40 protein-coding genes, 3 tRNA genes, 1 pseudogene and 1 riboswitch (1 of these 45 cut by a window edge) are annotated in these 57671 nt (G+C 63.9%); of the genes and pseudogenes, 29 read left to right on the top strand and 15 right to left on the bottom strand.

Annotated elements, in window-relative coordinates:
• The 3 genes from ACFVSJ_RS17750 to ACFVSJ_RS17740 all read right to left on the bottom strand — a co-directional run.
• On the bottom strand, positions 1 to 1794 hold the 5' portion of the coding sequence (locus tag ACFVSJ_RS17750; RefSeq protein WP_387438258.1) for a carbon starvation CstA family protein. The gene continues 474 nt to the left of window position 1, outside the view; the window shows 1794 of its 2268 coding nt (coding positions 1–1794); it begins with the start codon at positions 1792 to 1794; its stop codon lies off the left edge, out of view.
• A 204-nt stretch (positions 1795 to 1998) separates the two neighbouring features.
• Positions 1999 to 2538, bottom strand: coding sequence for a PadR family transcriptional regulator (locus tag ACFVSJ_RS17745; RefSeq protein WP_387438257.1), 540 nt, complete (start codon positions 2536 to 2538; stop codon positions 1999 to 2001).
• Between the two features lie 28 nt (positions 2539 to 2566).
• Entirely contained in the window at positions 2567 to 3550 is a 984-nt protein-coding gene (locus tag ACFVSJ_RS17740) for an NAD(P)H-quinone oxidoreductase (protein WP_387438256.1), read from the bottom strand.
• Between the two features lie 103 nt (positions 3551 to 3653).
• On the opposite strand from ACFVSJ_RS17740, the gene ACFVSJ_RS17735 reads away from it, so the two are divergent.
• The 7 genes from ACFVSJ_RS17735 (at position 3654) to ACFVSJ_RS17705 (ending at position 19239) form a co-directional block, all read left to right on the top strand.
• Positions 3654 to 3744: transfer RNA gene (locus ACFVSJ_RS17735), tRNA-Ser, on the top strand.
• A 236-nt stretch (positions 3745 to 3980) separates the two neighbouring features.
• Positions 3981 to 4820: an LPXTG cell wall anchor domain-containing protein gene (locus tag ACFVSJ_RS17730; protein WP_387438255.1), complete on the top strand. Its 840-nt coding sequence runs from the start codon at positions 3981 to 3983 to the stop codon at positions 4818 to 4820.
• On the top strand, positions 4817 to 11347 hold the full coding sequence (locus ACFVSJ_RS17725; protein WP_387438254.1) for an RHS repeat-associated core domain-containing protein: 6531 nt from the start codon (positions 4817 to 4819) through the stop codon (positions 11345 to 11347). Before ACFVSJ_RS17730 ends, ACFVSJ_RS17725 begins: the two co-directional genes overlap by 4 nt.
• A gap of 54 nt (positions 11348 to 11401) precedes the next feature.
• Positions 11402 to 11680, top strand: a complete 279-nt coding sequence (locus ACFVSJ_RS17720; RefSeq protein WP_387438253.1) for a hypothetical protein — start codon at positions 11402 to 11404, stop codon at positions 11678 to 11680.
• Between the two features lie 1390 nt (positions 11681 to 13070).
• Positions 13071 to 13856: a VOC family protein gene (locus ACFVSJ_RS17715; protein WP_387438252.1), complete on the top strand. Its 786-nt coding sequence runs from the start codon at positions 13071 to 13073 to the stop codon at positions 13854 to 13856.
• A 186-nt stretch (positions 13857 to 14042) separates the two neighbouring features.
• On the top strand, positions 14043 to 14534 hold the full coding sequence (locus ACFVSJ_RS17710; protein WP_387438251.1) for a septum formation family protein: 492 nt from the start codon (positions 14043 to 14045) through the stop codon (positions 14532 to 14534).
• Positions 14535 to 14715: 181 nt separating this feature from the next.
• Positions 14716 to 19239 (top strand): ExeM/NucH family extracellular endonuclease, encoded by a 4524-nt coding sequence (locus ACFVSJ_RS17705; protein WP_387438250.1) that lies wholly within the window; start codon positions 14716 to 14718, stop codon positions 19237 to 19239.
• Between the two features lie 63 nt (positions 19240 to 19302).
• Here ACFVSJ_RS17705 and cycA read toward each other — a convergent pair whose 3' ends face one another.
• On the bottom strand, positions 19303 to 20775 hold the full coding sequence (cycA, locus tag ACFVSJ_RS17700) for a D-serine/D-alanine/glycine transporter (RefSeq protein ID WP_387438249.1): 1473 nt from the start codon (positions 20773 to 20775) through the stop codon (positions 19303 to 19305).
• A 156-nt stretch (positions 20776 to 20931) separates the two neighbouring features.
• Positions 20932 to 21031: riboswitch (glycine riboswitch) on the bottom strand.
• 97 nt (positions 21032 to 21128) lie between these two features.
• Positions 21129 to 23084 carry an FAD/NAD(P)-binding protein gene (locus ACFVSJ_RS17695; RefSeq protein WP_387438248.1) on the bottom strand — a complete coding sequence of 652 codons (1956 nt, stop codon included), beginning with the start codon at positions 23082 to 23084 and terminating at the stop codon, positions 21129 to 21131.
• Between the two features lie 60 nt (positions 23085 to 23144).
• Between ACFVSJ_RS17695 and ACFVSJ_RS17690 the strand changes: the two genes are divergently transcribed.
• A complete protein-coding gene (locus ACFVSJ_RS17690; protein WP_387438247.1) occupies positions 23145 to 25379 on the top strand; it encodes a prolyl oligopeptidase family protein in 2235 nt (744 codons plus the stop codon).
• Between the two features lie 93 nt (positions 25380 to 25472).
• Positions 25473 to 25561, top strand: a tRNA-Ser gene (locus ACFVSJ_RS17685).
• 81 nt (positions 25562 to 25642) lie between these two features.
• Here ACFVSJ_RS17685 and ACFVSJ_RS17680 read toward each other — a convergent pair.
• Complete coding sequence (locus ACFVSJ_RS17680; RefSeq protein WP_387438246.1) at positions 25643 to 27073, bottom strand: MFS transporter; 1431 nt, start codon at positions 27071 to 27073, stop codon at positions 25643 to 25645.
• A gap of 124 nt (positions 27074 to 27197) precedes the next feature.
• Positions 27198 to 29363 (bottom strand): RecQ family ATP-dependent DNA helicase, encoded by a 2166-nt coding sequence (locus ACFVSJ_RS17675; RefSeq protein ID WP_387438245.1) that lies wholly within the window; start codon positions 29361 to 29363, stop codon positions 27198 to 27200.
• Positions 29364 to 29487: 124 nt separating this feature from the next.
• Between ACFVSJ_RS17675 and ACFVSJ_RS17670 the strand changes: the two genes are divergently transcribed.
• The 4 genes and pseudogenes from ACFVSJ_RS17670 to ACFVSJ_RS17655 form a co-directional block, all read left to right on the top strand.
• On the top strand, positions 29488 to 30906 hold the full coding sequence (locus ACFVSJ_RS17670; protein WP_387438244.1) for a phosphomannomutase/phosphoglucomutase: 1419 nt from the start codon (positions 29488 to 29490) through the stop codon (positions 30904 to 30906).
• 13 nt (positions 30907 to 30919) lie between these two features.
• On the top strand, positions 30920 to 31399 hold the full coding sequence (locus tag ACFVSJ_RS17665) for a hypothetical protein (protein WP_387438243.1): 480 nt from the start codon (positions 30920 to 30922) through the stop codon (positions 31397 to 31399).
• An 8-nt stretch (positions 31400 to 31407) separates the two neighbouring features.
• On the top strand, positions 31408 to 31902 hold the full coding sequence (locus ACFVSJ_RS17660) for an RrF2 family transcriptional regulator (RefSeq protein WP_387438242.1): 495 nt from the start codon (positions 31408 to 31410) through the stop codon (positions 31900 to 31902).
• A gap of 81 nt (positions 31903 to 31983) precedes the next feature.
• A pseudogene (locus ACFVSJ_RS17655) lies at positions 31984 to 32829 on the top strand (FAD-binding oxidoreductase); the annotation flags it as partial.
• A gap of 91 nt (positions 32830 to 32920) precedes the next feature.
• Here ACFVSJ_RS17655 and ACFVSJ_RS17650 read toward each other — a convergent pair.
• The gene (locus ACFVSJ_RS17650) at positions 32921 to 34747 is read right to left on the bottom strand and encodes a phosphoenolpyruvate carboxykinase (GTP) (protein WP_387438241.1); all 1827 of its coding nucleotides are present in this window, start codon (positions 34745 to 34747) and stop codon (positions 32921 to 32923) included.
• Positions 34748 to 35033: 286 nt separating this feature from the next.
• Here ACFVSJ_RS17650 and ACFVSJ_RS17645 point away from each other — a divergent pair.
• Positions 35034 to 35107: transfer RNA gene (locus tag ACFVSJ_RS17645), tRNA-Arg, on the top strand.
• A gap of 58 nt (positions 35108 to 35165) precedes the next feature.
• On the opposite strand, the gene ACFVSJ_RS17640 is transcribed toward ACFVSJ_RS17645, so the two are convergent.
• From ACFVSJ_RS17640 to ACFVSJ_RS17630, 3 genes are read right to left on the bottom strand one after another with little or no spacing between them, the layout of a single operon-like run.
• Positions 35166 to 36122, bottom strand: a complete 957-nt coding sequence (locus ACFVSJ_RS17640) for a fumarylacetoacetate hydrolase family protein (protein ID WP_387438240.1) — start codon at positions 36120 to 36122, stop codon at positions 35166 to 35168.
• The gene (locus ACFVSJ_RS17635) at positions 36119 to 36904 is read right to left on the bottom strand and encodes a cyclase family protein (RefSeq protein ID WP_387438239.1); all 786 of its coding nucleotides are present in this window, start codon (positions 36902 to 36904) and stop codon (positions 36119 to 36121) included. Before ACFVSJ_RS17635 ends, ACFVSJ_RS17640 begins: the two co-directional genes overlap by 4 nt.
• Positions 36897 to 38117 (bottom strand): MFS transporter, encoded by a 1221-nt coding sequence (locus ACFVSJ_RS17630; RefSeq protein ID WP_387438238.1) that lies wholly within the window; start codon positions 38115 to 38117, stop codon positions 36897 to 36899. Before ACFVSJ_RS17630 ends, ACFVSJ_RS17635 begins: the two co-directional genes overlap by 8 nt.
• Positions 38118 to 38261: 144 nt before the next feature.
• Between ACFVSJ_RS17630 and ACFVSJ_RS17625 the strand changes: the two genes are divergently transcribed.
• The 5 genes from ACFVSJ_RS17625 (at position 38262) to ACFVSJ_RS17605 (ending at position 42484) form a co-directional block, all read left to right on the top strand.
• Positions 38262 to 38894 carry a TetR/AcrR family transcriptional regulator gene (locus ACFVSJ_RS17625; protein WP_387438237.1) on the top strand — a complete coding sequence of 211 codons (633 nt, stop codon included), beginning with the start codon at positions 38262 to 38264 and terminating at the stop codon, positions 38892 to 38894.
• Between the two features lie 69 nt (positions 38895 to 38963).
• Entirely contained in the window at positions 38964 to 39779 is an 816-nt protein-coding gene (locus ACFVSJ_RS17620; protein WP_387438236.1) for a methyltransferase domain-containing protein, read from the top strand.
• 93 nt (positions 39780 to 39872) lie between these two features.
• Positions 39873 to 40232 (top strand): YciI family protein, encoded by a 360-nt coding sequence (locus ACFVSJ_RS17615; RefSeq protein WP_387438235.1) that lies wholly within the window; start codon positions 39873 to 39875, stop codon positions 40230 to 40232.
• A gap of 3 nt (positions 40233 to 40235) precedes the next feature.
• Positions 40236 to 41492 (top strand): RNA polymerase sigma factor, encoded by a 1257-nt coding sequence (locus tag ACFVSJ_RS17610; protein WP_387438234.1) that lies wholly within the window; start codon positions 40236 to 40238, stop codon positions 41490 to 41492.
• Positions 41493 to 41500: 8 nt separating this feature from the next.
• Positions 41501 to 42484, top strand: a complete 984-nt coding sequence (locus ACFVSJ_RS17605; protein ID WP_387438233.1) for an aldo/keto reductase — start codon at positions 41501 to 41503, stop codon at positions 42482 to 42484.
• Between the two features lie 26 nt (positions 42485 to 42510).
• On the opposite strand, the gene ACFVSJ_RS17600 is transcribed toward ACFVSJ_RS17605, so the two are convergent.
• On the bottom strand, positions 42511 to 43584 hold the full coding sequence (locus tag ACFVSJ_RS17600) for a DNA polymerase IV (RefSeq protein ID WP_387438232.1): 1074 nt from the start codon (positions 43582 to 43584) through the stop codon (positions 42511 to 42513).
• Positions 43585 to 43781: 197 nt separating this feature from the next.
• On the opposite strand from ACFVSJ_RS17600, the gene ACFVSJ_RS17595 reads away from it, so the two are divergent.
• Complete coding sequence (locus ACFVSJ_RS17595; protein WP_387438231.1) at positions 43782 to 44408, top strand: LysE family transporter; 627 nt, start codon at positions 43782 to 43784, stop codon at positions 44406 to 44408.
• Positions 44409 to 44442: 34 nt separating this feature from the next.
• Positions 44443 to 44796, top strand: a complete 354-nt coding sequence (locus ACFVSJ_RS17590; protein ID WP_387438230.1) for a hypothetical protein — start codon at positions 44443 to 44445, stop codon at positions 44794 to 44796.
• A 6-nt stretch (positions 44797 to 44802) separates the two neighbouring features.
• Here the strand turns inward: ACFVSJ_RS17590 and ACFVSJ_RS17585 are convergent, their stop codons facing one another.
• Positions 44803 to 45786 carry a LacI family DNA-binding transcriptional regulator gene (locus ACFVSJ_RS17585; protein WP_387438278.1) on the bottom strand — a complete coding sequence of 328 codons (984 nt, stop codon included), beginning with the start codon at positions 45784 to 45786 and terminating at the stop codon, positions 44803 to 44805.
• A gap of 246 nt (positions 45787 to 46032) precedes the next feature.
• On the opposite strand from ACFVSJ_RS17585, the gene ACFVSJ_RS17580 reads away from it, so the two are divergent.
• Genes ACFVSJ_RS17580 through ACFVSJ_RS17570 form a run of 3 tightly spaced genes read left to right on the top strand, consistent with a single transcriptional unit; the run spans position 46033 to position 49427 of the window.
• Complete coding sequence (locus tag ACFVSJ_RS17580; RefSeq protein WP_387438229.1) at positions 46033 to 47049, top strand: nucleoside hydrolase; 1017 nt, start codon at positions 46033 to 46035, stop codon at positions 47047 to 47049.
• The gene (locus ACFVSJ_RS17575; protein WP_387438228.1) at positions 47050 to 48483 is read left to right on the top strand and encodes an MFS transporter; all 1434 of its coding nucleotides are present in this window, start codon (positions 47050 to 47052) and stop codon (positions 48481 to 48483) included. It abuts the gene before it with no gap.
• Positions 48480 to 49427, top strand: a complete 948-nt coding sequence (locus tag ACFVSJ_RS17570) for a ribokinase (RefSeq protein WP_387438227.1) — start codon at positions 48480 to 48482, stop codon at positions 49425 to 49427. The genes ACFVSJ_RS17575 and ACFVSJ_RS17570 overlap by 4 nt, the downstream gene beginning before the upstream one ends.
• A 10-nt stretch (positions 49428 to 49437) precedes the next feature.
• On the opposite strand, the gene ACFVSJ_RS17565 is transcribed toward ACFVSJ_RS17570, so the two are convergent.
• Entirely contained in the window at positions 49438 to 49773 is a 336-nt protein-coding gene (locus tag ACFVSJ_RS17565; protein WP_387438226.1) for a hypothetical protein, read from the bottom strand.
• 100 nt (positions 49774 to 49873) lie between these two features.
• Between ACFVSJ_RS17565 and ACFVSJ_RS17560 the strand changes: the two genes are divergently transcribed.
• The 3 genes from ACFVSJ_RS17560 to pabB all read left to right on the top strand — a co-directional run bounded on the left by ACFVSJ_RS17560 (position 49874) and on the right by pabB (position 53263).
• Positions 49874 to 50491 (top strand): TetR/AcrR family transcriptional regulator, encoded by a 618-nt coding sequence (locus tag ACFVSJ_RS17560; RefSeq protein ID WP_387438225.1) that lies wholly within the window; start codon positions 49874 to 49876, stop codon positions 50489 to 50491.
• A 121-nt stretch (positions 50492 to 50612) separates the two neighbouring features.
• A complete protein-coding gene (locus tag ACFVSJ_RS17555) occupies positions 50613 to 51161 on the top strand; it encodes a low molecular weight protein-tyrosine-phosphatase (RefSeq protein ID WP_387438224.1) in 549 nt (182 codons plus the stop codon).
• Positions 51158 to 53263: an aminodeoxychorismate synthase component I gene (gene pabB / locus ACFVSJ_RS17550; RefSeq protein ID WP_387438223.1), complete on the top strand. Its 2106-nt coding sequence runs from the start codon at positions 51158 to 51160 to the stop codon at positions 53261 to 53263. Before ACFVSJ_RS17555 ends, pabB begins: the two co-directional genes overlap by 4 nt.
• 3 nt (positions 53264 to 53266) lie before the next feature.
• Here the strand turns inward: pabB and cls are convergent, their stop codons facing one another.
• Positions 53267 to 54739, bottom strand: a complete 1473-nt coding sequence (cls, locus tag ACFVSJ_RS17545; RefSeq protein WP_387438222.1) for a cardiolipin synthase — start codon at positions 54737 to 54739, stop codon at positions 53267 to 53269.
• A gap of 85 nt (positions 54740 to 54824) precedes the next feature.
• On the opposite strand from cls, the gene ACFVSJ_RS17540 reads away from it, so the two are divergent.
• Positions 54825 to 55766: an aminodeoxychorismate lyase gene (locus ACFVSJ_RS17540; protein WP_387438221.1), complete on the top strand. Its 942-nt coding sequence runs from the start codon at positions 54825 to 54827 to the stop codon at positions 55764 to 55766.
• A 238-nt stretch (positions 55767 to 56004) separates the two neighbouring features.
• The gene (locus ACFVSJ_RS17535) at positions 56005 to 57477 is read left to right on the top strand and encodes an amino acid permease (RefSeq protein WP_387438220.1); all 1473 of its coding nucleotides are present in this window, start codon (positions 56005 to 56007) and stop codon (positions 57475 to 57477) included.
• Positions 57478 to 57671 lie beyond the last annotated feature (194 nt).

The following is a 57671-nucleotide window of genomic DNA, read 5'->3' as shown; positions in this document are numbered from 1 at the left end:
CATGCACACGGCGAGGGCAATCGCGGCCAGGAGCTGGTTGGCGATGCCGAAAAGCGGGAACAACGTGTTGATGCCGCCCAGCGGATCCGTGACGCCCATCAGGAGCACGGCGCCCCAAGCCGCCACCATGATCGCGGTGCACAGCCACGCGCCCGGACGCCACGAGGCTTCCTTGAACTTGGGGACGAAGTTGCCGATCGAATCCTGCAGCATGAAGCGGGCAACACGGGTTCCGGCGTCAACGGCTGTCAGGATGAAAAGGGCCTCGAACATGATGGCGAAGTGGTACCAGAAGGCCATCATCCCCGGCCCGCCAATGAACTGCTGCATGATGTGGGCCAGGCCGACAGCCAGCGTGGGAGCGCCGCCCGAGCGGGAGATGATGCTCTCCTCCCCCACGTCCTTGGCCGTCTGCGCCAGCACGTCCGGGGTGATGTTCACGTTGGCCAGGCCCAGGCTGTTGACCCACTGGGCGGCCGACTCAACCGTGCCACCAGTAAGCGCGAGGGGTGCGTTCATGGCGAAGTAGATGCCCCGGTCGATCGAGATCGCAGCGACGAGCGCCATGATCGCGACGAACGATTCCATGAGCATCCCGCCGTAGCCGATGAAGCGGGTCTGGCGTTCCTTCTCGATCAGTTTCGGCGTGGTGCCGGATGAGATGAGCGCGTGGAACCCGGACAGGGCACCACAGGCGATGGTCACGAACAGGAACGGGAACAGCGCACCGGAGAACACGGGGCCGTTCTCGCGGCCGGCGAACTCGCTGAAGGCAGGGACGTTGATTTCCGGGCGCACGACGATGATTGCCACGGCGAGCATCACGATCACGCCGATCTTCATGAACGTGGAAAGGTAGTCGCGCGGAGCGAGCAGCAGCCACACGGGCAGGATCGCGGCGATGAAGCCGTAGATGATGATGCCCCAGGCGATCGTCACCTTGTCCAGGTGGAAGAAGGCTGCACCCCACTCCGTGCCTGCCACGGCGCCACCGCCAATGATGGCCGCCATGAGCAGCACGAAACCGATGATTGAGACCTCCATGACCTTCCCAGGACGGAGGTATCGCAGGTATACGCCCATGAACAAGGCAATGGGAATGGTCATGCCGACGGAGAACACACCCCACGGGCTCTCGCCCAGGGCATTGACCACTACGAGGGCGAGGATGGCCACGATGATGATCATGATCAGCAGCGTCGCGACGAGGGCGGCGGTGCCGCAGATAACACCCAGTTCCTCGCGGGCCATCTGCCCGAGCGAACGCCCGCCACGGCGCATGGAGAAGAACATCACCAGATAGTCCTGCACGGCACCGGCAAGTACGACGCCGATAATGATCCAGATAGTGCCCGGGAGGTAGCCCATCTGCGCTGCGATAACCGGCCCCACCAGCGGCCCGGCCCCGGCAATGGCCGCGAAATGGTGGCCAAACAGGACGTTGCGGTCGGTGCGAACGTAGTCCTTGCCATCGGCCTTGTACTCGGCAGGAGTGGCCCGCCTGTCATCCGGCTTGAGGAGGTACCGCTCAATCACCTTGGAATAGAAGCGGTACCCGATCAGGTAGGTACACACAGCGGCAAAGACAAACCAGATGGCGTTGACCGTCTCGCCACGGACCAAAGCCAACATCACCCAGGCAACGCCGCCCAACAGGGCTATCGCCACCCAGAGGGCGATCTTGGCAGGGGTCCATTTCCGCTCCTCGGCGTCGCTGCGTGCCGTGTCCACGGCGGGCGAAGGGAGGGTGGGGTCCAGCCGTTGATCGAGTTCTTGTTCCGGGATGGCGTTCATGTCTCCTCCTTGAGAACGTGTTGCTGCCCTGGCTCTGTTGGGGCACAGGCGGGCGTCACGGGCACGCTAGCAAGGAGGCTTACGGGAACGTGGCACAACCCACCGCCAACCTTGGATGGCTGCGACGAGCGGTGGCGGTGTTGCGACGAGCGGGCGGATCCGTTGCGCCGCGTTTTCCCCTAAGCGGCCCGCCGGGGGCCGTGCTCAGTCCCCCGCACGCTCCTGGGCCTGCACCATCCGCGCCTCGCAAAGGTCCAGCCATCGAACTTCCGCCTCGGCCTGGAAGATCAGGGAATCAAGGACCAACAGCCAGGCCGTGTCGGCAGAGCGTTGGTTCGGCGGAACGGCCTTTCGAGCCTGGGTGTGTTCCTGCAAGGCCCGGACGGAGACGTCCCGCTGCGCCTGGATCACCGCCGATGCGTCCACACCCGGCAGCGTCACGGCGAGTGCCAGTTTGATGGCGATCTCGTTGCGCGGCGGGTTGCCGCGGTCAACCGCCCCGTCGAACCAGGCCTCGACTTCGGCGACCCCCGCGTCAGTGATGCTGTACACCACGTGGCCGCCGCCGTCGTCGCCGTCGTTACTGACCAAGCCGTCCCGCTCAAGGCGGTCCAGCGTGGTGTAAACCTGGCCGATGTTCAGCGGCCAGGCAGCGCCTGTACGGTCCTCGAATTCGACGCGCAACTCATAGCCATACCGGGGCTGGTCCTGGAGCAGGGCCAGGAGGCTGTGCCGGATGGACATAAAGCTCCTTGATGTTGAGGGAAACCGATCAGAGCAGGAGCAGGACCTTGCCTACGTGTTCGCCCGAGTCGAAGTATTCGTGGGCTTCGCTGACGCGGTCCAGTGGGAAGGACTTGGCCACGAGGGGTTTGATCCGGCCGTCGGCGAGCATGGGCCAAAGCACCTCGCGCACGGCGGACATGATGACGCCTTTCTCGGCCACGGGGCGCGGGCGGAGTGCCGTGCCGATCACGGCGGCCCGCTTGCTGACCAACTGGCCCAGATTGATCTCGGCTTTGGTTCCGCCTTGGAGGCCGATGATGATCAGGCGACCGTATTCAGCGAGCGCGTCTACGTTCTGCTGCAGGTATTTGGCCCCAACGACGTCGAGGATCACGTCGGCGCCTTTGCCGCCGTTTTGTGCCTTGAGGCTTTCGACGAAGTCTTCTTCGGCATAGTTGATGGCGATGTCGGCGCCAAGGAACGCCTTGGCGGTACCGACCTTCTCGTCGGTGCCGGCGGTGGTTGCCACCTTGGCGCCGTAGGCCTTGGCGAGCTGGATGGCCATGGTTCCGATACCACCCGTGGCGCCGTGGATGAGAACCGTCTCGCCCGGTTGGAGTTGGGCCGTCATGATGAGGTTCGAGTAGACGGTCGCTGCTACTTCCGGCAGCGCCGCAGCGGTAACCAGGTCCACGCCGTCGGGAAGCCGCAGGACCTGCTCCGCCGGTACCGCAACCTGTTGCGCGTAACCGCCGCCGGACAGGAGGGCAACCACCTTGTCGCCGAGGGAGAAGGCCTTGGTCACACCAGGGCCAAATCCGGCGATACGGCCCGATACTTCGAGGCCGGGGACCTCCGAGGCACCGGGGGGCGGTGGGTAGAAGCCGCGGCGCTGCTGGACGTCGGCGCGGTTCAGCCCGGCGGCCACGACGTCGATCAGCACCTCGCCCTCGCCAGGCACGGGAGATGGTACTTCCCTGACGTCGAGGACTTCGGGCCCGCCCGGCTGGGAAATATAGACGGCTTTCATGACGGACTCCCGGATTCTTGCTGGCACTTCCTGGCCCGGGGCCGGGACTGGAAGCACGTGATGTTTTGGTACAGCCAACTCCCTATGAAACACTACTAGGCAGGGAAGGTTGTCCGAGCGGCCTAAGGAGCTGGTCTTGAAAACCAGTGTGCGGTAACCCCGTACCAAGGGTTCAAATCCCTTACCTTCCGCCAGGTTGAAACCCCCGGTAAGCGAAAGCTTGCCGGGGGTTTCGGTTTTCTCCCGGTCTTTGCCCCGCCGTCGCCAATTTTTCGGACCCTTTGCGCCGTTTCCTAGCCCGGCGCTCCACATCATTCGCCTTTTTGGCACACACAAGCCGCCAGGCGCTAACCCACGTTCCCTTGATAGCCCGCAACGCGATTTTGTTTCGCGACGGCGTCATGAACTGCCCCAGCCCGACTCTCATTAAGTGAAACTGCACTCCCAATTGGTGGAGTGCAGTGCCCCATCGCGGATGGCACCTGCGCTACACCCCGGCGCGCGCTCAGGCCTGTCCAGGACGGCGGTTCTGGGCATGGTGGGCATCGTCTGTTGGCTGTTGGCGCTGCTTGCCACGGCTCCCGAGGCAACCGCGGCAGCACACCCCAGCACGAGCCTGGGTGCGGCTGCCAAGGGATCAATGACGACCACCGTGACAGTTCCCGCGGCACAGCATGTTGCCTGCGCGGCCCAAAAGGACGCGGCTTCATGCGACGCCGATGGGGATGCCATACCAGACGCTGTCGAGGTGGTGGTCTGCGGGTCCGGTACGTGCGCGACAGGTCGGGAAGACACCGATGCTGACGGGATTCCTGACTGGACCGAGGTCAGGGCGTGCGGTGATACGAAATGCGCGGACCCGGCGGCCGACGTTGATTCTGACGGCGTCCCTGACTTCGCCGAGGATTTGGCGTGTGGGTCGGCGACGTGCTCCAACGGCCGCGATGATGCGGATGGGAACAAGGTCGCAGACTGGATCGACGTCGTCATCTGCGGGACACCCGGGTGCGCGACCGGCGAGGAAGACTTCGACGGGAATGGAGTTTCCGACGCCGCCGAACTGGCTGCCTGCGTAAAGGAGCAGCCGAGCATCTTTGGGATCCCCGTGCCGGGCTCGGCAGGGTTCCTGGCTTCTACGGGTTTCCAGGCCTGGGCTTTGGCGCTGTTGGGAGCCGTGTTGCTCGGTGGCGGTGCCCTGTTGATCTACCGCAGGAAAGTCGCCACCACCGCAACCGGCGACGACGGTTCTTCCACGGGCGGCGACGCATGAGCCCCCGCCGCAAGGCAACGGGATCAATGCGCCGACGGCTGACTTTGGGAGTGGCCGGCGTCGGGCTTTCCTGTGCACTGGCCACCTCGACGCTGACGCCGAGCTACGCCTCCCTGGTAAATAGCAGCACATCGGCGCGGGCCGAAACCCTGGCCACGGCACAAAACGCGTCCCAGGGCCTGACCCGGTCCGTGCCGTTTGTTGCGCCCAAAGTCGAGGACGGACAGGGCCCTGTTAAGGACGCTCCTTATGTTGCTACGGGTGCGGTCCGGCCCGGTCAGGAGTCGGCGATCAGGGCGGATCAAGTAGGCGCGAAAGTCAGGTTCTCCGGCCACGAAATCAAGGATCCGTTGGAAGTGTCGGTCAAGGAACTCGCCGATGGAGCCGCCCGGACCGCAGCTGCCGAAACCGCCGGCGTGGTGTTGAACAGCGCAGTTCAGATCACCGCAACCGCCCCTGACGGCCAGGACATCACCTCGTTCCCAGCTGACCCGACAATCATCGAAACCCCGGACGGTCCCGACGTGGTCGCAGCTGTGGACCCGGGTGTTGGACTGGAACTGGCCATCGACGAGACCCGCCTGGGCACAACGGCGGGGAAGGTTGATCCCGCGTCGGTGCGGATCATGACCCGTGAGAATCCTGGGGATCCTTGGGTTGAGCTGCCTTCCTACTATGACAAGGCCACCGGCAAAGTACGGGGCGAGTCGGACCACCTGTCCCAGTTCGTGGTGATCGGCACCCCGTTCGCCCCGCCCGCCGGACCGCGCGTGGTGCTGGATCCTGACGATGACGTGGCCACAACCACCGGCCCCGGCGGAGCCATGACCGAACTGCCACAGAACGTGCGATTGGCGAACGAGGTTGCGGCGATGATGACTGCCACCTGCAAAGCCGACGTTTTGGTCACCCGTCCCACAGCGTCCCCGCGGTTCATTTCCCCGCAGACCCGGGCGGCGATGGCGGCCGCACATAACCCGGACCTGACCGTGACCTTGGCCTTCGACGCCCTGTTCGGACACCCGTGGGGTACGGCCGCGGATGGTGGCACCAAAGCGTACAGCCGTGGCGGGCCAGACGACAACGCGGTGACGAACTCCTTGATCGCCCAGATGCCCGCCTACACTGGCCGGCCCGCGAAGCAGGATTCTGCTGGTGCAACAACGCCTCTTCCCTATCCGGATCTGGGTTCGTTGCCGGGCGCTGTAGCGCATCTGGAAACGCTGAATATCGACCACAATTACGATCGGCCCGTGATCGATCATGGCTTCGCTTCGATCACCAACGGCGTCTTCACCGGGCTTGGGAAGTATCTCGAGACCAAAGGCTTCAACTGCACCAACCCCACAACCGGCGGTTGGCCGTCGAAACCCTCAGCGGCTGAGCTGGCAAAATGGCGCAACCTGGGGTTCCACAACTATCAGGCCTACGGCGCCGAGCCGGTCTCCTTCACCACCGGGAACCTCATTGAAAAGTTCCCACTGTTCACCCTCACCGGACCCGGAAAACAGAACCTTGACCTGTCCCTGGTCTATAACTCCCAGGATGGCAGGCTCTCCCGTACCGGCGCCGGCGTCTCGTTCGGGCTGGGCGCCCGGGTACAAAGGTTCGACGACGGGTCGGTCCTGGCAGTGCGTGGGGACGGGGCCTCGTATGTTTTCACGGGCAACGGCGCCGGTGGCTTCACCGCAGAAGCGGGCACACTGAACTTCCTCAGTGACGCCGGGAACGGGCGGCTCTTACTGGCATCCCTGGACGGCGAATCCTGGTTGTTCGACGCCTCCGATGGTGACGGCATCGGTGAACTGGTCAGACACACGGACCGGCAAGGGAACACCACCACCCTGGTTTACGGTCTTGGAACACCAGAGACACAGTTCCTTCCGCTGGCCTCCATCACCGACGCCGCGGGACAGACCGTTGCCGTCGGGTCCGACGATCTGGGCCGGGTCACTTCCTTCACGCACCCGGATAGCAGGATCTGGAGACTGGCCTACGACGCCGCCGGGAACCTGGCCGTCATCACCGAACCGGACGGCCGCACCCGTTCCTTCACCTACGACGGCGCACACCAACTCATCGCCGCCATCGATCCCCTCGGGGTCCTCTACCTGCGCAACGAATACGACGACGCCGGCCGGGTAGTGAAGCAGTGGGACGCCCAAAGCAACGAACGGTCCTTCACCTACGACGACGCCGCGAAGACCACCACCTACGTGGACAACGAAGGCAACAAGACCGTTTACACCCGAGACGATAACTACCGCGTCACCTCCATTGTTGACGCGGCCGGTGGGGACCAGAAGTTCTCCTACGACGGCAACAACCAGGTCACCGGTTACACGGACCAAAACGGGCACACCACCAGCTACGCCTACGACACCACCGGGCACGTCACCTCCACCACCGCCCCGGACGGGAGCGTCACGTCCTACACCTACACCCGGGCAGGGGACCTCGCATCCTCTACGGACACCGGCGGACCCGGCGGGGCCACTCGCACCACCAGCTTCGATAACGATGCCAGCGGGTTGCCGGTCACCGCGCACCTGCCCGACGGCACCAGCATCACCAACGCGTTCGACGGCCGCGGAAACCTCACGGCGTCCACCGACCAACTGGGCCATACAACCACGTACGGCTACGACGGACGCGGAAACCTGGACAAGACCACGGACCCGCTCGGCCGGACAAGCACCTTCGCCTACGACGCTGCCAACCGGGTCACCGCGGCTACCGACCCGCGCGGAAACACCACCACTTTCGCCTGGGACACCGCTGACCGTTTGGTAACGCAGACGGACGCCGACGGCGGCGTAACCGCCCTGTCCTACGACGGGAACAACCACCTAACCTCGACTACCGACCCTACGGGGGCCGTCACCACGTACGAATGGGACACCCTGTTCAGGGTTGCCTCCGTGACAAATCCCGACGGCGGCAAAACCACCTACGCGTACAACCGCGAGGACGAGCTCACCAGGATCACCGACCCACTCGGCGCCGAAACATCGTTCGAGCTCGACCCGCTCTACAGAATCACCAAAACGATCGATCCCCTCGGCGGGGCGTGGACCCAGACCTGGGACAAGGCAGGGAACCTCCTCACCGCCACGGACCCCGAAGACGGCACCACAAGCACCAGTTACGACGTCCTGAACCGCGTCACGTCCACCACGGACCCGACCGGCGCAAATACCCAGTTCACCCTCGACAGCGTCGGGCGGACCACCGCGGTCACCGACCCAGCCGGGGGTGTGCGGAAGTTCGAGTACGACGCAATGGATCGGCTCGTCAGAGCCGTTGACCAGTCCGGGAACGCAACCACCACCACGTACGACAAGGCAGGGAACACCGTCACCGTCACTGACCGGCGCGGGCAGGCTTGGAAACGCTCGTACGACGCCGCCGGGCAGCTCACGTCCTCGACTGACCCCACCGGCGCGGGCAGCTCGTTCGGGTACGACGCGAACGGGAACAGGACTACGGTCACCGACCCGCTTAAGCGGGTCACGACTGCTGCCTACGACGCGATGAACCGGGCCGTGGCTGTGAAGAACCCAGCGGGAGAAACGACTACTACCACCTACGACCGCGCAGGGCGCGTCATTTCCGCTACGGATGGGGACGGGGACGCTTGGACCCGGTCCTACGACATCGCCGGCAACCTCGTAAGGACCCTCGACCCCGACGGAGTTGCTGCCTCGTACGGCTGGGACCTCGCTGGGAACCAGACATCCATGACCGATGGGAACGGCGCAGTCACCGCCTATTCCTGGGACAAAGCCTCCCAGCTGACTGGCGTCACCGAAAACCGCGTCGTCGGAAAGGAACAGGACGCGGACACAAACGTCATCACCAGCTACGTGTACTCCCCCGCTGGGTACCTGTCCGAGGTCACCAACCCGAATGGCAACACCACAAAGTTCAGCCACGACAAGGCCGGGCGGACCACCGCGGAAACCAATCCCGCCGGGCGCAAGTGGACGTACGAATACGACGGCCGCGGGCTGCTGACAAAGCAGAAAGACGCGAACGGGACCACAACCACCCACGACTACACCCCCACCGGGGACCTGTCCACTGTCGCCCACTCCACCGGGCAGAAGACCTCCTATGGGTATGACGCGGAGCAGGCGCTGATCACCATGGACGATTCCATCGGTGCCTCCGCCTGGACCTACGACGCCCGCGGGGCGCTGAAGTCACAGACGGATGCGCTGGGAAAGAAGCTCTTCTACGATTACGACCCCGCCGGGCAACTCACCACTCTCACCCTGCCCGCAGGAAAGACCAGCCCTGCCACCACAGGCAGTTCTGGAGGGCAGCCCACCTCCGACAAGTCGGTGGGGATCTCGTACAGCTACGATCCCGCCGGACGGGTCAAGTCCCAGACCTCGCCCTGGGGATCAATGGACTACAACTACACGCCTGCCGGGAACACTGCCGTCGTGACGCGCTCCAACGGCGTCACGACCACCACCGACTACACCCCCGCGAACCGCACCAAGACGATTAGCCACAGCACCAAGTCCACCTCGGCTCCCTCTGAAGCGCGGGCCGCCGCGGGGACTGCTCCTGATGTGCTGCCGGAAACCAAGCCTGTTTCGCATGAGGCGAAAGCCTGCACCACCGCGGCCACATATCTGGCCAGCCGGGCTCTGCCGGATCACGGCGCGACCGGTACCAACTGTGTCAAAACGGCGGAATACTTGGCCCGCCGCACCCTGCCCAGCACGGACGCAGGCATCGCACCGGGCGAATCCCTGACCGTGGGCTACACCTATGACAAGAACGGCAATACAGCCTCCCGGACCCGAACCAACGGAACCACCCCGACGTCGGATACCCCAGTCAGGGACACTCGCGACTACACGTATGACCCCCTCAGCCGGCTCATCGGCTCCACCTCCAGCACCGGGCTGAAGAACACCTACAACTTCGACCGGAATGGGAACCGGATCGGCTGGACCACGAACGACAACCCCTCAACCACCACGGTTGGCGATCCCTTGGACGTGACCGCGGTTTTCGACAACACCGACCAACTCACCAATGAAACCCGCACCGGACCTGGCGCAGGGACGGCTGGTTCGGCGACGACGTCGTACGCGTATGACCCCAACGGAAACCGCACCAAAGCCACCGTTGCCGGCGGAGCCACCACCACCTTCAGCTACACCCCCGACAACCAGACCCAATCCGTCACCGGGTCAGGCATCGAGAGCACGTACAAGTACGACGGACTCGGGAGGAACCTCACCAGTTCTGACAAGACCGACTACGGGATCCATGAAACGTCCACGGCGTTCAACGGGCTCACCCCCATCCAGAACACCGACAACCACGGCACAGCGAACCTGATCCCGGACAACGTAGGGCACGTCGCACTGCAAACTGGGGCCACCACCGTCGAAGACCGGTGGGAACTGCTGGATCGGCTCGGCTCTACTATCGCCCAAACTACCGACGCCGCCGGTACAGGGGCCATCACCGAACTGTCCGAGTACTCCGACTACGGTGTCCAGGAATACGGCACCACCGGCTGGGACTCCGACCCCAACTACACCGGAAATCCGACCGACAGCACCTTCGGCACACACCAATTCCACGCCCGCACCCTCGACCCGTCCACCGCGACCTGGACCGGGCAGGACAAATGGCGCGGTCTCCTCAACGCACCCCAAACCCTCAACCGCTACGCCTACACCCTCAACAACCCCACAACCCTGGTCGACAACCTCGGCTACGACCCTGTCAGGGTCATCGACGGGACCTCGTACGACTACCTGCCCGCATCCCAAAGCTGGGAACCAATACCCGACAGCACACCGGCATTCCTGCCCGTCCCGCCCGTGCCGCCACTCTCCATCCGGCGACCCGATTACACACCATCTACCGGTAACTCATACTTCAATCGCATCCTCCAGCAGGCCGCCGTCTACACACCTGCCCGTGCCAGCGCACCCCAGATCAGCGCCACACACACCGCTCTGAATTGCGTTGGGAACGTGAAGGTCGGAATGAGCCCGGAGCAGCTGGCCATCAACGAAGCCTGCGGCAACGCACTCGCTGAGGCCAACCTCCAAACCAAGCCTCAATGGGCGCAGGACCTCGTTCACGGCAACCAGGCATTCGCTGACAAAGCCCGCCCACTCGTTGCCCTGGGCATCGCCGGATCTGTGGGCGCTGGAGCAGGTGGAAAGGCCGGGATTGATGCCCCGGGCGATTCCGGTTGGGCGAAGGCCAGCGGGATTTTGCGTTCGGCTTCAACGGGCAAGGGCAACTTCGGATTAGGCGAAGCCACAAGTGCAGTGGATGCTCAGGCCGGAAAAGCTTGGGTAGGTGAGGGAGCGCGGCTCGCCCGCGATGGCAAGACCTGGGTTAGCTCAGATGGCCTACGACAGTGGCGGCCTCCCACGGAGAAGCCTAGGCTCGGTAAAGTCCAGTCAAACTATGAAGAGAGGTACCAGCCGTCCGGCCAGTGGCAAAGTAACGGTCATCTAGACATAGTGGATCTTCCATAACAAGGAGTCAGTCGTGCGGCACTACAAGATATTTCGTTTACTATGTCCAATGCTGTGACGAGTCCCTTGGACGCGGACATCATCAATCTCCTGGCCGCCCGAGGAGGAGTGGCCACGCGTGTCTACCTCGAAAACGGAACCGTGTACACCGTTTTCAACATCGCCTGGGGATATGACATGGGTGAGCCTTTTGCCCACGTGACCACAAACATAAGCCCAGAAGTTAAGGGAGCTCCCATCGACGTTTTTTGCACTGAAGACATAGTTCAGATTCGCGACGAGTCGTCGGATGCGATAATTCTTGAGACCCGCAAAGGAGATCAGCGGGCGTAGATGACACGAATCGTTGAGGGCCGCAACATGTAATGAGTATCCGAAGATGAATTGTGGGCGGTACGGGCAAGTAGCTGATTCGACTGGCGTGTACGGACGTCGCAACTGATGCAAAGTCTAATGAAAACTGACAACCGCGGCTGGCGCGCATCTTAGTGAATGACCGGAATCGATAGATCTATGGAATTCAATCCTGACTGCGGGCAAAATTTGGATGACAGAATGACGAGCTTCGCAATATTTCCGGAACTTGGCCAAGAATGGGGAGAGGGCAATCAACGTATCACACCGAATTTTCACCGTCGATCCCAACATGAGCATCGGCGTCGGAACCAAGCGCCCGCGTGAGCAATGCGCTCTGAACAGACAGCGCTTATGCGTTGAGCCCCATGGGTCTGCGAATCCGTGCGACGCAGCGCTTGAATCGAGAATGCTGGCCTCCGCATGACGATCCGGTGGAGAAGGACCTATTTTTGTCCTGTATGCGGATATCCACGTATGAAGGAGCCTCCATATGGGTTAAACGAGATAGCGAGCTGTGAGATCTGCCCATGCTGCTGGATTGAATACGGTTATGACGATGGGGGCCGAGACGGCGAAGAACTCCAAGAAGTTCTATCGCTGCTACGAAATCAGTGGATAAAGGCCGGAATGCCGTGGACCAGAGGCGACCCACCCGCTGGTTGGGATCCGACGACCCAGTTAAGAAACGTTGATATGGATCGTGGACCGGGAGCTGGAGCTGACCGCTACCGCTACGATCCGTGATGCCGCTCAGAAGTGACCTCTACCGAGGTAACCTGCGAGGAAATTTGCCTATTAGGTAAATTCTTCAATAGCTGCGATGAATTCCGTTGCCCAGAGGTCGCAGGAGCTCCCATCGACTTCTTGAGCACGGACGCCATCGTTCAGATTCACGATCAATTAACGGGCGCGGTACTTTTCACATCCTGAAATGGCACGCAGAGGAAATGAACGGAAACTGCGAATCCACTAGCTTCTTCAAGGAGTTGTTAACGCTGATCTGCTGCTGTCTGATGAGCCCGAGGAAATTGCCACGTGCCTGCGCCAACTGGACCATTTCGGCCGCTACTGGGCTGGATCAATAGGTCTGGGCCAAGAATGGGGCAGCGGGGAAGTGCCGTTTAACACCGTGTTCTCACCGTGGATCCCTTCATGAGGGCAGACGTTCCAAGTACAGAACAGGCTGCCCTTTCTTCCGGAACCGACGATGCTTGTCCTGATTCCAGCCTTCCGCGGCCCGATCCGAGAACCGTCATCCAGAAAATCGTTGAAAACTGTCAGAGCCCCCGCATAGTGTTCTTCCTGTCTCCACCACTAGACCATCAGCCGCGGAGTTTGCCGCGGCCTGACAACAGGAGCTGTACACATGCCTACGCCTGATATCACTGCCGGTTCGCCGTGTTGGATCGACCTGATGACCTCCGATACAGAGAAGGCGAAGTCCTTCTACAACGCGCTGTTCGGTTGGACCTATGAGACCGGAGACGAAGAGAAGTACGGCGGCTACATCACCGCTTCCAAGGACGGGAAGCTCGTGGCCGGCATCATGCAGAAGCAGGAAGACATGGGCGCCATGCCGGACCTCTGGTCCACCTATCTGCGCACCGATGACATCAAGGCCACCACCGAAGCAGCAGCCGCGAACGGCGGCCAGGTCTTTATGGAGCCGATGGAGGTTCCCGAGCAAGGCGCCATGGCCATGTACGGAGACTCCTCCGGCGCCTCCATCGGCGCGTGGCAGTTCGGTGAAATGAAGGGCTACCAGGTGGCTGCGGAGCCCGGGACCCCGGCATGGCACGAACTCCTGTCCAAGGACTACGATTCCGCCGTCTCGTTCTACCAGAACGTGTTCGGCTGGGAAACGGAAGTCATGAGCGACACTCCCGAGTTCCGCTACACCACGCTCGGCGCCGGAGACGACGCCAAGGCCGGGATCATGGACGCCGCAGGTTTCCTGCCCGAGCAAGTGCCGTCCATGTGGAGCGTCTACTTCGCCGTCGAGGACACCGACGCGACGGTGGAGAAAGCAGTCGGGCTGGGAGCCACAGTGACACAGCCCGCTGAGGACACTCCCTTCGGACGACTCGCCACCTTGTCCGATCCAACAGGTGCCACGTTCAAGGTCATCCAAGACTTGGGCCAGACCGCTTAGACTTTTGATTTTCGGATCGTGCCGGCCGCCCCCTACCCAAGGGTGGCCGGTACGGTCTGCCCATTGCCGGGCCTGGGGGATCGTTCGGCGTGGGGTCCCTGAGTTCGGTCCTCCAACCACTGACCGTGGGGTCCGGGCATCCACTCGGAGCCACCTGCGGTCCTTCTGGGGAATGAGGACCGGAAATTGCTTCACCTTTCACAAACCTTCAAGGCTGCCGCCGTGCTCGGCGTCGCCTCGCTGGCACTCGCAGGATGTTCACTCATCAGCAGTGGCGACGCCAAGAGGGACGAGTCCGGCCGGCCGACGGAAACGTCCGTGGCGGACGCCTTCAAGATCAAGGTCGGCGACTGCATGGCTGAGCCATCCAGCAACGAATTCCAGGACGTGTCCATCATTCCGTGCGACCAGAGCCACGATCTTGAGGCGTTCGCGGCAAAGAAGATCGTGGCAGACTCCTACCCGGGCGAGTCCGAGGTGCAAACGCAATCGGAGGACTATTGCGGTACTGAATTCGCAAAATTCGTGGGTGTTCCCTACGACGAGTCGACGCTGGACATGACCTACTTCTACCCCAGCAGCGAGACCTGGAAGCAAAGAGACCGCGAGATCATGTGCCTGATTGGCGGCCCTTCCGGGACATCCACCAAGGGCACGCTGAAAGGCGCAGCCAAGTAATCCTGCCGGTGGCCGGGGCAACCCTCCGGCCACCGGCAAGCCACTCCCCATTCATCCGTTCGTGTTCAGCTAGGCCCGAGGCAGCTTTACCCGGGAGTAACTTCCGGCACATCGCCCACTTCACAAGACAGCGGGCGTCGTCCATAGAGCCCCACAGGGTTCCTGATGAAAGTTAGAGCGGATGAACCATAAGCACTGGAAATTGTTAGCGGGCACAGTCCTGTCGGCGGGGCTCATAGCGGCCCCGTTGACCGCTGTGCCGGCCTTCGCGGCTGATGACCCCGCTGCCGGCACGTCGCCGGTGGTCATCAACGAGGCCTACTTGAGTGGAGGCAGCACCGGCGCCGCCTTCAAGAACAAATTCGTGGAGCTTTACAACTCCTCCGATGCACCGGTCAGCCTCGCGGGCTGGTCGCTGCAGTACCGTTCGGCAACCGCAACCGGAGCCCCCACGGGCATTACTGCCCTGACCGGAAGCATTCCGGCCAAGGGCTATTTCCTGGTCCAGGGAGCCACGAACAGCGGCACGTCCACTGCCCCCGCCCTGCCCACGGCGGATGTGCAGGCCACCGGAACGCTGAACCCGAGCGGCACGGCGGGCACTCTGGTCCTCGCCAAGCAGACCACGGCAGTATCGCCACTGGCCCCTGGTTCCGTGACGGGCGACGCGCTAATCGCAGACCTCCTCGGCTACGGCACGTCCAACACGTTCGAAACGGCCGCGGCAACGGCCCCAACGGGAAACACGGATGTCCGCAGCCTGAACCGCACCAACGGCGTAGATACCGACTCCAACGCCACCGATTTCAGCCTCAGCGCGTCCATCACCCCCACAGCATCGGGCGGCAGCGGGACGCCCACAGACCCGGAACCCGAACCCGGCGCCAAGACCATCGCCGAGATCCAAGGCACCGGCGCGGCCAGCCCGTTCGTCGGCAGCACCGTTACCACGCGCGGCAAGGTGACGGCGGTCTACGCCACCGGCGGCTTCAACGGCTACTACGTCCAGACCCCCGGAACCGGCGGCGACAGCAGCGGGGCGGCCAGGACGGCGTCGGACGCTTTGTTCGTCTACTCCCCCACGACGGCGGGTTCCGTACGGCAAGGCGACTACCTGGAACTGACCGGCGTCGTCAGCGAGTTCGCGAACCAAACGCAGATCACCGTGGACGCCGCGGGGCTGAAGAAGCTCACCGAGGCCGCCCCCGAGGTGAAGGCGACCCCGTTCGCCCTCCCGGCCAATGACGCGGCGCGTGAAGCTTTCGAAGGCATGCTGGTCGCGCCCGAAGGCAATTTCACCGTCACGGACAACTACTCCCTGAACCAGTACGGCGAAATCGGCCTCGCCGCCGGAACCTCGCCACTGGTACAGCCGACGGCGGTAGCCGCCTACGGTTCCGCGGAGTACGCGGCGGTGGTGGCCGACAACGCGATGCGCGCCATCAAGCTCGACGACGGTGCGTCCACCAACTTCCTCAAGGACGCAAGCACCAAAGCCCAGCAGCTCCCGTACCTCAGCACCACGGATCCTGTCAGGGTGGGCTCCCCCGCCAAGTTCAAGACCGACGTGATCCTGGGCTACGGCAACAACTCCTGGAAATTCCAGCCGCTCACGGCACTGACCCCGGCCAACGCCGATACAGTGCAGCCGACGTCGTTCACCACTTCGCGGCCCGAAGGCCCGTCAGACGTTGGGGGCACGCTCAAGCTCGCGTCGTTCAACGTGTTGAACTACTTCCCCACTACGGGTGACCAGCTCAGCGGTTGCGTTTTCTACACCGACCGGGACGGCAACCCGATCACCGTCAAGGAAGGCTGCAACGCCCGTGGCGCTGCCAACGCGGAGAACTTCGAACGCCAGCAGGCCAAGATCGTCGCCGCCATCACCAAGGCTGGCGCCGACGTAGTCTCCCTCGAGGAAATCGAAAACTCTGCGCAGTTCGGCAAGAACCGTGATGACGCACTCTCCAAGCTGGTGGATGCCCTCAACACCAAGACGCCTGGCGTGTGGGACTACGTCCGCACTCCCGCCAATGCTCCCCCGCTGAGCGATGAGGACATGATCCGCACCGCATTCATCTACAAGAAGGCCACCGCCGAACCCGTTGGCGAATCCATCATCCACAACGACACCGTTGCCTTCGCAAGCGCCCGTAAACCCCTGGCACAGGTGTTCAAGCCGGTCGGGGCAGCCGATGACAAGAAGTTCATCGCGATCGTGAACCACTTCAAGTCGAAGGGCTCCGCAGCCACGCCGGACGACACCGACAAGGGCCAGGGCGCTTCCAACATCGCGCGCACCAAGCAAGCCGAATCGCTGCTGGCCTTCTCCAAGGACCTGCAAACATCCAAGGGCACGGACAAGGTGTTCCTGATCGGCGACTTCAACGCCTACGCCAAGGAAGACCCCATCAACGTCCTCACCGGCGCCGGCTACACGGACCTCGAAGCCGGGACCAACAAGCACTCCTACCTCTTCGGCGGAATGGTGGGTTCCTTGGACCACATCCTCGCTTCCCCCGCCGCCCACAAGGCCGTGACGGGAACGGACATCTGGAACATCAACTCCGTGGAGTCCGTAGCGCTGGAGTACAGCCGGTATAACAACAATGTGACCAACTACTATGCTCCGGACGAGTTCCGCGCCAGCGACCACGATCCCGTGGTGGTTGGCCTCAACCTCGCTCCGGATGCACCGGCGAGCGTCGACCTGCAGTTCCTGGGCATCAACGACTTCCACGGCCGCATCGATTCCAACACCGTGCTCTTCGCCGGAACGGTGGAAAAGCTTCGCGCAGCAGCCGCACCCGGAGCCACGGCCTTCATCTCTGCCGGCGACAACATCGGCGCCTCGCTGTTCGCTTCCTCGGTGGCGAAGGACCAGCCCACCATCGATGTCCTGAACGCCCTGGAGCTCCAGGCTTCTGCGGTGGGCAACCACGAGTTCGACGGCGGTTGGGCAGACTTGCGCGACCGGGTCATCGCCGGTGGAAACAACGCCAAGTTCGCTTACCTCGGCGCCAACGTCTACCAGAAGGGCACCACCACCCCGGTCCTGCCGGAGTACAAGGTCCTGGAGATGAACGGCCTGCGGGTGGCCGTGATCGGCACGGTTACGCAGGAAGTTCCGTCGTTGGTAACGCCTGCGGGGATCACGGACCTGGAATTCGGTGATCCGGTGGAAGCGATCAACCGCGTCGCAGCGAAGATCAAAGCTGACAACGCCGCGGACCTGATCATCGTGGAAAACCACGACGGCGCCGCTTCCGGAACGCCGGAAGGCGCCACATTGGAGCAGGAAGTGGCGGCCGGCGGCCCGTTCGCCAAGCTCGTCAACGAGACCACTCCCGACGTCGCCGCGATCTTCACCGGTCACACGCACAAGGAGTACGCCTGGGACGCACCCATCCTGGACAACGGCCAGCCCACCGGCAAGACGCGTCCGATCGTCCAGACCGGCAACTACGGCGAGAACGTGGGCAGTGTGACCCTGACGGTGGATACGGCTTCCAAGGCGGTGACTGCATACAAGGCCTCGATCGTTGACCGCACCACGGACACAGCCGAAAGCCTGGTAGCAAGCTACCAGCGCGTCGCCGCAGTCAAGACCATCGTGGACGAAGCCCTGGCCAACGCCGCGGAGATCGGGAACCAGCCAGTGGGCTCGGTGACAGCTGATATCACCACAGCCTTCACCCCGGATCCGGCGGGCGGCGCCCCGAAGCGTGACGACCGCGCGAGCGAATCGACGCTGGGCAACCTCGTGGCCGACTCCCTGGTGGACACGCTCAAGGCGCCCGAACTCGGCTCGGCCGAGATCGGCGTCGTGAACCCCGGCGGGCTGCGGAACGAGCTGTACTACGCCCCGGATGGAACCATCACGTACGCCGAGGCCAACGCCGTGCTGCCGTTCGTGAACAACCTCTGGACCACCTCCCTCACCGGCGCGCAGTTCAAGACGCTCCTGGAACAGCAGTGGCAGACCAACCCGGACGGCACCGTGCCAAGCCGCCCGTACCAACAGCTGGGTCTGTCCAAGAACGTCAACTACACCTACGACGCCGCCCGGCCAGCGGGTGACCGCATCACGGGCATTTGGGTCAACAACGCCGTGATCGATCCTGCCAAGCAGTACCGGATCGGGACGTTCAGCTTCCTCGCTACCGGTGGTGACAACTTCCGGGTCTTCAAGGAAGGCAGCAACACCAAGGACACCGGCCTGGTGGACCGGGACGCGTGGATCACGTACCTGCAGGCGCACAAGCCGGTCTCGCCGGACTTCGCCCGGCGTTCGGTGGCCGTGGCAAACACCACTGCGGCCGAGGTCAAAGCTGGAGACGCCATCACGCTGACCGTGTCCAAGCTGGACCTGACGTCGATTGGCAGCCCGGCCAACAAGACGCTCAAGGCCGTCTTCATCGATGCCAAGGGTGCCAGCACGGATCTCGGGGATGTGCCAGTGGCCTCCGGCGCAGCGAACGTCAGCCTCAAGGTTCCCGCAGCAGCGGCGGCCGGCACTGGCACGGTGGTGCTGACCGCCGTCGAAAGCGGCACCACGGTGAAGGCGCTGGTCAAGGTGGCAGCAAGCGGCCCGAATCCGCCGCAGTGCACCGCCCCCACCAAACCGTCCAAGTGGTATGACGTTGTGGGCTGGCTCCGCTACGCATTCGCGTGGCTGGAGTACCAGAAGTGCTTGAGGGGCTAAGTACCCGTTGATGGCAGCAAGGGAGCCCCTCACGCCGGTGAGGGGCTCCTTTGCGTGCAGTGGTTAGTTGCGGACGGATTCGGGTTCCTGCGCCTTGTCAGCGTCCTTTTGCAGCTCGGCACGGAAGTGCCCGTAGCGGGCCAGGTGGGTAGGCCGCTTGCGGAGGATGGCCCACGCCACGCCCAAGGCAAGGAACCACACCGGCGTCACAAGGAGCGCCATGAGCGTGTCCGGCTGGGTGGTCAAAGCCCACAGGATGAAGGCAAAGAAGGCGAAGACAACCCACACCATCACCACGCCACCGGGCATCTTGAACGCCGAGGCCTCGTGAAGCTGCGGCCGGCGCTTCCGGAACGCGAGGTAGCTGGCCAGGATGATCGACCAAACAAAGACGAAGCAGACGGCGGACACGGTGGTCACCATGTCGAACGCCTTGCCGACGTCCTGCCCGGCGTACATGAGGACGACGCCGGACAGCAACAGGACGCAGGAGAGGAACAGGGCGTTGCGGGGTACTTTGCGTCCGGACAGTGCGCTGAAGACCGCGGGCGCGTCGCCTTCCTGGGCCAGGCCATAGACCATCCGGGACGTGGAGTAGATGCCGGAGTTGGCCGAGGACATCGCTGAGCTCAGCACCACCAGGTTGACGATGGTGGCGGCGGCGCCGAGGCCTGCCAGGGAGAACATGGCGATAAACGGGCTGTGTCCGGCAGCGAACTGGGTCCACGGCGTGACGGACATGAGGATGATGAGGGCGCCCACGTAGAAGAGGAGCACGCGGATGGGGATGGAATTGATGGCCTTGGGCAGGTTCTTTTCCGGATCCTTGGCTTCGGCTGCCGTGGTTCCAACCAATTCGATGCCCACAAATGCGAAGACCGCGATCTGGAAACCGGCCACGAAGCCCATGAATTCGTTGGGGAAGAAGCCTCCGTGGGACCAAAGGTTGGTGAAGCCGGCCGGTCCGGCGTCCGACTGGAAGCCGCCGAGGATCATGAACAGGCCAACGATGATGAGTGCTGCGATGGCGACGATCTTGATGAGGGCGAACCAGAACTCGGTCTCGCCGAAGGCCTTCACCGTGGCCAGGTTGAGGAGCAGGAGGATGCCGATGGTGATGAGTCCGGGGATCCACAGTGGCAGGCCGGGCCAGAGTTCCTTGGAGTAGCCCGCGATCGCGATCACGTCCGCGATGCCGGTGATGACCCAGCAGAACCAATAGGTCCAGCCGGTGAAGAAGCCCGCCCAGGGACCCAGGAGGTCGGCGGCGAAGTCGCTGAAGGATTTGTAGTTCAGGTTGCTCAGGAGCAGTTCGCCCATGGCGCGCATGACGAAGAACAGCATGAAGCCGATGATCATGTAAACGAAGATCACCGAGGGGCCGGCAGCGGAGATGGTCTTGCCCGAGCCCATGAAGAGACCGGTTCCAATGGCGCCGCCGATGGCGATCAACTGGATGTGGCGGTTGCTGAGTTGCCGTTCCAGGTGGGGCTCTTGCTTGTTGCCGGCATCTGTTGGTGGGCGCTGAATCGTCATGAGGAACTCCATTGTTCAGGCGGCACACGTGGTGTGCCACGATGATTCGGGTTCCTCCCCGCTCTGTCATTGACCTGAGAGTTTCCGCGTTCCTGCGCACAGGACCGCTTGCACCTTCGGTGAGCCCGGGAATCCCGGACTGCTTTCCAGAGTTGCCTCGCCGTGGCGGTACAGGGTGCCTGAGAGATTCCTGGGGAGGGTTTGCTCCTACGGCGCCTGACGGGATGTACCGGCAGGACTCTCCCGCCACGGATCACAAGCGCGCATCACCTGGCCGGTGATGCAGCTCACACAGTAGCGAAGCCCGGAGCGGTACGCAAGCGTCCCAGCTCACGCCGGGTTCGAGCGGCTGTTCAGAGTCCCAGGATGCTGCGGGCGATTTCGTCCGCATCGCGCAGGGTCCGTTGCCCGCTCCTGTACGCCCGGCCTTTGGTGGGCCGGGCCTCGGCTGCGATGGCGGTTCCCCACTGCGTTGCGGACAATTGCAGGCCCAAAACATACAGCCCGTTGGTTACGGAACCGTTGGCCGCCACCGGCCGGTATGGATGCGGCTCAACGTCCAGGCCAGTGGTCTGTACCGGAGTTCCTTCAACGCTCATCATGATCTTGGTGCGAACCAGGCCGTCCGCCAGCAGCTGTTCAAGAAGCGGCGAGATGTTCATGCCAACGCGGTTCGCGGGCGACATCGCCTCGATCAACGTGCGGGCCTGAGCCGGTGCGTCCCGCACCCACGGCGAGAAAGCGCGGAAGACTTTGGCGTTACGGTCCACGCTGAACTTCGGGTCGGGTCCCACGAAACTCACGACGCCGGCACGCGCCAAGGCGGCCAGCTGTTCCGACCGCAGGGCCGGGGGTCCGCTGGCAAGCCCCTCAACGAAGGACTCGAACCAACCGCGGAGCTCAGCCACCCAGGATTCGTCCGTGATGCCGCCGTCGGCCACCACGGTCTTGAGAATCGCTCGGCCCGTGTGCAGCGCACCAATGGCCATCTTCACGGGGTCAGATTCACCCAGGGCGGAACGCCGGGCGTCATCGTCTAGATAGTCGGTGATGGCTTTGTCCAAGTCCCGGCGCGAGGCAAAGGTCCGCCCGGCCAAAGGCGCGGCAAGTCCCCGCAGGTTGAGCCGCCGAGAGGCCACGACGTGCTTTTCCACGAGCGCACCCACTGCGCTTTCCCAATTGCCCGTGGCGTGGGCGTGGGGTTGCAATGCGTCTTCAAGGTCGGCAAGGAACTGCGCGGCGTCCCTGATGGCTGCCGGCTGTGACTTTGCCAGCGTCGCGTAGTACGCCCACAACGCGTCCCGGTGCAGGAGGGGCCAAAGGTCGTGGTCGAAACCGGGCTGGATTCCGGCTGCCTTGAAACGGTCCATGGCTGCCTCGGTCAGGTACCGGAGCGTGATGCTGGTGGCGTAGTAGCCGGACAGCCCGGCCTTGGCGCGGTACGGGGTGCCCCTCCGTGAAGCGGCGATGATCTTAGGTTCGCGTCCGGATGGGCGGTACTCGAGCATGCCCGCCCCGGGCGCAACTGCGTCAACAAATTTGCCGCCACGGCCCTCAGTCAGCTGGCCCATGACATCGAAGAAGTTCAAACCCATGCCACGGACCAGTACTGGCTCGTTGTCCGGTACCCGGGTCCAGTCCACATCGGCCGGAGGAGCGGGCGGGAAATAGAGCAGCCCCTGTTCCCCTGCGGCAGTCTGGAACGAGCGCTGCTCCGGATTCAGGCGGGATTCGATGTGCCCCAGCGCGAGGACCACGGAACCGACGGTGAGTGAACCGCCGTCGGCCAGTTCGACGTCGAACGTTCCTCCCCCAACCGGCCGCGCCGCCACGGCGGACGTCTCATGGAAGGTGACCTCGACGCCGTCGGGCAGTCGCTGGAGCAACTCAGCGAGGGTCTGCCGCAAATAGCGCCCATAGATGGCGCGGCTGGGGAAGTTGTCCGACTCGAGACTGGCTAACTCCGCCTTTTCGGCCCGGTTCAATCCCTGGCCATCACGACGCCGTGTGACGCGCCATTGGTCGAACGACGTCCCGGCCAGAGGGGGCGCGAGCTCGGGGTCCTCTGGGATGAGCGTCGGGTAGAACGACTGGGTATTCATCAGGTAAAGCCGCGACTGTTCGGGCTGCCACACATGGCCCGAACCTGCAGGATACGGATCAATGACGTGGATGTGGAGCTTCGCGGTTGTGGTCACAATCGCCTCATCCGTGGCTCCGGCCCAGTTCGCGAGCAGCCGCTCAAGCACACTGGTGCCCCGGGGACCCGCCCCGACCAGGGCAACACGGAAGATTTGCGATTTAGCCACGCTCAAGCCTAACGTCCGCGTGACTTGCTTCCCTTTGAAAAGTGTTGCTTGGATGGGGCGATGACCACCACAGAAGCTGATCAGACGCCCCTCCCCGAAGACCGCCCCCTTTCCGGACCCCGCCACGCCGCCGACGCAGCAGCCGAGCCGACGGATGAGAACGTCTGGCTGGAGGATATCCATGGCGAAGAGCAGCTGGCCTGGGTCCGCGAGCAAAACGCCCGTACCGAGGACCTGCTGGAAGACGCCGACTACGCCGCGGTCGAGGCCGGGATCCTCGAAGTGCTGGACTCCACCGACCGGATCGCCATGGTGAACAAGCGGGGCGATTTCTACTACAACTTCTGGAAGGACCGGGAACACCCCAAGGGTCTGTGGCGCCGCACCACGTGGGAAAGCTACCTGACCGACTCACCGGAGTGGGATGTCCTGTTGGACATCGATGCCCTTGCTGCCGCGGAGGGCACGGAATGGGTCTTCCACGGCGCCGGTTTCCTCCGGCCTTCGGACGGGGCCGACTACCGGCTGGCCATGGTCTCCCTCTCTCCCGACGGCGGCGACGCCAACCGGTACCGCGAGTTCGACGTCGAGACGCGCACCTTCGTGGATCCGGCGGCCGGCGGCTTCGACGTGCCAACCGCCAAGGGCAACGTCAGCTGGCTCGATGCCGATACCTTGCTTGTTTCCTCCACCGCCGATGGCCTGCCGGCAACGTCGTCGTCCTACGCCAGGACCGCCGTGAAACTCCGCCGCGGGCAGTCCCTTGCCTCGGCGGAACAGATCTTCGAGATCCCGGAAGACCATATGCTGGCCATGGTGGCCCACGACTCCACTCCGGGCTACGAGCGGACCTTCGCCGTGGACTACATCGATTTCTACAACAGGAGCACCTGGCTGCTCCGTGGCGGTGCCTGGGTGTCCATCGATGTGCCCACCGACGTGAACATCAGCGCACACAGGGAATGGCTGATGTTCCGCCCGCAGAAAGACTGGCCCTTGGCAGATACCGTCTATCCCGCAGGGTCGCTCCTGGCCGCCGATTTGGAGGCGTGGCTTGGCGGATCACGCGACGTGGTGGTCCTGTTCACCCCGGACCAGCACACGTCCCTGCAGTCCTGGAGCTGGACCCGCGACTACCTTCTGCTGAACCTGCTGCACGACGTCTCATCCGAGATCCGGGTGCTCGACCCATCCCGGCTGGACGCGGCCGGGTCCTGGGCCTCCAGCAACCTGGACGCCTGCCCTCCCCTCCACGACGTCAATGCCTACGCCGTGGACGACGAGGACGAATCCGGTGCCGGCAACGACTATTGGCTCGTGGCCACCGGCTTCACCACGCCCACCACGCTCACGCGGGGCGCATTGACCTCCGGCGAGGCCGTGTACTCCCTGGATGCCGGACGGACCGGGGGCGTCAACAGCCACCACGAAGAGGTGAAGAGGTCGCCGTCGTTCTTCAACGAAGCCGACTACGAGGTGCAGCAGCACTTCGCCGTCTCCGCTGACGGGACCCGCGTGCCCTACTTCCAGGTGGCTTCGAAGGACCTGGTCCTGGACGGCCAGAACCCCACGCAGCTCTCCGGCTACGGCGGATTCGAAGTTTCCCGCACGCCTGCCTATAGCGGCACAGTGGGCCGCGCCTGGCTGGAACGCCGCACCACCGGCCCCGATGAGCACGCTCGCGGAGGGGTATACGTTGTGGCCAACATCCGCGGCGGTGGCGAGTACGGCCCGTCGTGGCACCGTGCAGCCCTGCAGGAGAACCGCCACCGCGCGTATGAGGACTTCGCGGCCGTTGCCCGGGACCTGATCAGCCGCGGCGTCACCAGCCGGAGCCGCCTGGGCTGCGTAGGCGGTTCGAACGGTGGCCTTCTTGTGGGCAACATGCTCACCCAGTACCCGGAGCTGTTCGGCGCCGTTTCGTGCGGGGTCCCGCTGCTGGATATGCGGCGCTACTCCAAGCTCTCAGCCGGATACTCCTGGATTGCGGAGTACGGCGACCCGGACGTTCCCGAGCAGTGGGAGTACATTCGCACCTTCTCGCCCTACCACCTCCTGCACGATGGCGTGGAGTACCCGGAGACCTTCATCTGGACAGCCACGTCGGACGACCGCGTGGGCCCCGTCCAGGCCCGCAAGATGGCCGCACGCATGCAGGCCATGGGCATCCGCAACGTCTGGTTCCACGAAGCCTTGGAAGGTGGCCACGCGGGAGCCTCCGACAACAGGCAGGCCGCGGCCCTCCAAGCCCGGAGCAACCATTTCCTGTGGCGGTCGCTGGCCGGGAGCAACTGACGACTTTCGCTGGAGACTCGCACCGGATTGCGCGGCTGTTTTGCACTGGACCGCACGTTCTGCGTATCCTTGGTGGGCTAGCAATAGCGGATTGGAGACGTGCCAGAGCGGCCGAATGGACTTCACTGCTAATGAAGGGTCGGGGTTAAACTCGACCGGGGGTTCAAATCCCCCCGTCTCCGCGAATTGGTCCCGGTTTTCGAACCGGGACCTTTTGCGTTTAACCCCGCTGCTCCTGGGCTAGCCGCCTCTTCTGCGGGAAACTACCGCCGGGAACCGGCGCTTACCTCTGCGCCGGCATGCCTGTGGAGTGTCAGGCTGTCAATGGTGCTCACCAGCATCAGGACGGCCATGGCAAGGAATGCACCCTTGTAGGCAGTCACGTGGTCTGCGCCGAAGAGGTGGGTGGTGTCGAACAATCGGAGGAACAAGGCACCGACGGCGATTCCCGCTCCCGCAGCCAGCTGGACCAAGGTGGCCGAGATGGCGTTCGCGGAGGGCAGTTGTTCGGGAACGATGTCCGCGTACTGAACCGAGGCGTAGGCGGAGAAGCCTATGGACCGGAACGCGCCGCTCAGGAGCAGGAGTCCAAAGATGACCGGTTCAGGGGTCTGTGCGGTGAGGAACGCGCACAGGGCAAACGTTGCGGCCGACGCCAGGGAGGCGAAAACCAGCACGGGCTTGAAACCGAAACGCCGGATGATCGGCGTCGTGGCCGGTTTGATGCCGATGTTGCCCACGAAAACCGCTGCCACCATGACGCCGGCCTTCAGCGGGTCCCAACCAAAGCCATCCTGGAACATCAGGGGCAGCAGGAACGGCACCGAACTGATCGTCAATCGGTAGATAAACCCGCCCGTCGACGTCGCCCGGAACGTCCGGGTCCCAAACACGTCCAGGTTGAACAGCGGGACCTTCGCCTTCGCCATCCACCAGACGGCACCTGCCAGGGACAAGACACCCGCGCCAACCACGACGGCGGCCACCGCCCCGGGCGCGTGGCCACCCAGGGTTTCCAACCCGACCACCAGTGCACCAACCCCAAGGGTGGTCAACAGCAGGCCAAACCAGTCCAGCCTGCGCTTGCCGTCCCCGGCCGTCTTCGGCACAAGCCTCAGTGCCGCGATAAACGCAGCGAGACCAAGCGGAACGTTGATGATGAAGATCCAATGCCAGGACAGGAACGTGGTCAGGGCACCGCCCACCATGGGCGCCAGGACGGGTGCAAGCAGCCCGGGCCACACGAGGAACGCCGTTGCCCGGAGGAGCTCGGACTTGGGTGTTCCCCTGAGCACCACCAAGGTGCCCACGGGAACCATCATGGCTCCTCCCGCTCCCTGGGCCACCCGGCTGAGCGTCAGCATTGTCAGGTCCTGGCTCACGGCGCAGAGTAGCGACGCCGCAGTGAAGACGGCGATCGCCAGGCAAAACACCCTTCGCGCACCGAGCCTCTCGGCCAGCCAACTGCTCAGCGGAATGCCCATTGCCACCGTCACGAGGTAGGCGGTCATGGTGATGTTGACGTCGGCGGCCGCAACGCGGAAATCCGAAGCGATGCTGGGGATCGCTGTTGTGAGGACGGTACCGTCCAGGAACTCCATGAAGAACGTCGCTGCGACAAGCAGCGCCAACCTCGGCTGCCAAGTGCTCTCCGTGGCGGCGGCGACGTCTGTCTGGTTGGAATCTGTGCTCATGGCTCCGGTCCAAGGTCAGGATGGACGGCCCACTTGGGGCTATCTGGCGTGTTTCATCGATCCTATAGAGACAATGTGGGAGCGATCACAACATGACACAGCCTTACTCGCATGGTGGCTCCAGCTAGCCTGCTTGTGCCAGGGCCAGCGGGAGGACTGCACCCGCTCCCGCCTGCCGGAGTGCCCGGGCTGCCACAGTCATGGTCCAGCGGCTGTCCACCAGGTCATCGACCAAAAGCACAGGCTGCCCGTTGATCCCGGCCAGCGCTTCCGCGACGTCCGGGCCCACGACGAGCCTGTCCCACACACCCGCCAGCCGGTAGGCGCTGTTGCCTCCGCGCGATCCCGCGGGACCCCCGTGCTGTGGCTGCAGCGACCCCAGGTACGGCATCCGGCCGATGCCTGCGATCCCCCTGGCCAAGGAGTCCACCAGGTGCGGTTTGCTCCTGGACGGAATGCTCACGACGGCGGCTGGCCGGCCCACTCCGCTCCAGGCAGTTCCGCCATCAGCGCCCGACCATTCGCGAAGCACCTGCACGCAAGCCTGGAGCATGGCAGGTTCCACCTCGCGGTCTGCCGCGCCTGCCGCGAAGAGTTCGCGCAGCGCACCTCCCCAGCCCAGGTCCGTGAGACGGGCCAGGACACGCCCCTCGGCCACACTCTCATCGGGCTTGATCTTGCCCTTGACGCCCACCCCAAGCCGGTCCATCCCGGAAGGCCACTGCAAGCGAGGTTCCACCGCGGTCCCCACCCTGCGCAGGGTTTGTCCGGCGGCGTCCACCGCGGCGGCGGCTATGTCCACCGGGAACCAGCGACCGGCACAGTTGTCGCACCGTCCGCAAGGCGCCGCGGTTTCGTCGTCCAGGACAGAAGTGATGTATTCCATGCGGCACCCGGACGTGTCCTGGTAAATGATCATGGAGTCCTGCTCATCCACGCGGGCTTCGGCAATGCGCGAGTAGCGTTCGGCGTCATAGACCCACGGCTGGCCCGTGGACCGCCATCCCCCACCCACGCGTTCCACAGCGCCGTCTACGGCCAGGACTTTGAGGAGCAACTCGAGTGGTGTCCGGCGGAGGTCCACACGGGCTTCCAAAGCCACCGTGGACAGCGCCGACCCTCCGTCCGACAGGACATCCAGGACCGCCGCTGCCTTCTCCGCGGAGGGCATGGACGCAGTGGCAAAGTACTGCCAGATTTCGCGGTCCTCGGACCCCGGGAGCAGAAGGACATCGGCGTTGGCTGCCCCTCGGCCGGCACGGCCCACTTGCTGGTAGTAGGCCACCGGCGAGGACGGGGCACCCAAGTGGATCACGAAACCCAGGTCAGGCTTATCGAAGCCCATGCCCAAAGCGGAGGTGGCCACGAGCGCCTTGACCTGGTTGTCCTTCAGCAGCTGTTCGGCACGCTCCCTGTCGGTGGGATCCGTCCTTCCCGTGTAGGACAGGACATTGTGTCCAGCTTCGGCGAGCAACCTGGCGGTGTCTTCGGCTGCCGAGACCGTGAGTGTGTAGATGATTCCACTTCCGGGCAGGTCCGTGAGGTGGGTCAGCAACCAGCCCAGCCTGTCGCGGGAGTTCTCAAGGTTCAGAACGCCCAGCCGCAGGGATTCCCTGCCGAGGGCGCCCCTGATGGTAAGGACGCCTTCACCGAGTTGTTCCTCGATGTCATGGACCACCCGGGAGTTGGCCGTGGCGGTGGTGGCCAGCACCGGAACCGTCGGGGGAAGTTGGGCAATGAGATCTGCGATGCGCCGGTAATCGGGCCTGAAATCATGGCCCCAGTCGGAGATGCAGTGGGCTTCGTCAATCACCAACAGCCCTGTGCGCCTGATCAGCTCGGGCAGCTGGTTCTCGCGGAAGGACGGATTCGTTAGCCGTTCCGGGGACACCAGGAGGACATCCACTTCGTCCGCGGCGAGCTGCGCGAGCACACTGTCCCATTCCAGGGCGTTCGCCGAGTTGATGGCGACGGCACGCACCCCTGCCCGTGCGGCAGCAGCAACCTGGTCCCGCATCAGGGCCAGCAGCGGTGACACGATCAACGTGGGACCAGCACCCCGCCCTCTCAGCAACAAGGACGAGACGAAGTACACCGCCGATTTCCCCCAACCCGTGCGTTGGACCACCAGTGCGCGCCGCCCGCCGTCAACCAAGGCCTCGATGGCCTCGAACTGGCCGTCGTGGAACTCAGCTTCAGGGTGCCCCACGAGCTCACGAAGGCACGCGAGGGCTTGCTGGCGGGTGGGAGTTTGCACGGAAACAGAGGGATTTTGGGGGGTGGAGGCCATAACCCCAGTATTGCAGCCGGGTCTGACAGCCAGGACCCTGAGGACGAGCTATGTGGACAACGGCTATCCACATGTCTCCGAGCCGGTTCCTGCCCATTTGCACTGCCACAGTAGGATTGAGCGCGTGACTAGCGAGCAGAACAAGACTTTCGACCTCTCGGCTTCTTTCAAGGCGTACGACGTCCGGGGCATCGTGGGGGAATCCATCACGGCTGAAATTGTCCAGGCCGTGGGTGCTGCGTTCATCGATGTCCTTGGCCTTGAGGGGCAGACGGTCCTGGTGGGTGGCGATATGCGTCCGTCCTCGCCGGAGTTCAGCCAGGCGTTCGCCAAGGGCGCTGCTGCCCGCGGGGCGAACGTGCAGTTGTTGGACCTGATTTCCACGGATGAGCTCTACTACGCTTGCGGTGCGTTGAACGCCGCCGGCGCCACGTTCACCGCGAGCCACAACCCGGCCGAATACAACGGCATCAAGATGGCCAAGGCCGGCGCCCAGCCCATTTCTTCCGAGAGCGGCTTGAAGGAGATCCAGGCCCTCGCCGAGGAATACCTGAACCAGGGAAGCATCCCCGCGGCAGCCAAACGCGGGCAGATCGGTGTCCGGGATGTCCTGAAGGACTACGCCGAGTACCTCCGCAAGCTCGTGGACCTTTCCGGCTCGCGTCCCTTGAAGGTGGTTGTCGATGCCGGCAATGGCATGGCCGGGCTGACCACCCCGGCGGTCCTGGGCGACAAACTGCTCCCGGGCCTTCCTTTCGAGATCATCCCGCTCTACTTCGAGCTGGACGGTTCCTTCCCGAACCACCCGGCCAACCCCTTGGAACCGGAAAACCTGCGCGACCTTCAGGCAGCGGTCCTCAAGTACGGCGCGGACATCGGCTTGGCCTTCGACGGCGACGCCGACCGCTGCTTCGTCATCGACGAGAAGGGCGAGCCGGTTTCGCCGTCGGCCATCACGGGCATGGTGGCCCGCCGCGAGATCGCCCGCGCCAAGGCAGCCGGCGAAGAAGCCCCGGTGATCATCCACAACCTCCTGACGTCCAAGGCCGTGCCGGAACTCGTGGCCCAGGACGGCGGCCGTGCCGTCCGGACCCGCGTGGGCCACTCCTTCATTAAGGCCGTCATGGCTAAAGAGGGCGCAGTCTTTGGCGGAGAGCACTCTGCACACTTCTACTTCCGTGATTTCTGGAACGCCGATACCGGCATGCTGGCAGCCATGCATGTCCTCGCGGCGCTGGGCGAGCAGGACGGTCCGTTGTCCGAGCTGGGCCGCCAGTACGAGCCCTACGTTTCCTCGGGTGAGATCAACTCGGAGATCGAGGACAAGGCCGCTGCGGTGGAGCGGGTCCGCGTTGACTTCGAATTCGAAGACATCGAGATCGACCACATGGATGGCAGTACCTTCAGCGCCAAGGACGGCAGCTGGTGGTTCAACCTCCGACCTTCCAACACAGAACCTTTCCTCCGCCTGAACGCCGAAGCCAAGGACCACGCCACCATGGAAAAGATCCGCGACCGCGTCCTGGCCATAGTCCGGGCATAAAGGAACAGACACCATGAGCCAATCACCTCAAGCAACGGGGAACACGGCCGGGGAAGATTCAAGCGAACAGGACCGCGAACTCCGCGACACCCTGGGTACGGCCATTGGCACGGCCCAGGAACACCTGCTCCAGAACGGTGGTTTCCTTCCCTTCGGCATCACGCTGTCCAACGACGGCGAACTCCGGATCGTCCTGGTCACCCCCAGCGAGCCGGATGAGAACGGCGAGTTGGACGCGGAACAAATGTTGGCCGATGTCCAGGAACTGCTGCGCCAAGGCCGCGATGACTACCGGGCCGTTGCCGTGGCCTATGACGTCTATCTGCCGGACCACGGATCGGACGGCATCACCGGCGCAGCCGAGCACCGCGATGGCGGAGTCCTTGCCGCGATCGTTCCGTATGCACACACAAACGACGGATTCACCTTCGGCGCCATGGAAGCGGACACCCACGAGCCCACCGTCTGGGTGGACCAGGCCTCAGGACGTTAGGCAAAGCCATGAAGATCAACGCGTTTGCAGATGTGAGCCTCCGCGCGGTCATGGTGCTGGCCGCGGTTCCTGACGGAACGCTGTTGACCACGCAGGCCGTGGCAGATGCTGTTGGCACGCCCTACAACCACGTCAGCAAGGCCATGGTCCGGCTGCGTGAACTGGGATTGATCGACGTCGAAAGGGGCCGGCTTGGCGGTTCGCGTCTGAACGCGTCCGGACGCAAAGCGACCGTTGGCCAACTCCTGCGCCAATTGGACAGCCGCCAGGATCCGGCAGAATGCCAGTCCCCCAACGGAGACTGCCCACTCCTTACAGAATGCGGGCTCCGCCACGCCATGAAGCGTGCCCGGGAGGCCTTCTACAGGGAGCTGGATACAGTGGTGATCGCATCGCTGCCGCACGCCCGCCAGATGGCCCCCGTCTTCCAAACCATCGGCCTGCGCCCGCAGTTCCAGGCCGGCATTCCCCCCACAGCCGAAGCGACGGCCTTCGCGCCGTAGGACGGCTTCGCAACACATCGGTTCGCGATTTGCACATCTTTTCTACGAGGAGTAGAAATTGAGGCATAAATATAAGCATTCCTCTTTGCAGCCATCGCCGCCGACCTGGCCGACGTCATCACTCCGGAGATTGCCGAAGCCTGGACTGAGGTTTACTGGCTCATGGCCGACGCGCTGATCAAGCTCGAGAAGGACCTGTATGCCGCCCAGGCCAACAGCAGGATGTGGACGCCATGGCGCGTAGCGTCCAAAACGGCAGCGGGCACGGATTCCGCGACCTTCACCCTGGAACCGGCTGATGACACGCCGATCACCGAAGCGAAGCCTGGCCAATACGTCAGCGTCAGGGTGACCCTGCCCGACGGCCTGCGCCAGGTACGTCAGTACTCCCTCTCCGGCGACGCCGGAACCAGCCGGATCTTTACCACCAAGCTCAACGACGGCGGCGAGGTGTCCACCGCCCTGCACACCGCCGTCGAACCTGGAGATGTCCTCGAGATCTCCAATCCATACGGGGAAATCACACTCAAGGAGGGTGAGGGTCCCGTGATCCTGGCCTCGGCGGGGATCGGTTGCACTCCGACGGCATCAATCCTGCGGTCCCTCGCGGATGCCGGCACTGAGCGCGATGTCCTGGTGCTGCACGCAGAGCGGTCCATGGACAACTGGGCACTCAGCGGCCAGATGACCGCCGACGCAGCAAAAATCAGCGCCGGGCTGCAACTCTGGCTCGAAACACCGCAGCCGGGCGCCAACCAGGGCTTCATGTCGCTTCGCGAAATCGATGTGCCGGCAGACGCATCGCTGTACCTGTGCGGCCCGCTGCCCTTCATGAAGAAAATCCGGGACGAAGCCATCGAAGCGGGCATCCCTGCGACCCGCATCCACTACGAGGTCTTTGGCCCGGACGTCTGGCTCGCCAGCTAAAGCGGAAAGAACGACGGCGGCCCGCCACCTTTCAAGGGAAAGGTGACGGGCCGTCGTCGTTCACTTAAGAACGCCGTTGTCCTTAAGAGGTCTAGGCCAGCCGGCTCTTGAGGCCATCCAGCTCGGACTGCAGCGCAGCCGGGAGTGATCCACCGAAGTTGGCGAACCATTCCTCGATCGAGGCCAGTTCAGTGGCCCACTCGTCGGCGTCGACGCGCACCGCGGACTCAACCTCGGCCGGGGTCATGTCCAGGCCTTCGAGATCGATCGACTCACCGGTCGGAACGAAGCCGATCGGAGTCTCCACGGCGTCGGCCTTGCCTTCGAGGCGCTCGATGGCCCACTTGAGCACACGGGCGTTGTCACCGAATCCGGGCCAGGCGAAGCCACCCTCGGCGGTGCGGCGGAACCAGTTGACCAGGAAGATCTTCGGCAGTCGCTCCGGGTTCCCCTTGGCTGACAGGTTGACCCAGTGGTTCAGGTAGTCGCCTGCGTCGTAACCGATGAACGGCAGCATGGCCATGGGGTCGCGGCGTACAACGCCCACGGCACCGGCAGCTGCAGCAGTGGTCTCCGAGGAGAGCGTGGAGCCCATGAAGATGCCGTTGGACCAGTCGCGGGCCTCGGTAACCAACGGAATGGTGGTCTTGCGGCGTCCGCCGAACAGGATCGCGGAGAGTTCCACGCCTTCCGGGCTGAAGTATTCTTCGGCCAGCATGTCGATCTGGTCGATCGGCGTGCAGAAGCGGGAGTTCGGGTGGGCGGCCGGCTTGTCAGAGTCCGGAGTCCAGGACTCGCCCCGCCAGTCGGTCAGGTGTGCCGGGGTTTCCTCGGTCATGCCTTCCCACCACACGCCACCGTCATCGGTCAGGGCAACGTTGGTGAAGATGCTGTTGCCCTTTGCGATGGCACGCATGGCGTTGGGGTTGGTGCCCCAACCCGTTCCCGGAGCAACACCGAACAGGCCGGCTTCGGGGTTGACGGCACGGAGCTCGCCTTCCTTGCCGAAGCGCATCCAGGTGATGTCGTCACCGAGGGTCTCAACCTTCCAGCCCTTGATGGTGGGGTCGAGCAGGGCGAGGTTGGTCTTGCCGCAAGCGGACGGGAACGCAGCGGAGACGTAGTAGGTCTTCTGCTCCGGGGAGGTCAGCTTGAGGATAAGCATGTGCTCGGCCAGCCAGCCCTCGTCGCGGGCCATCACCGAAGCGATGCGCAGGGCGTAGCACTTCTTGCCCAGCAGTGCGTTGCCGCCGTAGCCCGAGCCGAAGGACCAGATGGAACGCTCTTCGGGGAAATGGACAATCCACTTCTCCGGGTTGCAGGGCCATGCGACGTCGGCCTGGCCGGCTTCGAGCGGAGCACCAAGGGAGTGGAGTGCGGGAACGAAGAAGGCGTCGGTCTGCGTGATCCGGTCCAGCACATCGGTGCCGATGCGGGCCATGATCCGCATGGAAGCCACAACGTAGGCGGAGTCTGTGATCTCAACGCCAAACTTGGGGTCTTCGGCATCCAGGTGGCCCATGACGAACGGAATGACGTACATGGTGCGGCCGCGCATGGAGCCGGCGAAGAGTCCGCGCAGCTTCTGCTTCATCTCGGCCGGGGCCATCCAGTTGTTGGTAAAGCCTGCGTCGCGCTCGTTCTCGGAGCAGATGAAGGTCTGCTCTTCAACGCGGGCAACGTCCGCGGGATCGGAGAACGCGGCGAAGGAGTTCGGGAACGTCTCCGGGTTGAGGCGCTTCAAGGTGCCGGCCTCGACGAGTTCGTCGGTCAGCTTCTTGTTTTCCGCTTCGCTGCCGTCAACCCAGTGGATGCGGTCCGGCTGGGTCAGCTCAGCAACTTCCTCGACCCAGGCCAGCAGGCGTGCATGGGTAGTAGGTGCCTTCTCAAGCAGCGGCAGTCGCGCCAGATCGCCCATTGCGGTTTCCCTTCCCTCGGGTTCGGTGGTGTGTCCTAAACGATAGGGGGCGCGGACCAGACCAATCCGCTGTCAGACATCGGACAACCAGGGAAGCAAAAACCGAAAACCGCGGAAATTCAAGGATCTCCGTTTCCGGAAGCCCAATTTAAGTGACGAAGGTCACCTAGACCGGTCTAGTTACGCAGATTACACCCGGTCGATTTGGAACTTCACATGAACTTCTGTAAAGTTTATTGAGGTTCGAGGGGGTCAGAGAAACAGACCGCCGAGAATCACACGAAATGCGCCCATAGCTCAGCTGGATAGAGCGTCTGTCTACGGAACAGAAGGTCAGGGGTTCGAATCCCTTTGGGCGCACAAATGAAGACCCGCACCGGTTCGCCGGTGCGGGTCTTTTGTTATGCCCGTCCACCGCTCACAAGTTTGGCACGAACGGCATAGGCGGCGCATATCCCCTGCGTCGCGCCCGCTGCACTGGATGGACCGGAGCGGCCGGCGCCACGACGTTAGTGAGCGTGCCCAAGCGTTCAACAGACAGACTCACCACGTCATCGGGCTGCAGTGCCCGCGGGGCCATTGTTCCGAACCACCCCCAAAATTCCGCCAGGCAACCACCACCACTGGTTCCGGAGCCCAGGATGTCACCGCGCCGAACCCAGGTTCCCCTGCTGGCATACGAGACCAACTCGGCAAAGTTCCACGCCATGTTCGCCAGGGAATCCGTGGCGAGGACCTGCCCGTTGACGGAAACACTCATGGACAGGTCGAGGAAACCATCAGAGCAAACGTCGGCCAACTCGTCCTTGGTGACAAAGAGCGGGCCGAGGGACGTTGCCGTGTCCTTACCCTTCGCCGGGCCCAAGCCAACGGTCATTTCGGCGCGCTGGAGATCCCGTGCGGACCAGTCGTTCAGGATCATGTACCCGGCAATGTGCTCTTCTGCTTGCTCGACGGACAAGTTGTACCCGTCCGTCCCGATCACAGCGGCCACTTCCAGCTCGAAGTCGAACTGCTGCGTGCCAGGAGCCATGGGAATGGTGGCGTTATGCCCGACGGCGGCGTGTGGGTTGGTGAAGTAGAACGACGGGGCGTCGTACCAGGCGGCCGGGATGCCCTTGTCCGCAGCTACCGAGCGCAACGCGCCCACGGTGTGCTGCTCGAAGGTGATGAAGTCGCGGATGGTGGTGACGTCGAGGGGCGGCAGGAGTTCGGCGTCGTGAAGGTCCACCATTTCACCGTCGGCCGGAGTCGAGGGCCTGTCGATAACTTCAAAGGCATCGAGCCCTTCCGGATAGAGTCGGCCGGAACCCAAACTGTCGTCGGCAAGCCCAAGGCGCGGAACGCCGTCGTGCATGATCCGGAAGAACCTCACGCCGCTGCCTCCTCGTCGAGAATCGCGACTGCCCTGGTCCAGCCAGCGGAGGCGCCGTGGACTTTGACCGGAAAGCATGAAATCTGGAAGCCGGTGGCCGGGAGGGCCTCAAGGTTATGCAGCTTCTCTATATGGCAGTATCCGATCTCCATGCCCGCCTTGTGCCCTTCCCAGATCAGGGAGTTGTCGCCGGTTTCCACGTACCGCTTGGCTGTATGGATGAAGGGCGCGTCCCAGCTCCACGCATCAGTTCCGGTGACGCGGACTCCGCGGCTGGTGAGGAAGAGCGTCGCTTCACGGCCCATTCCGCAGCCCTTCGAAAGATAGTCGTCATAGCCGTAGCGGGTTCCGGCGGCGGTGTTAACCACAACGATGTCGCCCGGAGCCAGCTCGTGGCCGATGCGATCAAGCTCGGCCTCAACGTCGGCGGCTGTGGCGACGTAGCCGTCGTCGAACCCCCGGAAGTCCAGCTTCACTCCCCTGCCAAAGCACCAGTCCAGCGGAACTTCGTCGATGGTGATGGCCCGCGCACCCCCGTCCATGGTTGATGCGTAGTGGTAGGGCGCGTCCAGATGGGTTCCGGTGTGGGTGGTGGCGGTGATCCGTTCGATGGCCCACCCTTCCTGGCCAGGCAGGTCCGATTCGCTCATGCCCGGGAAGTAGGACACCAGGTCCTTCGCCGTTTCGCGATGCGTAAAGTATTCGATCCCAGGCGTCATGCCGGGCGGGTCAGAGGCGATGTTCGCTTGGAGGCTGACGGACAAATCCACGAGTCTAGGCATGATCTACAGGTTCCTTTTGTACGTTGGCTGTTGCTTCCGGCGCAGTGCCGGTGCGAGGCAGGAAAAACATGAGGGCGCTGCCCGCCAGGAAGACCGCCCCGGAAAGGATGAGCCCGGAGGAGAATCCCCAGGCGGCTGCGATCCCGCCCATGGCAAGAGGTGCGAAGGCTGCCACTCCGCGGCCGATATTGAAGCAGAATCCCGCGCCGGTGGTCCGGATCCTGGTGGGGTAGAGCTCCCCCAAGTAGGAACCGAACAGCCCGGCAAAGGTCATGAAGAAGGCGTAGAGCGGACCCATCCACAGCAGGACGGACTGGTTGGTGACCAGGCCATACAACGGCATCAGCAGTCCGGTCCCTGCCAAGGAAAGGATGATCGCGTTGCGGCGCCCGATCTTGTCCGCGATCCAACCGAACACGAGGTAGCCCGCGAACATGCCGAGGTTGAGGACGGTCATGAAGAGGGCAACCTGGCGTACGTCCAGGCCCCGTTCGGCCGACAAGTAGCTGGGCAGCCATGTCGAGGCGCCATAGAAACCCACGAACGCGCAGACCGCAGCCACCGTGGCAATGATGGTCCGGCGCCTGTAGGTCCCGGTGAACAGTTCCTTGACCGTGACGTTTCCTGCGCTGTTGGCGCCCCGCTCTTCCAGCCAGGCCTTGGACTCAGGAAAGAAAAACACCACCATCAACAGCGGCAGCAGGGCGGACAAGCCGGTCACCAGGAACAGGAGCCGCCAGTCCGGCATGAAGGCGCCGGCAACCAGGGCGGCCGAAGCTCCGCCCAAGGGATAGGCAGCCAACACAAACGCAACGGCCCGACCGCGCTGGGCAGCGGGCCATGTTTCAACAATGTACGTGGAGAGAACGGACCACACTCCGCCCAAGCCGATGCCGGCAAGGAACCTCAGCACCACGAAGACGCCGTAGTTCGGCACCACAAACAGCGCTGATGTCAGGGCAACGAAGACCACCATGGAGGCGATGAGGGCAACCCGACGGCCACGGTTATCGGCTATCCAGCCGGTCAGGACGCTGGAACAGCCCATGCCCAGCAGCGTGGCGGTAGCCAGCAAGCCGCCGGCGATGGGCGTGAGGGCCAGTTCGGCGCTGATGGCCGGGAGCGCGAAGGACAACACTGCGATTTCGAGTGCGTCGAAGAGGTAGATGATGAACGACCCAACAAGGATGAACCACTTGGTTCCACGTTTCATGGTGGAGATCCCTTCTGAAGCGGGCGACGTTGCCCGAGCCGAAACGTAACTTATACACTCGTTCAGTTTCTATTGGGATAGAATTTATACACCCATTCAGTTTGTGTCAATGGATGCTGTGCAGGGAGCTATAGGCTGGGAACCATGTCCACAGAAGTGCAAGGAAACAACGCAGGAACCCGCCGGAGGGAACAGATCCTGGACGCCGCCGTCAGGATGTTTGCGGTCCGCGGATACGAGGCGACAACCATGCGCGCCGTCGCGGAGGAGATCGGCACTACCGCTCCGCTGGTGATCTACCATTTCGCCACCAAGCTTGACCTCTATAAGGCCGTGTTCGCCCACTACCAGCACCTCAACGAGGAGCGCCGGCGGGAGGTCCTGGCAGTGGACACGTCAGCCCCGGATGCTATCGAACAGATCGTCGAGGCTTTTCTGCTGCCGACGTTGAGGGCACAGGAAACGCCCGACGGGAAACTCTTTGCGCGCCTGGTTCTCCGCGAAGCCTCGGATCCGGCGGCTTACGAGCGCGGCATCCTGGCCGAATACTTCGACCCCATGGCACGGGACTTCATCAAAGTCATGCGAAACGCTCTACCGGACAAGCCCGCGGGATTCCACGAGTGGGCCTACCTCTTCGGCGTGGGCGCACTGACGGGCACGGCACTCCCCCAACGGATCGCCGCGCTCTCGCATATCGGGAACATTATCGATTTCCGGTACGACCATTTGCGCTCAGTCCTGATCGCAGGATGGCGCGGCGCCGCACCCAAGTAGGTCGCATTTGTGCGCGTTTTGAGCGTTCAAAACGCGCACAAATGCGACCCAGTTGGGTAGCGTTTCCCTATGAACGCGCAGCAGCCTGAAGATGTCTATACCCACGGGCACCACGAGTCGGTTGTCCGGGCCCACGCCTCACGGACGGCCGAGAATTCGGCCGCGTTTGTGATCCCCCATCTCACGCCTGGAACGTCGGTGCTCGACGTCGGTTGCGGTCCAGGCAGCATCACGTGCGACTTCGCGCGGATGGTCTCGCCCGGACACGTGATCGGCTTGGACCGTTCGCCGGACATCATCGCCCAGGCCACCGAACTAGCCAAGGACCGAGGCGTGGAGAACGTCGAATTCCAAACCGGAAACATCTACGATCTCGACTTCGAAGACGAGACCTTCGACCTCGTGCACGCCCACCAGGTCCTCCAGCACCTCACCGATCCCGTAGCGGCCCTGCGCGAGATGCGCCGCGTTGCCAAGCCGGGAGCAATCGTGGCCGTGCGCGACGCCGACTTCCACGGCATGAGCTGGTACCCGGAGGTCCCCGAGCTCGATGACTGGATGGAGCTCTACCAGAAGATCGCCCGCCGTAACGGCGCAGAGCCCGACGCCGGTCGCCGCCTGGTCTCATGGGCGCAGCAAGCAGGGTTTGCCCAAGTGTCCCCGAGCAGCAGCAACTGGCTCTATGCCACGGCGCAGCAACGCGCCTGGCAGTCCCGCGTTTGGAGCGAACGCGTCCTGCACTCAGCGTTTGCCGAGCAAGCCCTCGAATACGGCTTCGCCAACGAGGCCGACCTCGCCCGGATCGCCGCCGGCTGGCATCGTTGGGGAGCCACGGAGGACGGCTACTTCCTCATCCCCAACGGCGAAGTCATAGCCCGCGCCTAAAAAATATCCGGCAACCATGTAGAAATCCCCGGGACAGTTCCGACTTAGGAGTGAAGGCACCCAGACAGGGAGCCCCTCAACAAGGAGTTCGAGATGAAATACATGATCATGATGTTCGGTTCGGCCGAGGGAATGATGGAAACCGCCGATCCGGAGTGGGTCAAGGAAATGATCGGTTTCATGATCCAGATCGACAAGGACCTCACCGAGTCGGGCGAACTGGTCTTCAATGCGGGCTTGGCCGATGGCAGCACCGCGAAGCTCGTCAAGCAAACCCCCGACGGCGTCATCACCACAGATGGTCCGTATGCGGAATCCAAGGAGTCGCTGATTGGCTACTGGGTGGTTGATGTTGCCAGCGAGGAACGCGCAGTGGAGATCTGTTCCAGCATCGTGAAGTACTCACAAGTGGTGGAACTCCGCCCCATCCCGGCAGGGCCTCCGGAGGTCTAGCTTTTGACGGAACCCCCGCGGGAGACGCGAATCGAGGACCTGCTGCGCACCCTCGCGCCGCAGGTCCTCGGCGTGCTGGTCCGCCGCAACGGTCAATTCGACGCCTGCGAAGATGCCGTCCAGGAAGCCCTCCTTGAAGCCGCGCTCCAGTGGCCATCCGGGGTGCCGGACAATCCACGCGGCTGGCTGCTCTCGGTTGCCTCCCGTCGCCTCGTTGATGAATGGCGCAGCGACTCGGCCCGGCGGACAAGGGAAGAACGCGCCGCCGCCATGGAGCCGCAGTTCGCCGACCTGCCGGATTCCACGTCTGAAACCGACGACACCCTCACCCTCATGTTCCTCTGCTGCCACCCGGCGCTGTCCCCGCCGTCGCAGCTCGCCTTGACGCTGCGGGCAGTAGGAGGACTCACGACGGCGGAAATCGCCTCTGCCTTCCTGGTCCCCGAAGCGACCATGGGTCAGCGCATCAGCCGTGCGAAACAAACCATCCAGAAGGCCGGCGGCCGGTTTGAGCAGCCGGCGACGTCCGAACGGAAGGCGCGCATCTGCGTCGTACTTCACGTCCTGTACCTAATCTTCAACGAAGGCTACGCGGCCAGCTCGGGCCCGTCACTGCAGCGGGAGGACCTGACTGCGGAGGCGATCCGACTGGCCCGGCTGCTGGTGGGCGCCGCTCCGGGTGAGCTGGAGGCGAGCGGTTTGCTGGCCCTGATGCTGCTGACGGATTCCCGGCGTGCGGCGCGCACACTGGCTGATGGGACCCCGGTGCCGTTGGCCGAGCAGGACCGGAGCCGCTGGAACCAGGAGCAGATCCAGGAGGGCGTTGCTTTGCTCTCCTCGGTGTTGGGCCGTGGGCGTCCCGGTACTTACCAACTGCAAGCCGCGATCGCTGCCGTCCACGCCGAAGCGGCGTCGGACGCGGAGACGGACTGGCCACAGATCCTCGCGCTGTACACCGTGCTGGAGGCCGTGGCACCGAGCCCAGTGGTGACCCTGAACCGGGCTGTTGCCCTTGCCCGGGTCAGTGGGCCGTCCGCCGGCTTGGCTTTGTTGGAGGGGCTCGATGCCGCCCTGGGCAAGTCGCATCGGCTCGATGCTGTGCGAGGACACTTGTTGGAACTCGCCGGCTCATTTCAGGCCGCCCGCGTAGCCTACCTGGCCGCCGCGAAGAAGACGGGGAGCCTGCAGGAACGGCGGTACCTGATGGGGAAGGTGGCGAATGTGGACACGGCTCAGAACAACGGCGGCGGCAACATATAGTCGAACGCATGGAACAGCGCATTCTTGGCAAAACCGGCCGGTCCGTCTCCACCGTCGGACTCGGCACGTGGCAACTTGGGGCCGACTGGGGATCCGTCACCGAAGAGGATGCCGTCGCCGTCCTCGAAGCCTCGGTGGACGCGGGGGTCAACTTCTTCGACACCGCCGACGTGTACGGGGATGGCCGCAGTGAACAGATCATCGGACGCTTCCTTGGCATCAACCCGGACCTCAACATCACCGTAGCCACCAAAATGGGGCGCCGCGTGGACCAGGTCCCGGAGAATTACACGCTCGCCAACTTCCGGGCATGGACCGACCGTTCACGGCGGAACCTGCAACAGGACACCCTGGACCTGGTCCAACTCCACTGCCCACCCACGTCCGTTTACAGCAGCTCCGAGGTCTATGACGCTCTCGACACCCTGGTCAGCGAAGGAGCTATCCGGAACTACGGCGTCAGCGTCGAGCGGACCGACGAGGCCCTGGAAGCCATCAAGCGCGGCAACACAGCAACCGTGCAGATCATCCTCAACGCCTTCCGCCTCAAGCCGCTCGATGAGGTGCTCCCCGCCGCGAAGGAAGCCGGCGTGGGCATCATCGCCCGGGTTCCGCTGGCTTCGGGGTTGCTCTCCGGGAAGTACACCACTGAGACGACGTTTGCCGAGGACGACCACCGGAACTACAACCGCACCGGCGCTTCCTTCGATGTCGGCGAGACCTTCTCAGGGGTGGACTTCGCCACCGGGGTGAAGGCCGCGCAGGAATTCAGCCAGTTGGTGCCCGACGGCGTCACCACCTCGCAAGCGGCCCTCGCCTGGGTCATCGCGCAGGATGGCGTCACGTCGGTCATTCCCGGCGCCCGCTCGGCCTCGCAGGCACAGGCCAACGCGGAGGCTGGCTCATTGTCTTCGCTCGGGGCCGGGCTGTCTACGGGCGTGTTCGACATCTACGACCGCCACTTCCGCGAAGCGATCCACCCGCGCTGGTAGGCGGCAGGCCGGCGTCGTGCGTTGGCTTACCAGCCGCTGCGGGTGGGCGTGTGCCCTTGGCGGGCGTCGTCGGGCATGGCCATTTCGGCGCGCAGTCCGAGGAGGCGGATCGGGCGGTCGGGCTCCATTTTTGCCGTGAGGTTCAGGGCCTGGGCGAGGACTTCGTCGCGGTCGAAGGTTTCCGGGATCTTCCTGGCGTAAGTCTTGGTGAAGAACGGTTTGTAGCGGACCTTCAGAGTCAGCCCCACCACCGGGCGGCCCTCGGCGGCGACATCCTCAAGGACCCGGGCGGTGAGTTCCTTGATGGCGTCCTCGACCTGTTCGGCCTCCGTGAGGTCCTGCTGGAAGGTGGTTTCGCGGCCGTGGGCCCTGGCAACCCACGGGGTATCGTCCACTTCGGTGGCTCCTTCGCCCCGGCCGAGCTGGGCGTACCAGGGACCCATTTTGGGTCCGAACTCCTGGACCAGGCTGTTTGGGTCAATGGCGGCGAGTTCGTTGACTGTGGTGATGCCGTGGGCTGCGAGCCTCTTGGAGATCTTGGGCCCGACTCCCCAGAGACCGATGGTTGGTTTGTCTCCCATGACGTGGAGCCAGTTCTCTTGAGTGAGCCGGAAGATGCCAGCGGGTTTGCCGAAGTCAGTGGCGTTCTTGGCGCGGACGAGGTTGTCACCGATGCCCACGCTGCAATGTAATTGGGTGCTTTCCAACACGGCAGCCTGAATCTGCTTGGCGTAGGCTTCGGGGTCATCCGTGGTTACGCCGACGAACGCCTCGTCCCAGCCCAGCACCTGCACCGTGGCGCCTGGTTGCTCCTTCAACGTGGCCATGACTTCTTCCGAGGCCGCAAGGTAGGCCTCCGCGTCGACGGGGAGGATGATAGCGTCGGGCACTTTCCGGGCCGCGATGCGCAGGGGCATTCCGGAACCAACGCCGAACGCCCTTGCCTCGTAGGACGCAGTGGACACCACAGCCCGCTCCGTTGGATCGCCTCGACCGCCCACAATGATGGGCTTTCCGGCGAGTTCGGGCCGCCGAAGGATCTCGACCGCTGCAATGAACTGGTCGAGATCGACGTGCAGGACCCACGGGATTCCGCTCACGGGATCAGTCTGCCCGGTTTTGTGCAGCCCTGTCTGTACCTTCACCACCTTCTTTGGGCTGCTGGGCCGCCGGAATCAACCTGTTCCGGGTGCATTCGGCGGCGGGCGGCGGCAAAGTGGGTGGTGGCGGCACAGGGGCCCGAGCCACCCGGCGGCGGCACGCGTCCCGGCCACCCACCTCACCGGCATAAGCTGAGATGGTGCAATTTTCCCTTTGGCTGGCCTTGGTTGGTGCCGGCACCCTGATCAGTTTCACTCCCGGTGCCGGGGCAATCTTCACCATGAGCAACTCGCTCAACTCGGGCTTCCGACGCTCCATTTGGGGAATTCTGGGCCAGCAGGTGGCGCTGGTGATCCACATCGTGATCGTGGCCTTGGGCGTTGGCGTGCTGGTTTCCAATTCGCCGCTGATCTTCAACATCATCCGCTACGCCGGTGCCGCGTACCTCGTGTACCTGGGCATCCGGCAGTTCCTGCACAAGCCTGACCTCGACAAAGAGAAGGTGGAGGACAAGAAAAACGAGTCCGGCCTCTCTATGTTCCAGCGCGGCATCTGGGTGAACCTGCTGAACCCCAAGGCGATCGTGTTCTTCCTGGCCTTCATGCCGCAGTTCATCCGACCGAATGAGCCCCTGCTCCAGCAGTACGTTGTACTGACGGCAACGGTCCTGGCCATCGACATCATGGTCATGTGGTTCTTCTTCGCCTTGGCGGCACGTTCATTCCAACGCTTCACCCACAACGCTCACGGCCAGAAGGTCCTCAACCGGATCTTCGGTTGCCTGTTCGTGCTGGTCGGCATCCTGCTGGCGGTCATCCACTAGAGCGGGCCCCGGCGCGCGATGCTAGCCTCGGGGCATGGATGCAGACTGGATTGAACACCGGCGGGCGGACGACGGCGAGCACGTCGGATGGATGAAGCCCGTCGATGAAGGATTCGTCGCCATCGACATGCTCGGACGCCCACGCACGGACGTTGTGGATTGGTTCACCGCCGAGGAAACCCTCGATGAGCTTGGATTGCGCTACCTCGCCGAACCCCACGAGTTACGGCTCGACGACGGCGGGTGGCTGCGTGTGCGGATCGCTGAAGTGGCGCCCGGAACAGTCCGCGTCAAAAAGGATGACTGGGGCGACATGACGGCACCCCAGATCTACTACACGGTGGACTTCCCCGTCTCCGAAGAGCAGCTGCGGCCCCTGGAACGCTAGGAAACGTCAGCCAGCAACGGTCGAGCCACGGACCACCAGCGAGCTCTCCAGCGTCACGTGCGGCTCGGCCAAGGGAACCCCCTCAATAAGTCCCCGAAGCTGCTCCCCCGCCTTGCGCCCCAAAGGCGTGGCGGGCAGGTGGACGCTGGTCAGGCTCGGGTTACTGGTGGCCGAGTACGGCAGGTCGTCGAAGCCGGCCACGGCCAGCTTATTCGGGATCCGGACGCCCTCCACCCGTGCTTCCTGCAGCACGCCATAGGCGTGCGTATCGGTACCGCAGACGACGGCGGTCACGCCTGCCGCCTTCCACGAAGGCCACGCGTCGGCAAAGGCAGCCGCGGCAGCACCGACGTCGATCGAGGTGCTGATGATGTGGTCCTCCGAGACGATCAGGCCACACAATGCAGCCTCTTCGAGGAACGCCTCCCGCCGGAGCTGGAACGTCGCTGTGCCCGTAATGCCGTCCACGTAGGCGGCCCGGGTGTGCCCGGCAGAAGCGAGGTGTCTGGCAAGTTCACGCGCACCGTGCGCAACGTCCAGGTTGACGGACGGAGCGAAGGACTCAAGCCCCGGGGCGTCCAGCAGAACCAAGGGACCGGCGGCGGAGAGATCTTCCAAAAACTCAGCACTGGGCGCTCCCACCAGCAGCCCCGCCGGTCGCAGGGAGAGTAGCTTCCGGACGTCGTCAGCCTGCGGCGATTCGCCGGCGTCGGTCACGGAGAGCAGCAGCTGGTAGTCAGCACCCAAGGACTCGCGCACTCCGGCAATCACGTTGGCGAAGAACGGGTTGGACACGTCCGGCGTCACCAGGATCACGATCGAGCTGACCCCACGGGCCAAGGAACTCCCGATGCTGTCCACCACGTAGCCAAGCTCGGCGATCGCGGTCCGTACGCGCGAGATGTTGTCCTCGGATACGCGCCCCTGCGTCTTGCCGTTGGCAACCAAGGAAACTGTCGCCGTCGAAACCCCTGCGCGCGCGGCCACCATGGCCGCCGTAACTCGGGGCGCGCGTTTGCCGAGGTGATCCGGGGTTTCCATGCATCGATCCTAACGTTGTTGCGCACCTCTCACTCACCCCATGGCATCAAGCGCTTGACGCTATCCACGTTAAGCGTTTGACGTAACCCCAGAACGGGTGCCATGATTCCCCTGAATGCTTAGCGCCCTGTCCGGCGCCGGCACCACCCCTAAAGCCAAGAGCACCGGACAGGCCCCAATGACGTGGAGAGAAACGTGGAAACCAACACCCGCAAAAAGATCATTCTTGATTGCGATCCCGGCCATGACGACGCAGTGGCATTGCTGCTGGCTCACGGCAACCCGGACATCGAGCTGCTCGCCGTCACCACGGTGGTAGGCAACCAGACCCTCGAGAAGGTCACGCGCAACGCCCTTTCAGTGGCGACTATCGCGGGCATCACCGGCGTTCCGTTCGCCGCCGGCTGCGACCGCCCCCTGGTGCGGACCATCGAAACCGCCCCCAGCATCCACGGAGACTCCGGCATGGATGGCCCAGAGCAGCCCGAGTCCGCCATCGAGCTGGACCCGCGCCACGCCGTCGACCTCATCATCGAAACCGTCATGGCACACGAGCCGGGCACCGTCACCCTGGTCCCCACCGCAGGCCTCACCAACATCGCGATGGCTGCCCGCAAGGAGCCCCGCATCGTGGAGCGCGTCAAGGAAGTTGTCCTCATGGGCGGCGGCTACCACGTGGGCAACTGGAGCGCCGTTGCCGAGTTCAACATCATCATCGATCCCGAGGCCGCACACATCGTGTTCAACGAGAAGTGGCCCGTGGTGATGGTCGGCCTGGACCTCACGCACCAGGCGCTGGCCACGGACGAGGTGGTCAATAACATCGCCAAAATCGGAACCAAGCCCGCCAAGTTCGTCCTGGAGCTCATGGAGTTCTTCAAGAAAACCTACAAGGACGCCCAGGGCTTCGACTTCCCGCCGGTCCACGATCCGTGCGCCGTCGCCTACGTCATCGACCCCACCGTCATGACCACCCGCAAGGTCCCCGTTGACATCGAACTGCAGGGCAAGCTCACCCTCGGCATGACCGTGGCCGACTTCCGGGCACCCGCACCGGAGGACTGCAACACGTCCGTCGCCGTGGACCTGGACCACAAGAAGTTCTGGGACCTGGTCACCGACGCGATCGTCAGGATCGGCGAGCCCGACGGCGTCACACCCGCGGGCGCGCACGTCGCCGCCGAGGCACTCGTTGCGGAAGAGGCAAAGTAAATGAGCACGCAAACCACTAACAAGGCCAATGTCACTGCCCTCATGGTCGCCCTGCTGGCAGCCTGCGTGGCCTTCCAGCTCAACGCCTCCATGCTCAGCCCGGCGCTGGTCACCATGGGCAACGAACTCCAGACCGACCAGGCCACCATCGGCCTCTCGCAGACGTGGTTCTTCACGGCCGCGGCCCTGTTCTCCCTGTTCCTGCCGCGGCTCAGCGACATCGTCGGACGCAAGAAGATCCTCGTGGGCATGATGATCCTGATGGCCGTCGGCTCGGTCATCGCCGCCTTGGCTCCGGACGTGACGTGGCTCTTTGTTGGCCGCATCATCCAAGGCGTCAGCGGCCCCACGGTTCCGTTGTGCCTCATCATGCTCCGCTCCGCCGTGAGCAACCCGCGCAAGTACGGCGCACTCATGGGCCTCATCACCGCGGTCAATGGCGGCGTGGCCGGTGTCGACTCCTTCGTGGGCGGCTACTTCGCGGAGAACTTCGGTTTCCGCAGCATCTTCTGGCTCATGGTTGCCCTGGCTGTCGTCGCGACAGCACTCATCGCCTTCCTGGCCACCGAAAGCAAGCCCGCCGCGGGCACCACCATGGACTGGCTTGGCGTGTTCTTCATTGTCATTGCCGTGGGCGCGCTGCTGACCGCCCTGAACGAAGGCTCCAAGCTCGCAACAGCTTTCGACGGCGGCACCCTGGCTCTCGCCGTCGGCCTCACGGTGGTTGCCGTCGTCGCCTTCTACGCTTTCTGGACGGTCGAGAAGCGGGCCAAGCAGCCCATGGTGGAAACCGTGCACTTGCGCCAGCGCTCCACGTGGGCGCCGCTGCTGACCACTACCCTCACCATGACCGGCATCTTCGCGGTGATCAACGGCATCGTCCCGGCGTTCATCCAGGCTGCGGATCCAGGCTTCGGGGTGGGTCCCACCGAGATGTCGCTCATGATCCTGACGCCCTACGCGCTCCTTGGCTGGGTCTTCGGTCCGATCAGCGGGCGGCTCGCCCCCGTCCTGGGCTACACCAAGGTGCTCCGCATCGGCCTCATCGGCAGCCTCGTGGCACTGGCCATCATTGCGTTGTTCGGCCTCAACAACCTTCCGATGATGATCGTCGGCACGGCCTTGCTGGGCGTCATGTACGCCGGTACCGTCAACATCATGCTGAACGGACTTGGCGTGGTCCTGTCTCCGAAGGGCAATCCCGGATTCCTCCCCGGCATGAACGCGGGCGCCTTCAACCTCGGGGCCGGCCTGAGCTTCTTGGTCCTGCCTGCCGTCCTGGTGGCGACCTCAGCGCTCGGCGACGCGAAAGCTTCCTACCTGACCGTCGTCGTCGTTGGCTTTGCCATCACATTCGCCGCGTTTGCCGCCTCGCTGCTGATCCCCAAGCCGGTTGACGCCGAGGTCCACGAGGACGAAGAGGTGGCTGCGTGAGCTCGTCCGGAATCGTGGTGGTGGGTTCGCTCAACGCGGACCTGACCATCTACACCGAGCGCCTTCCGCAGCCAGGCGAGACCGTCCATGGCAACGGATTCGCCGTCAATCCGGGCGGCAAGAGTGCCAACCAGGCGGTGGCGGCGAGCAAGCTCGGCGGAAGGGTCAGCCTGATTGGCGCCGTGGGCGAGGACCCCAACGGCACCATGCTCCTCGATTCAACGGCCAACGCCGGAGTGGACGTCTCGCGCGTGCGGCGTTCGGACGCCGCAACGGGCGTCGCTGTGATCTCGGTGGATGCGAACGGCGAGAACAGCATCATCATCTCGGCGGGTGCCAACGGCACTTTGTCCCCTGCCGACGTCGACTTCGCCGCGTTCCGCGACGCCGCCGTCGTCTGCCTGTGTTTGGAGGTTGGCATCGATACCGTGGTTGCCGCCGCCCAGGCCGGGCACGACGCCGGAGCTACAGTGCTGCTGAACCTCTCGCCGTACGCCGAGGTGCCGCAGCTGTTGGCCGGGTTGAGTGACGTGCTGCTGGTCAACGCGCACGAGGCCGCGCTGTTCCTTGGTTCCGAGGCGGACATTCCTGCTTCCGACGCGGATGCCGAGGCCTGGGAGCCTGTCCGCAGCCAGTTCGCCGACCGGGGCCTCCATCGCGTGCTCGTGACGCTCGGTTCCCAGGGTTCGGTGGTGCTGGACTCGTTGGCCCGGGGTACTCAGGAGCAGCTCACGCGGATCGCACCCACGCGGGTGAACGCCGTGGACACCACGGGAGCGGGCGACGCATTCACGGGTGCTGTCGCTGCCCGTTTGGCCGCCGGTGATTCGCTTGCCGAGGCGGCGTCGTTTGCTTCGGTGGCCGCCGCGTTGGCTGCGACCAAGAAGGGCACCCAGGCTGCCTACGCAACCCTCGAGGAAGTCGAAGCTGCGCGCACGTCCTAACCCAGTTGGGTTAACGGGACGTGCGGGCGGAGCGTCGGGCGGCGCGTTCCACGGCCTTGCGAGTGAGGGCTCCGTGCCCGGCAAGGAGGCGCGGGACCACGATGTACACGGCCGTTGGAACCACGAACGCCGTCAACACAAGGGCGCGAAGAACGGGGTGCCACGGTTCCATGATCGGGCCGAGCAGCAGCATGCCGACGGAAACCAGCGGGAAGATGGCCACCCAAGTGATGAGTGCGCGCATGTGCACGGACGGCCCTTGAGGACGAACGACGGCGGATGGCGCGCTGGGCGCGACGGCAGGGGCTTCGGGGGCAGTTGCTTCGGCGGCGACGGGGGTCGTCATCAGATTCTCCAACCAGATAGTTGCAATTGGCTTGGCACCAACCATAACCGGACACCACCACAATTACAACCACTTAGTTGGAAAATGCTAAGATGACCCTATGGCGTGGGACACAGAGCGAACCAAGGCACTGCTGCTCAAAGCGGCAACATCGGAGTTTTGCGCCCGCGGACTGGCCGGAGCACGCATTGATCGCATCGCCTCCGAGGCCGGCGTCAACAAAGAACGGATCTACCAATACTTCGGCAACAAGAACGCCCTCTTTGATGCCGTGATCGTCGCCGCGCTCAGCAGCCTCATGGACGAAGTTCCCATTGAAGGCAAGGGCCCCGAAGCCATGGCAGACTACGCGGGACGGCTCTTCGACCACCACCAGTCGGATGCGACAGCTCCCCGACTCCTTTTCTGGGAAGGGCTGGAACGTGGCACTGAAGTGGTGGGACTGCCCAAGCGCATGGCCAACTGTGCCTCCAAAGTTAACAGCACCATTGCAGCCCTCCCCGGCGTTTCCAGGGAGGATGCCGGAGACCTGCTCATCACCATCGTGAGCCTGTGCGATTCGGCCCCCGTCCTGCCCGCGCTCGATGGCCTGATGGCCGGGGATGAGCCCGGCCGCGCGGAAAGGCGACGCGCCGCCGTCGTACGTACCGTCTACCTGGCCGCCGCCGCCCTGGCGGCCGAAGCCGCCGAAGCAGCCGAACGCACGCCGGTTTCCTGAAGTCCGGAAATCATCGTTCACTACCACCTGTCACTCCGTATGACAGATTCGACAGCGAAAATGACTTTCGTGTGGAGTAACCCACTAGCCAAGCAGGGGTGCCATGAATCATGCTTGCTCCATGTACTCAACGACGAGCCCATACCGCATCATTACGGTCTGCACCGGAAACATCTGCCGCTCCCCCATGGCGGCGCTCATGCTGGCCGAAGCCTTCGAGGCGGAAGGGCTTGGCGGCTTGGTTGTGGTGGACTCCGCCGGAACCACCGGGTACGAGGTAGGACACCCGATCGACCCCCGTGCGGCGCGGGTCTTGACGGCCCAGCGCATCGCCTCGGAGGACCACATCGCCCGTGAATGGCGCCGGGAATGGTTCAACGATCGCGACCTGATCCTGGCCCTGGACGTTGACCACTTCGGCTGGCTCCAGGAAGGCGCTCCGGACAACGAATCCCTCGCCAAGGTCCGGATGCTTCGCAGTTTCGACCCCCTCACTGCCGGGCGCAGCTCCCTCGATTTGGGCATCGAGGACCCCTGGTACGGCGGCCACACGGACTTCGACAACACGTGGACGCTCATCAAGGGTGCCGTGCCCGGAATCGTGCGCCACGTCAAGGAAGCAATTGGACAGCAAGCGAGCGAGCACCAGCAGGTAACCTCTATGTCATGACCCCTGCACCCGTGATCATTGCTGTCGACGGGCGGTCCGGCGCAGGCAAAACAACGCTCGCCGTCGAGTTGGCCGCACGCCTTCGGGAGCACCACAAGGTTTCCCTCTTCCACCTCGAGGACATCTACCCCGGCTGGAACGGCTTGAAAAGCGGCATTGAACGGTATGTGGACACCGTCCTCACTCCCCTGCACCAAGGCAAGGCCGCCGAGTGGGTCAGCTGGGACTGGGAACAGCAGACGGACGGCCGGTCCCAGGTCACGCTCCCCGCAGAGATCGTGATCCTGGAAGGCGTGGGGGCGGCTGCAGATGCCGCACGGCCCATGCTTGACGCCGTCGTGTGGGTGGAATCGCCAGGCGAGGATCGCCGACGTCGGGCGCTGGGCCGGGACGGGGGCACCTATGAACCGTTTTGGGACACCTGGGCCGCGCAGGAAGACGCTTGGCTGGCCACGGACGCAGTAGCGGCCGCCGCGGACATCCGCGTCCAGAACCCCGCGGACGGCAGCGCACCGACGCACGTGCTGCAGGCCATGACATACCTGGCGCCACTGGCCGGCCTCCTTTCGCCGGAGCTGAGCGCCCGCCGCGGACTGCAGCTCCGCTCCGAAATGATTGAGGCAACACCCGACGCGGAGTCGCTCTTCCGCGAGCTCTACGGTTCCTCGCTCAACGCCGCCTGGCTGGACTCCTCCAACGCGGCCACGGCCATTACCGGAGGCACGCAGGCGGCATCGCGCAGCCGCTTCAGCATCCTGGCGGACGACGGCGGCACGTTCGGCCAGTCCGTCCGGCACCAGTCCGGGACTACTTGGGTGACAGCCGGCTCCGCGACAGTACGAACGTCAGGGCCGTTCTTCCGCTGGCTCGATTCCGTTTGGGGCCGCCGCGCAGTCCGCGCCCCCGAGGGCTACGATGGCCAGTTCACGCTGGGCTGGCTCGGTTACCTTGGCTACGAACTCAAGCGCGAAACCGGTGGAAACGACGTCCGTTCGGACACCCCGGACGCCGCCCTGTTGTTCGCCGGGCGCGCCGTGGTGCTGGACCACCGTGAACAGACGGTGTGGCTGCTCGCCCTTGATGCGCCCGACGCCGATGCCTGGTTCAGTGCGGCCCGCGCCGCCGTCGCGGCTGCTTCGGCGGATCACGGCGGTGGCGTCCACCCTGCGACGGTCCATCCGGGCCGCGGCCGCCGCGCCGCCGGCGTCCCAACAACGACAGGCGGCCAGGCCGCCGTCGTGGGTTCCGTCCCGGACTTTACGTGCCGCGACTCCGCCGCCGACTACAAGAACAAGATCGGCGAGGCCCAATACGAAATCGGCGAGGGCAACTCGTACGAAGTCTGCCTGACCACCACGTTGGAAGCCGCCGCGGGGGAATTGGACCCCTGGCAGGCCTACTTGGCCCTGCGACGCCGGAATCCCGCACCCTTCGCCAGCTACCTGCGGTTCGGCGAGCTTGCGGTGGCCAGCACCTCACCCGAGCGCTTCCTGCGGATCCTGTCCGACGGCGGCATGCGCGCCGAGCCGATCAAGGGCACGCGTCGGCGCTCATCCGACGATTCCGAAGATATCCGGCTGCGGCACGACCTTGAAACCTCGCTGAAGGACCGCGCCGAGAACATCATGATCGTGGACCTCCTGCGGAACGACCTCAGCCACTTCGCTGTCGCGGGCTCCGTGACTGTGAGCCGGCTGTGCGCGATCGAAAGCTACGCCACGGTGCACCAGATGGTCAGCACCATCGACGCGCAACTTCGGCCGGGAGCTCCCCGCGCCGAGGCCGTGGCTGCGGCGTTCCCGGCCGGTTCCATGACGGGTGCGCCGAAAATCAGCACCATGGACATCCTGGACCGGCTCGAGTCCGGCCCCCGGGGCATCTATTCGGGCGCTGTCGGGTACTTTTCGATGAACGCTGCCACGGACCTCGCAGTGGTGATCCGGACCCTGGTGGTGAACCCCGACGGCGACGGCGGGCGCACGCTGAGCCTGGGAGTCGGCGGGGCCATCACGGCCGACTCCACGCCCGATGACGAGTACGAGGAAATCCGCACCAAGGCGTTTGGCGTCCTCTCCACCCTGGGCGCCGAATTCCCCTCCTAGGACCTACTGGAGGGTCGCCGTCAGGCGGGCCACGTTATCCACATACTTGGCCAATGGGGGTCTGTGCACCCAGTCCTCGAGCGTAAGCTCACGTGAGACCTCCCGGTATGTGGACTCCACGGACCGCATGAGGTTCACGGTTTCGGAGCCAAGGAGCATCACCGAGACCTCCATGTTCAAGGAGAAGGAGCGCATGTCCATGTTGCTGGAACCCAGTACGGCCACCTCGTCGTCGATGGTGAAGTGCTTGGCGTGGAGCACGTACGGGGCCCGGTACAGGTAGATGCGCACGCCGGCGTCCAGGAGTGCCTCGTAGTAGGAGCGCTGGGCATGGTGGACCAGGAACTGATCGCCCTTCTCCGAGACAAAGAGTTCCACCTCCACGCCGCGCTGGGCGGCCGTGGTGATCGCGTAGAGCAACGAGTCGTCCGGAACGAAGTACGGGCTGCAGATGGAAATGCGGTGCTGTGCCGAGTAGATCAGGGTGTTGAACAGGCGCAGGTTGTTCTCCGTTGAGAAACCCGGACCGCTCGGAACCACCTGGGCTGTGACCTGTCCCGGGTTGGGCTGGGTGGGAAGCCGCAATTGGTCTTCCAAGGATTCATCGGTTTCGCTCAGCCAGTCGGTGGCAAACACCACGTTCAGCGTTGGAACAATCGGGCCCTCAAGGCGTGCCATGAGCTCGACCCATTTACGGCCTACTTTGCGATGCTTGGGATTGTTGTAGGACGGCTCAATGAGGTTCTGGGATCCGGTGAACGCGAGGACTCCGTCGATCACCAGGATCTTCCGGTGGTTCCGCAGGTCCGGGCGGCGCCACTGTCCGTGGATGGGCAGCAGCGGCAGCATGGGCTTCCACTGGATCTTGCTGGCCTTCAGCCGCCGGACCAAACGCCGGTAACCCTTGATGCGGAGGGTTCCGATGTGGTCGAAGAGCAGACGGACCGTGACACCGCGTTCGGCGGCCTTCTCCAGTTCGGTCAGGAGTTCATCAGTCATGAAGTCGCTGCTCATGATGTAGAACTCTGCGTTGACGTAGCTCTTGGCCCCCCGGACTGCTTCGGTCATGGCCTTGATGGACTCCTGGTACCCGGGAATCAGCTCCAACTTGTTGCCGTCCACCATGGGCAGGGATCCAAGTTGGTGGTTCAGCTCGCCCGCGGACCGCACCCATTCGGGACCGGAGTACATGCTGGTTGGGTCGGCCAGCTCGGACGTGACCGAACGGACCCGCTGGTTGACGGCTTCCTGCTGTTCCCGGCGGCGTTTGGAAAGCCTGAAGTTGCCGAAAAGAAGGAAGAGGACAAACCCCACGGATGGAACCAGGAAGACCGCCAGGAGCCAGGCCATGGCTGTTGTTGGACGCCGGTTGCCCGGGATGATACCGAGCAGGACAATGCGCATGATGACTTCCGCGATGGCCCAGACGCCCAGGAGCCACGTCCACTCAGGGCCAAGCGGAAACGGAAAAAGCACTCGACAAACCCCCACGGTCCAGGAACTAACGGTGACCACAGCCTATCCGCCCGCCCGCACACAGTGGCGCCACTAAGCTGGGAACATGACTTCTCCAGCGCCGACGGTCCTCGTTTTCCTTGATCCTGACTTCGAAAACGGCCGGGTTGCCGATTCCAGCCAGCCCCAGCTCATGGCAACGGACCTGGGAGCAACGCGTGGCGACGGAGTCTTCGAATCCCTGCTCGCCGTCCAGGGCCGTCCCCGCAAGGTTCAGGCCCACCTGAACCGTTTGGGCAGTTCCGCCGCCGCATTGGACCTGTCCGTTCCGGACCAGGACACGTGGCGCCGGGCCATCGATACCGCAATCACCGAGTTCCGTTCCACCCACCCCGCCCCTTCGCCGGAAGAGGACGAGGTAGTGGTCAAGCTGTTGGTAACCCGTGGCGTGGAGGGTGCCGCCAGCCCCACCTGCTGGGTCCAGGCTTCGCCCTCACCCGCGGGCAGCCGCCGGCAGCGTGAGACGGGCATCGACGTCGTTCTTCTTGACCGTGGCTTCGATACCGAAGCCGGCGAGCGCGCACCGTGGCTGCTGCTCGGGGCCAAGACCTTGTCCTACGCGGTCAACATGGCCGCGCTGCGGTACGCGCACAAGCAGGGCGCCGACGACGCCATCTTCACCTCGACGGACGGCCGTGTGCTCGAAGGCCCGACGTCCACGGTGCTGCTGGCCCACCTTGAGACAATCGACGACGGCGATGGTCCGGCCCGCACGGTCCGTCGCCTGATCACGCCGCAACTGGACAGTGGCATTCTTCCTGGCACGTCCCAGGGCGCGTTGTTCGCTGCGGCGAAGGCTGCGGGCTGGGAGCTCGGGTACGGGCCGCTGGTGCCGCAGGACCTGTTCGACGCCGATGCGGTGTGGCTGATTTCGAGCATTCGCCTGATCGCGCCCGTGAACCACATCAACGGCAAGGAAATCGGCTCGCCCGCCATCCGGAAGCAACTGACGGCTGAGCTCAACGAGCTGTTCGCCGGAATCGAGTAGCCTCCGGGTGGAACCTGCCCGCTAGGAACTTAGCAGGCAGCAAGTAAAGTAATCGCTCGCATTACTTTTTGATGAGGAACTCTTATGCTCGGCCGTGGGTGCCGCATGCGTTCATTCGCGTTCCTTATCCTCCTTGAACTGGGCCGTCCTTCTGTGATGAACCTTGTTCTCGTGTTAGTTGGATCACGTCCTGCTGGCACGACCTTCAGACTTTGCTGGCTAACTTCCCGGAGGGAATATGGGACTCAGCTCCCCCACACATGCCGAAGCGTCGGCAACCGAGGCAACCTCGGAACCGGGCGCCTCCACCGCAGGTCTTCGCCGGTCCATGGAGGCCCGGCACCTGGTGATGATCGCCATGGGCGGCGTCATTGGTTCAGGCCTGTTCGTCAGTTCGGGATACACCATCGCCACGGCCGGACCGCTCGGCGCCGTGATCGCGTTCCTTGTTGGCGCGTTGGTGGTCTACCTGGTCATGGCCTGCCTCGGGGAACTCGCCGTTGCGTTCCCCGTGTCCGGCGCATTCCACATCTATGCTGCCCGCACCATCGGGCCTGCCACGGGGTTCGCCACGGCTTGGCTCTACTGGCTTTGTTGGGCAGTCGCCTTGGGCTCGGAGTTCACTGCTGCGGGCCTGCTCATGCAGCGGTGGTTTCCCGGCGTCGATGTCTGGATCTGGTGCTTCGTCTTCGCCACAGTCCTGTTCACACTGAATGCCATCTCATCGCGTGTCTTTGGTGAATCGGAGTTCTGGTTCGCGCTGATCAAAGTCGCCGCCGTCGTCGGCCTGATCATCCTGGGCGGCGCCGCCCTGCTCGGTTTCCACCCGCTGGCCGTGGGCGGGTACCCGTCACTGACCGAGAATTTCTCCACCGACCAGGGGCTGTTCCCCAACGGCTTCACCGGCGTGTTCGTCACGTGCCTCGCGGTGTTCTATGCATTCTCCGGCTCCGAACTGATTGGCGTAGCCGCCGGCGAGACGGCCGACCCCGCCAAGAACATCCCCAAAGCCATGCGCACCACGGTGATCCGTCTCCTGATCTTCTTTGTCGGCGCCATCACGGTCATCGCGGCCACCATCCCCTACGAGAAGGTCAGCGTGGATGAAAGCCCGTTTGTCACGGTGTTCTCCATGCTGGGCATCCCGTTCGCGGCCGACATCATGAACTTCGTGATCATCACGGCGCTGCTGTCGGCAGGCAACTGCGGCCTGTTCTCCTGCGCCCGGATGCTCTTCTCGCTCGCCGACGAAGGGCACGCCCCCAAGGCGTTCAAGAAGCTCACCAAGCGCGGAATCCCCCTCGTGGCGCTCTGCGTCAGTATGCTCGGCGGCCTGGCTTCCTTGATCAGCAGCATCGTGGCTCCGGCAACGGTGTACCTGGTCCTGGTCTCGATCGCCGGCTTCGCGACCGTTGGCGTGTGGATGTCCATCGTGGCATCGCACTTCATGTACCGGCGGACGTTCGTGCGGAACGGCGGCGACCCGTCCACGCTTGCCTACCGCGCACCATTGTTCCCGTTGGTGCCGATCGTGGCTTTCGCCCTGTGCGTGGTCTCCTTGGTCGGCATCGCCTTCGACCCCAACCAAGTGGCCGCCCTGCTGTTCGGCGTCCCGTTTGTCGGCGCCTGTTACGGCTTCTTCTACCTCAAATACGGACGACGGCGGCAGCTCACCCCAGCCGCTACGGATGAGGCCTCCGTAGGCTCCTGACCTACTCTCTTCGGGCCACTCAGCCCCTGGGCAACCTGTATGGGGTTCCCCAGGGGCTGCGTTGTCATTCCCCCCGGACGCTCTCTCACCAAACACCCATTTCCCCCCGACGCTCTCTCACCAAACACCCGCTTCCCCCCAGCGCTCTCTCACCGGAACTTCTGCGTTTCGGTCCAAAATGTGTGCTGGCGGCA

The sequence above is a fragment of the Paenarthrobacter sp. NPDC058040 genome (assembly GCF_042885775.1).
Taxonomy (GTDB): domain Bacteria; phylum Actinomycetota; class Actinomycetes; order Actinomycetales; family Micrococcaceae; genus Arthrobacter.
The sequence above is the reverse complement of the archived record's forward strand: the minus strand, read 5'-3'. Positions and strand labels throughout refer to the sequence as shown.

What these genes read in the sequence shown, in the direction of transcription:
- ACFVSJ_RS17535 (WP_387438220.1), top strand. Translation starts at nt 56,005, where the DNA reads ATGGGACTCAGCTCCCCCACACATGCCGAAGCGTCGGCAACCGAGGCA.
- ACFVSJ_RS17590 (WP_387438230.1), top strand. Translation starts at nt 44,443, where the DNA reads ATGGATGCAGACTGGATTGAACACCGGCGGGCGGACGACGGCGAGCAC.
- ACFVSJ_RS17575 (WP_387438228.1), top strand. Translation starts at nt 47,050, where the DNA reads ATGAGCACGCAAACCACTAACAAGGCCAATGTCACTGCCCTCATGGTC.
- ACFVSJ_RS17745 (WP_387438257.1), bottom strand. Translation starts at nt 2,538, where the DNA reads ATGTCCATCCGGCACAGCCTCCTGGCCCTGCTCCAGGACCAGCCCCGG.
- ACFVSJ_RS17540 (WP_387438221.1), top strand. Translation starts at nt 54,825, where the DNA reads ATGACTTCTCCAGCGCCGACGGTCCTCGTTTTCCTTGATCCTGACTTC.
- ACFVSJ_RS17650 (WP_387438241.1), bottom strand. Translation starts at nt 34,747, where the DNA reads ATGGGCGATCTGGCGCGACTGCCGCTGCTTGAGAAGGCACCTACTACC.
- ACFVSJ_RS17625 (WP_387438237.1), top strand. Translation starts at nt 38,262, where the DNA reads ATGTCCACAGAAGTGCAAGGAAACAACGCAGGAACCCGCCGGAGGGAA.
- ACFVSJ_RS17680 (WP_387438246.1), bottom strand. Translation starts at nt 27,073, where the DNA reads ATGAGCACAGATTCCAACCAGACAGACGTCGCCGCCGCCACGGAGAGC.
- cycA (WP_387438249.1), bottom strand. Translation starts at nt 20,775, where the DNA reads ATGACGATTCAGCGCCCACCAACAGATGCCGGCAACAAGCAAGAGCCC.
- ACFVSJ_RS17585 (WP_387438278.1), bottom strand. Translation starts at nt 45,786, where the DNA reads ATGGTGGCCGCGCGCGCAGGGGTTTCGACGGCGACAGTTTCCTTGGTT.
- ACFVSJ_RS17555 (WP_387438224.1), top strand. Translation starts at nt 50,613, where the DNA reads ATGTACTCAACGACGAGCCCATACCGCATCATTACGGTCTGCACCGGA.
- pabB (WP_387438223.1), top strand. Translation starts at nt 51,158, where the DNA reads ATGACCCCTGCACCCGTGATCATTGCTGTCGACGGGCGGTCCGGCGCA.
- ACFVSJ_RS17605 (WP_387438233.1), top strand. Translation starts at nt 41,501, where the DNA reads ATGGAACAGCGCATTCTTGGCAAAACCGGCCGGTCCGTCTCCACCGTC.
- ACFVSJ_RS17560 (WP_387438225.1), top strand. Translation starts at nt 49,874, where the DNA reads ATGGCGTGGGACACAGAGCGAACCAAGGCACTGCTGCTCAAAGCGGCA.
- ACFVSJ_RS17565 (WP_387438226.1), bottom strand. Translation starts at nt 49,773, where the DNA reads ATGACGACCCCCGTCGCCGCCGAAGCAACTGCCCCCGAAGCCCCTGCC.
- ACFVSJ_RS17660 (WP_387438242.1), top strand. Translation starts at nt 31,408, where the DNA reads ATGAAGATCAACGCGTTTGCAGATGTGAGCCTCCGCGCGGTCATGGTG.
- ACFVSJ_RS17630 (WP_387438238.1), bottom strand. Translation starts at nt 38,117, where the DNA reads ATGAAACGTGGAACCAAGTGGTTCATCCTTGTTGGGTCGTTCATCATC.
- ACFVSJ_RS17705 (WP_387438250.1), top strand. Translation starts at nt 14,716, where the DNA reads ATGAACCATAAGCACTGGAAATTGTTAGCGGGCACAGTCCTGTCGGCG.
- ACFVSJ_RS17595 (WP_387438231.1), top strand. Translation starts at nt 43,782, where the DNA reads ATGGTGCAATTTTCCCTTTGGCTGGCCTTGGTTGGTGCCGGCACCCTG.
- ACFVSJ_RS17620 (WP_387438236.1), top strand. Translation starts at nt 38,964, where the DNA reads ATGAACGCGCAGCAGCCTGAAGATGTCTATACCCACGGGCACCACGAG.
- ACFVSJ_RS17725 (WP_387438254.1), top strand. Translation starts at nt 4,817, where the DNA reads ATGAGCCCCCGCCGCAAGGCAACGGGATCAATGCGCCGACGGCTGACT.
- ACFVSJ_RS17675 (WP_387438245.1), bottom strand. Translation starts at nt 29,363, where the DNA reads ATGGCCTCCACCCCCCAAAATCCCTCTGTTTCCGTGCAAACTCCCACC.
- ACFVSJ_RS17615 (WP_387438235.1), top strand. Translation starts at nt 39,873, where the DNA reads ATGAAATACATGATCATGATGTTCGGTTCGGCCGAGGGAATGATGGAA.
- ACFVSJ_RS17715 (WP_387438252.1), top strand. Translation starts at nt 13,071, where the DNA reads ATGCCTACGCCTGATATCACTGCCGGTTCGCCGTGTTGGATCGACCTG.
- ACFVSJ_RS17690 (WP_387438247.1), top strand. Translation starts at nt 23,145, where the DNA reads ATGACCACCACAGAAGCTGATCAGACGCCCCTCCCCGAAGACCGCCCC.
- ACFVSJ_RS17665 (WP_387438243.1), top strand. Translation starts at nt 30,920, where the DNA reads ATGAGCCAATCACCTCAAGCAACGGGGAACACGGCCGGGGAAGATTCA.
- ACFVSJ_RS17635 (WP_387438239.1), bottom strand. Translation starts at nt 36,904, where the DNA reads ATGCCTAGACTCGTGGATTTGTCCGTCAGCCTCCAAGCGAACATCGCC.
- ACFVSJ_RS17740 (WP_387438256.1), bottom strand. Translation starts at nt 3,550, where the DNA reads ATGAAAGCCGTCTATATTTCCCAGCCGGGCGGGCCCGAAGTCCTCGAC.